We start from the raw sequence: 55,869 nt of genomic DNA, 5'->3' as shown, positions 1-55,869 counted from the left end.
GCTCGGCGAGCGCGGCCTGCGCCTCCTCGAGCTGTTCCATCACCTCCAGCTCCTCGTCCTCCAGGGTGGAGATCCGGCGCTCCAGCGAGGCCAGCTCGTGCTGCATCCGCTCCAGCGCCTTGGGGTCGGCGATGGCACCGGAGTCCATCCGGTCCCGGTCACGCGTACGACGCGCCTTGACCTGCTCCACGTCGGCGTCCGCCTTGGCCTGGGCCGCGGTGAGGTCGTCCACGACGATGCGCTGGTCGCGCAGCCGGCCGTCGACGTCACCGCGGCGACCGAGCAGCTCCTTGATCTGCGCGGCCTGCGGCGGGTTGGCCCGCACGTGCCGGAGCTGGTCGACCTGGGAGTCGAGGGCCTGGAGGTCGAGCAGGCGGAGCTGGGCGGCGGGGTCGGCGTTCACAGGTGCATTGTCCAAGGATCGGTGACGATCTCGCTCACCCGGGTGTCGACCGCGTCGCCGAGGGCGTCGGTCAGGCGTCGCGCGACGACGGGCAGCCAGGTCCACTCGGCCGCCCAGTGGGAGACGTCGACGAGTGCCGGGCCGCCCTTCTCGGTGAACTCCGCGGCCGGGTGGTGGCGCAGGTCGCTGGTGACGTAGGCGTCCACGTCGAGCCCGGCGACCCGGTCGAGCAGGAAGTCGCCGGCGCCGCCGCAGACCGCGACACGTCGTACCGGCCGGTCCGGGTCCCCCGCCACCCGTACGCCGGCCGCCGTGGTCGGCAGCGCGGCCGAGATGGTGCCCGCGAGCTCGGCGAGGGTCACCTGGGGAAGGCTGCCGATCCGGCCGGTGCCGGTGGCGGCGAGCCCGGGGTCGGCGACCTCGACGACGTCGTAGGCCGGCTCCTCGTAGGGGTGCGCGGCGAGCAGGGCGCGGACCACCTCGCCGCGGACCGCACGGTCGAGGACCACCTCGATCCGCACCTCCTCGACGGTCGCCAGCTCACCGACGGTGCCGACCATCGGCTCCGCGCCCTCCAGCGGGCGGAACCGGCCCTCGCCGGGCGCGCTGGTGAACGAGGCGAAGTCGTAGTCGCCGATCCGGCCGGCACCGGCCTCGGCCATCGCGGCCCGCACGGGCGCGGCGGCGTCGGCGGGCACGAAGACGGTGACCTTGTCGCGCGGACCGCCAGGCGCGGGGAGGATCGGGGCGAGGTCGGTGAGCCCGATCGCCAGGGCGAGCGCCTCCGAGACCCCGCCCACGGCCTGGTCGGCGTTCGTGTGCGCGGTCAGCAGCGCCGTACCGGCCTTGGTCAGGGTGTGCAGGGTGCGCCCCTTGGGCGTGGTCGCCGCGACGCCGTGCACCGGCTTGAGGAAGAGCGGGTGGTGCACGACGAGCAGGTCGGCCTTCCAGTCGGCGGCCTCCTCGGCGACCGCCGGCGTCGGGTCGACGGCGAGCAGCACCTTCTTCACCGGCTGGGCCGGGTCGCCGGCGACGAGGCCGACGGCGTCCCAGGAGTCGGCGGTGGCCGGTGGGTACCAGCCGTGGACCAGGTCGACGACGTCCTCGAGCGCGGGCATGTCGGCCAGGCTAGCGGGGCCGTTGGTAGTGTGCGGCTGCCAGTCGACCTCCCCGGAGGTCAGGGAACCCGGTGCGAGTCCGGGACTGACGCGCAGCGGTGTGGGTGACGGGCGGAGCACGACGTCACTGGACCCTCCGGGGCCTGGGAAGACGCTCCGCACCGGATGATCCCGAGTCCGAAGACCTGCTGGCCCTTGCGACGTACCGCTCGCGAGGTCGTGAGGGGAGATCGCGAGGATCCCCGGCCTCGAAGGACCACACATGGCGCGCAGCCGACCGGACCGGTGCCCGGGCATCGTGCACCCGTGGCCGGCCGACGACGGTGGCCTGGTGCGGATCCGGGTCCCCGGCGGCCGAGTGGCGCTCTCCGCGCTGCGCGCGCTGGCGGAGGTCGCCGCCGAGTACGGTGACGGCCGGGTCCGGCTGACCGGCCGCGCGAACCTGCAGGTCCGGGCGATGCCGCTGACCGGCGACCGTCTCGCCGACGAGGCACTGGCCGCGCTGGAGGCGACCGGGTTGCTCCCCTCACGTGCCCACGACCGGGTCCGCAACGTGCTGGCCTCCCCCCAGACCGGGTACGCCGGCGGCCGCGCCGACCTGGGCCCGGTGGTGGCCGCGCTCGATGCGCTGCTGCTCGGCGACGAGGGGCTGGCCGGCCTGCCGGGCCGCTTCCTGTTCACCCTCGACGACGGCCGCGGCGACCTCGCCGACCGGCACAAGGACCTCGGCCTGGTCGCGCTCGACCGCGAGAGCGCCCAGCTCCGCGTCGGCGAGGGCTGGGGCGAGGTCGTCGCGCTGGCCGAGGCCGCGGACGCGCTCGCCGGTCTCGCCCGCGCCTTCCTGTCCGCCCGCGGCACCGGTCCGGCCGCGGCCTGGCACGTGGACGAGCTGCCCGCTCCCCTGGCGCCGGCCCGCGCTCCGGAGCCCGGCGCGGACGTCCGCGGCGAGCCGCTGCCGTTCGGCCCGGTGGCCGGCGGCGAGCACGTGCCGGTCGGCGAGGACGGGCTGACGTCCGCCGACCTCGCCGGCTGGCGAGCCGAGACCGTCGTCGTGACCCCGTGGCACGGCGTCCTGATCCCCGAGCCGTCCCCCGAGGAGACCTCATGACCGACCTGACCGCTCCCCCGCGTCGGTACGACTACATCGCCGACGGGCCGGCGATCTACGTCGACTCCTTCGCCACGATCCGCCGCGAGTCGGACCTGTCCGGGGTTCCGGCGGACGCGGAGAAGGTCGCCGTCCGGATGATCCACGGCAGCGGCCAGACCGACCTGGTCCGCGACCTCGTCGTCCACCCCCGGCTGGCCGAGGCCGGCCGTGCCGCGCTCGCCGCGGGCGCGCCGATCCTCTGCGACGCCCGGATGGTCGCGATGGGCATCACCGCCGGCCGCCTGCCCGCGGACAACCCGGTGCACTGCTTCCTCACCGACGAGCGGGTCCCCGCGCTGGCGGAGCAGTGGTCGACCACGCGCACCGCGGCGGCGGTCTCGCTGTGGACGCCGTACCTCGACGGCGCCGTCGTCGCGATCGGCAACGCTCCGACCGCGCTCTTCCACCTGCTGGAGATGATCCTCGACGGCGCGCCGCGCCCGGCCGCGATCGTCGGCTGCCCGGTCGGCTTCATCGGGGCCGCGGAGTCCAAGGACGCACTGGCCGCCTTCGCCGACGAGCACGGCATCGACATCCCGTTCGTCACCGTCCGTGGTCGCCGTGGCGGCTCGGCCATGGCATCGTCGGCCGTCAACGCGCTCGCCCAGGAGGCGGAATGACCGGGCAGTTCCACGTCGTCGGCATCGGTCCCGGCGACCCCGAGCTGATCACCCGCAAGGCGGAGCGCCTCATCGGCGCCGCGGCGGTCGTGGCCTTCCACGCCGGCGTCCGCAAGGACTCCCACGCCCGCAGGATCGCGGCGCACCTGATCCCGGCGGACGCCGTGGAGGAGGAGCTGCGCTACCCGGTCACGACCGGCACCACCGACCACCCCGGCGGGTACGTCGGCGCGCTGGCCGACTTCTACGACGACTGCGAGGCGCGGCTGGCCGTCCACCTCGACGCCGGCCGCGACGTGGTCCTGCTGGCCGAGGGCGACCCGCTGTTCTACGGCTCCTCGATGTACCTCCTCGACCGCTTCCGCGACCGCTTCCCGGTCGACGTCGTGCCGGGGGTGCCCGCCTTCGCCGCCGCGACCGCGACCGTGCCCGCGCCGCTGGTGCGCCAGGACGACGTGCTCACGGTGCTCCCCGGCACGCTGCCCGAGCCCGAGCTGGCCCGCCGCCTCGCCGACACCGACGGCGCGGTCATCATGAAGCTCGGCCGCACCTTCCCCGCCGTCCGCTCCGCGCTGGAGCAGGCCGGCCGGCTCGACGGCGCGCTCTACGTCGAGCGTGCCTCCCAGCCCGAGGAGCGCTGGCTGCCGGTCGCCGAGGTGGATGCCGACTCGGTCCCCTACTTCTCGCTGATCGTGGTCCCCGGCGACTCCGCGCGCCCCTCGTCGGCCGCGCGGCTGCGCACCGGCACGGAGGTCGCGGCCGAGGTCGCCGCCGTCGAGCCGGACGCCGCCGAGCTGCTCGTGATCGGCCTCGGACCGGGCCCGGACGGCTGGCTGACCCCGGAGGCCTCCGCCGCGCTGGCCGAGGTGTCGCACGTGGTGGGCTACGCGCCGTACGTCAACCGGGTGCCGCAGCGCCCCGGCCTCCAGCGGCACGCCTCGGGCAACACCGTCGAGGTCGACCGGGCCCGGTTCGCGCTCGACCTCGCGCGGCAGGGCGCGAAGGTCGCGGTGGTCTCCGGCGGTGACGCCGGGGTGTTCGGGATGGCATCGGCCGTCTTCGAGGCCGCGGCCGACCCGGCGTACGCCGGCGTGCCGGTGCGGGTCCTGCCCGGCGTGAGCGCGATCCAGGCGGTCGCCGCGCGGGCGGGCGCCCCGATCGGCGCGGACTTCGCGGTGCTGAGCCTGTCCGACCGGCTCAAGCCGTGGGCGGTCGTCGAGCGGCGGCTGCGGCTGGTCGCGGAGGCCGACCTGGTGCTCGGCGTCTACAACCCGGCCTCGCGCTCGCGGCGCGAGCAGGTCGTGGAGATGCAGAAGATCCTGCTCGAGCACCGCTCCCCCGACACGGTCGTGGTCGTGGGCCGCGACGTCGGCCGGGACGAGGAGTCGCTGACGGTCACCACCCTCGGCGGGCTCGACACCGACAGCATCGACATGAAGTGCCTGCTCATCATCGGTGCCTCCGCCACCCGCGCGGAGGCCGACGGCACGGTCTGGACGCCGCGATGGGTGGACTGAGGGTCACCGTCGTCGGCATCGGCGCCGACGGCCACCTCCCTCCGGCCTCGCTCGCGCTGGTCGAGGGCGCCGAGGTGCTGCTCGGCGGCGAGCGGCACCTCGCCCTGGCGCCGCCGGTCGACGGGCAGGTCCGGGCCGCCTGGCCGCGTCCGATGTCGTCGCTCGCCACCTTCCTCGGTGAGCACGACGGGCGCCGGGTCGTCGCGCTGGCCTCCGGCGACCCCCTGGTGTCCGGCATCGGTACGACGCTCGTCCGCCTGCTCGGGCCCGACGCCGTCGAGGTGGTGCCCGCGGTCTCCTCCGTCGCGCTCGCCCGGGCCCGGATGCGCTGGTCCGCGGAGGAATCGACGGTCGTCTCGCTCGTGGGCCGGGACGTGGCGGCGCTGCGGCGCGAGCTGGCCGCCGGCGCCCGGCTGCTGGTGCTGTCGTCGGACGAGCGCACGCCCCTGGCCGTGGCCGAGCTGCTCGACACCGACGGCTTCGACGACGCCAGGATGACCGTGCTCGGCGACCTCGGCACGCCGCAGGAGTCGCGGTACACCGGGATCCCCTCCGACCTCGGCGCGTGGACCGGTCCCCAGCCCCGCCTCAACGTGATCGCGGTCGAGGTGCCCACCGCCGAGGACGACACCAACACCTGGGCCACCGGCATCGACGACGGCCTCTTCGAGCACGACGGACAGCTCACCAAGCGCGACGTCCGCGCCAGCGCGCTCTCCCGGCTCGCCCCGCGTCCTGGCCACCTGCTCTGGGACGTCGGCGCGGGCGCCGGCTCCGTCGGCATCGAGTGGCTGCGTGCCCACCCGCGCACCTCCGCGGTGGCGGTCGAGGCGGACCCCGAGCGGGCGGAGCGGGTGGCACGCAACGCCGCGACCCTCGGCGTACCCCGCCTGGAGGTCGTGATCGGCCGCGCGCCCGACGCTCTCGCCGACCTGCCGACGCCGCACGCGGTCTTCGTCGGCGGCGGCGCCACCGCCCCCGGCCTGCTCGACCTGTGCCGGGAGCACCTGGCGCCCAACGGCCGGCTGGTCGCGCACGGGGTGACCCTGGAGACCGAGGCACTGCTCGTCGAGGCGTTCCACGCCCACGGCGGTGAGCTGACCCGGTTGTCCGTGGAGCACGTGACCCCGCTGGGCGGGCGGTTCACCGGATGGACGCCGGCCCGCGCGGTCGTGCAGTGGTCCTGGACCAAGGAGTCCCGATGACCGTGCACTTCGTGGGAGCCGGGCCCGGCGCCGCCGACCTGATCACGCTGCGCGCCGCGGCCCTGCTCGGCAGCGCGGACGTGGTGCTCTACCCCGGCACCTACCTCGACGCCGCGGTGCTCTCGCACTGCCGCCCCGCGACCCGGCTCGTCGACACCCAGGAGCTCGACCTCGACCGGATCACGGCGGTGCTGGTCGAGGCCGACGCCGCCGGCCAGGACGTCGTCCGGCTGACCTCGGGCGACCCGTCGCTCTACTCCGCCCTCCACGAGCAGACCCGGCGGCTCGACGCGGCCGGGGTCGCGTGGGACGTCACGCCCGGCGTACCGGCCTATGCGGCGGCGGCCGCCACCGTCGGCCGCGAGCTGACCGTGCCGCTCGTCGCGCAGTCGGTGGTGCTGACCCGGACCCAGGCGCGCTCGACGGCCATGCCGGAGGGCGAGTCGCTGGCGGCGTACGCCGCGACCGGGGCGACGCTCGTGCTGCACCTGGCCATCACCCGGACCCGCGCCCTGATGGCCGAGCTCGCCGAGCACTACGGCGACGCCTGCCCGGTCGCGGTCGTCTCCCGGGCCAGCCAGCCCGAGGAGCTGGTGCTGCGCGGCACGGTCGCCACCATCGCCGACCTCGTCGAGGAGGCCGGGCTGAAGCAGGCCGCGGTGATCCTCGTCGGGCCGGCGCTCGCCACCGACGACCAACGCTCGGACGGCGAGTCCTACCTCTACTCCACCGAACGAGTGCAACGGAAGGCACGTCTGCGATGAGCCAGCCCCCTGACAACCCGCACTTCCCGTTCAGCGCGGTCGTCGGCGCCGACGGACCCGACGGCCCCGACCCGATGGCGCTCGCGCTGATCCTGACCACGATCGCGCCCGACGTCGGCGGCGTCCTGGTCCGCGGCGAGAAGGGCACCGCCAAGTCGACCATCGTGCGCGCCCTCGCCGCGGTGCTGCCGCCGGTCGAGGACCGGCCGGTCCCGCTCGTCGAGCTGCCGATCGGCGCCACCGAGGACCGGGTGACCGGCTCGATCAACCTGGAGAGCGCGCTCGCCGAGGGCAAGGCGGAGTACGAGCCCGGGCTGCTGGCCAAGGCCCACCGCGGGATCCTGTACGTTGACGAGGTCAACCTGCTGCACGACCACCTCGTCGACCTGCTCCTCGACGCCGCGGCGATGGGCCGCGCCACCGTCGAGCGCGACGGCGTCTCGATGACCCACGAGGCCCGCTTCGTGCTCGTCGGCACGATGAACCCCGAGGAGGGCGAGCTGCGCCCGCAGCTGCTCGACCGCTTCGGCCTCACCGTCGAGGTCGCCGCGCCGCGCGACCCCGCGCTGCGGGCCGAGGTGGTGCGCCGCCGGATGGCCTACGACGCCGACCCGGCCGGCTTCGCCGCGTCGTACGCCGATGCCGAGGCCGCGCTGCGGGAGCGGATCGCTTCTGCTCAGGACCTGGTCGGGTCGGTCCGGCTCACGGACGCCGCGCTGCTCAAGATCGCCGAGGTGTGCGCGGCCTTCGACGTCGACGGCCTGCGCGCCGACATCGTGACCGCCCGCGCCGCCGTCGCGCACGCCGCCTGGTCCGGTCGCTCGCAGGTGATCCTCGACGACATCCGGGTCGCGGCCACGCTGGCCCTGCCGCACCGGCGCCGGCGCAAGCCCTTCGACGCGCCCGGGCTCGACGAGGACCTGCTCGACCAGGCGCTCGGCGACGACGAGCTGCCGCCGGAGGACCCGACCGATCCCGAGCCCGACCCGGAGCCGGAGGGTCCCGGCCCGGACGGTCCCGACGCGGACGGCCCTGAGCCGGACGGCCACGACGGGACGGCGGAAACTCCCGACTCGACCGGGGAAACTCCCAACTCGACCGGGGAAACCCCCAACTCGACCGGGGAAACCCCCAACTCGACCGACGTGGCGGGCACCGGCGCGACGTACCGGACCCGGCTGCTGGCGGTCCGCGGCGTCGGTGCCGGGACCTCCGGCCGGCGCAGCCGGGCGCGGACCAGCAACGGCCGCCGGGTCGGCGCCGCCGTACCGACCGGTGCCGGAGGGGCCATCCACCTCACCGAGACGATCCGGGCGGCCGCGCCGCACCAGTTCGCCCGCGGCCGGCGAGAGGGCCGGCTGCTGCTGCGGCCGGCGGACCTGCGCGTCGCCGTGCGCGAGGGCCGCGAGTCCAACCTGGTGCTGTTCTGCGTCGACGCGTCCGGCTCGATGGCCGCGCGCAAGCGGATGGAGCAGGTCAAGACCGCCGTGCTGAGCCTGCTGCTCGACGCCTACCAGCGCCGCGACAAGGTCGGCCTGGTCACCTTCCGCGGCGCCGGGGCCGAGGTCGCCCTGCCGCCGACGCACTCGGTCGACGCCGCCGCGCAGCGGCTGGAGGAGCTGCCGGCCGGTGGCCGGACCCCGCTCGCCGAGGGCCTGCTGGAGGCCGCGCACCTGCTCGCCGTCGAGCGCACCCGTGACCCGCTGCGTCGCGCGCTGCTCGTCGTGGTCACCGACGGCCGGGCCACCTCCGGCGCCGACGCCGTCGCCCGCTCCCGTGCCGCCGCGGGCCTGCTCGCGGAGTCCGGCGTCACCACGGTCGTCGTGGACTGCGAGTCCGGGCCGATGCGGATGGGGCTGGCCGCGGTGCTCGCCGAGCACCTCGCCGCCGAGCACGTCCCGATCGGCGAGGTCAGCGCCGAGGACCTGGTCGACGCCGCCCGGCGGGCCGCATGACCGCCACCCTGTACGACGTCATCGAGCGCCGTCGCGACGTCCGCGCCGAGTTCACCGGCGCCCCGGTGGCCGACGACGTCCTGCTGCGGGTCCTCGGCGCCGCCCACCGCGCCCCGAGCGTCGGGATGAGCCAGCCCTGGGACTTCGTGGTCGTCCGCGACCCCGGCCTGCGCGCGGCCTTCCGCGACCACGTCACGACCGAGCGGGACACCTTCGCCGCCAGCCTGCCGCCCGAGCGCCGGGCGACCTTCGACCGGATCAAGGTCGAGGGCATCTGCGAGTCCTCGCTCGGCGTCGTCGTGACGCACAGCCAGTCGCGCGGCGGTCAGCACGTGCTGGGCCGGCACGCGATCGCCGACGCCGGGCTCTACTCCACCGTGCTCGCGATCCAGAACCTCTGGCTCGCCGCCACCGCCGAGGGGCTCGGCCTGGGCTGGGTGTCGTTCTACCGCGAGGACTTCCTGCGCGACCTGCTCGCGATCCCCGCCGACGTCCGCCCGGTCGCGTGGCTGTGCCTCGGCACGGTCAGCCACCTGGAGACGGTGCCCGACCTGGAGCGGCACGGCTGGCGTTCGCGCCGGCCGCTCGCCGACGCGATCCACCACGACCTCTGGAGGGACGATGCCTGAGGGCCAGCCGCTCGTCGTACCGAACGACGGGCTGACGACCCGCCAGCGCCGCAACCGGCCGCTGGTGATGGTGCACACCGGCGACGGCAAGGGAAAGTCGACCGCGGCGTTCGGGCTGGCGCTGCGGGGGTGGAACCAGGGCTGGAGCATCGGGATCTTCCAGTTCGTGAAGTCCGCCAAGTGGCGCCTGGGCGAGCAGACCGCCTTCGAGCACCTGCCGACCGACCGGGGCAGCATCGAGTGGCACAAGATGGGCTCGGGCTGGTCGTGGTCGCGCAAGGCCGGCTCCGAGGAGGACCACGCCGCCGATGCGGCTGAGGGCTGGGCCGAGATCAAGCGCCGGATGGCCGAGGAGACCCACGACCTCTACCTGCTCGACGAGTTCACCTACCCGATCAACTGGGGGTGGGTCGACATCGACGACGTCGTGGAGACGCTCGCGAACCGGCCCGGCCATCAGCACGTCGTCATCACCGGGCGCCGCGCCGACCCGAGGCTGATCGAGGCCGCCGACCTCGTCACCGAGATGACGAAGGTCAAGCACCCGATGGACGTGGGCCAGAAGGGCCAGAAGGGCATCGAGTGGTAGCCCGGATCGTCGTCGCCGCCCCGGCCACCGGCCAGGGCAAGACGACGGTCGCCACCGGCCTGATGGCCGCCCTGCGCGCCGCGGGGCACGAGGTCAGCGGGCACAAGGTCGGCCCGGACTACATCGACCCCGGCTACCACGCGCTGGCCTGTGGCCGGCCGGGCCGCAACCTCGACCCGCACCTGGTCGGCGAGCCGCTCGTCGCTCCCCTGCTGCTGCACGGCGCCCGTGGCGCGGACGTGGCGGTCGTCGAGGGCGTGATGGGCCTGTACGACGGACGGATCGGCGGCGACGGCTTCTCCTCCACCGCCCACGTCGCGACCCTGACCCGCTCACCGGTGGTGCTCGTCGTCGACATCTCCCGCTCCTCGCGCTCCATCGGCGCGCTCGTCCACGGGATGGCGACCTGGGACCCGGACGTCCAGGTGGCGGGCGTGGTCCTGAACCAGGCGGGGTCGGTGAGGCACGCTGAGGAGGTGCGCTCCTCGATCTCGGTCCCGGTGCTGGGCGTCATCCCCCGCGACGCGTCCATCGCGACGCCCTCGCGCCACCTCGGCCTGGTCACCGCCGCCGAGCGCGGCGAGTCCGAGGCCGTCGTCGCCCGGCTGGCCGAGGTCGTCGCCGAGCACGTCGACCTGGACGCGGTGCTGCGCATCGCCCGCTCGGCGCCGGCGCTGGACGTCGAGCCGTGGTCCCCACCAGTGACCTCTTCCGTGTCAAGGAAGCGCGTTGCCGTGGCCGCGGGCCGCGCCTTCACCTTCCAGTACGCCGAGACGGCCGAGCTGCTCGCCGCCCACGGCTGCGACGTCGCCCCCTTCGACCCGGCGCACGACACCGCCCTGCCCGACGGCACGGCCGGTCTCTACCTCGGTGGCGGCTTCCCCGAGGTGCACGCCGCCGACCTGTCGGCCAACACCGCGCTGCTCGGCGAGATCCGCACCGCCGTGCTCGACGGGCTGCCGACGGTCGCCGAGTGCGCGGGCCTGCTCTACCTGTGCCGGACCCTCGACGGCGTCCCGATGGCCGGGGTGCTCGACGCCGACGCCGCGATGACCACCCGGCTCACCCTGCGCTACCCCGAGGCCACCGGCGCGGGCGACAGCCTGCTCACCCGGACCGGGGAGACGGTGACCGGGCACGAGTTCCACCGCACCACGGTGACCCCGGCGAGCACGGGGACGCCGGCCTGGCGGATCGACGGCGACGAGGTGGGCTTCGCCTCGGCGAGCCTGCACGCGTCGTACCTGCACACCCACTGGGCGGGCCACCCGCAGCTCGCCGCCCGCTTCGCCGAGGCGGTGCACCGTGGATGACCCGCTGCGCCACCACGGCGACGTCGAGGCACGCGGCGCGGACCTCGACCTCGCCGTCAACGTCTACGACGGCCCGCGGCCGGCCTGGCTCGACGACGCCCTGCGCGCCTCGCTCGACGAGGTCGGCGCCTACCCGAGCGCGGACCGTGCACGGGCGGCCGTCGCCGCCCACCACGGGCGGCCGGTGGACGGCGTGCTGGTCACCGCCGGTGCGGCGGAGGCGTTCACGCTGGTGGCCCGGCTGCGGGCCTGGCGGCACCCGGTCGTCGTGCACCCGCAGTTCACCGAGCCGCACGCGGCGCTGGAGCAGGCCGGTTGCCGGGTCCGTTCCCTGGTGCTGCCCGAGCCGTACGAGCTCGACCCCGGCCTGGTCCCCGACGACGCCGACCTCGTCGTGCTCGGCAACCCCACCAACCCGACCGGGGTCCTGCACCCCGCGGACGCGATCCGGCCGCTGCTGCGGCGCGGGCGGGTCGTGGTGGTCGACGAGGCGTTCATGGACTGCGTGCCGGGCGAGACCGAGTCGCTGGCCGGCGTACGGCTGCCGGGGCTGGTGGTCGTCCGCTCGCTGACCAAGCACTGGGGCATCCCCGGCATCCGGGCCGGCTACGTCGTCGGCGACGCGCTCGTCGTCGCCGGGCTCGCCCTCAACCAGACCCCCTGGTCGGTCGGCAGCACCGCCGCCGCGGCCGTCGTCGCCTGCACCTCGCCGGAGGCCGTCGTCGAGGGACGGCGCCGGGCCGAGGAGATCCGCGACCGGCGCGACCACCTGGAGAAGGGGCTCGCCGACCTCGGCGTCGAGCACCTTCCGTCGGCGGCGTCCTTCGTCCTGGCCCGGGTGGGGCCCGGCGTCCACGAGGCGCTGCGCGAGCAGGGCATCGCGCTGCGGCGCGCGGACACCTTCCCCGGCCTCGACGGCACCTGGGTGCGGATCGCGGTGCGCGCGCCCGACGTCACCGACCGGCTGCTGGACGCGCTCAGGAGGACGCGGCCCCGCCGCCCGACGCCGCCACCATCGCCGACGCGCTGATCGCCGTCGTCGCCGCGGTCGTCGCCGCCACGACCGCCTGACGCACCGCCGTGCCGGCCCAGTCGCCCTGCACGACCTCCTTGGCCCGTCGTACGGCGGCCCGGCGCTCGTCCTTGGGCACCAGCTTCTTCACCACGTCGCCCGCCTGCAGCAGCGCCACCAGCGGGCCCGTGGTCTCGTCGGGCGCCCCGCCGGCCAGCACTGCACGGACCCGGTCGAGCACCCGGTCGCGGCGCGCGGTGTCGCGCACGTCGTAGCGGGTGACGGGGAAGAGCCCGAGCGCCTTCTCCTTGCGGGCCACCACGGCCTGCTCGGCGACCAGCACGTCGAGCACGTCGTCGCGCACCTTCCTGCCGAGCCTGGGCACCAGGTTGCGCACCCGGGGGTGGCTGCCGGGGCTGATCCGTGCGAGCGCCCGGTCGTGCGGCACGCTGCCGACCGACGTACCGCTCACCAGGGCGGCCTTCGCCCACTTCGGGTCGCCGTCGACGGCGACCCGCTCGGCGAGCACGAGGTCGACGAGCACCGCGCCGCCGAGCACGGGTCCGGTGGCGGTCGAGCCGAGCAGGCTGCGCCCGGTCGCGGGGTCGATGGTGAGCAGGACCAGGTCCGAGGCGATGGTCATGACCCGAGCGTAGGCAGCCTGTCCACGCCCGCGCTCCCCCTGTCCCTCGACCCGCGCCATGCCCTAGGCTCGGCCTGCACGCCCGAGGAAGCCGGTGGGAGTCCGGCACAGTCGCGCTACTGTGACACCGCCCGTGCGGCGGTGGAGTCAGACCCGACGGCCTGCACCCCATCCGTACGACAGGGACGCAGAATCCCTGAGGAGGCTCCACATGTCGCAGACCACCGCCACCCCGTCCGCGGTCGTCACCGTCCCCGTCGTCCCGCTGCTCAAGCTGGGCACCTGGGTCGTCTTCTTCGGCCTGCTCGCGATGCTGGCGATCTTCTTCGTCAGCGCCGACCAGGGCGCGATCTCGCTGCCCGCCGGCAACGCGGTCCACGAGTGGGTGCACGACGCACGCCACCTCCTCGGCTACCCCTGCCACTGAGCCGCGGCCATGACTGCTTCAAGGGACGAGTCTGTCCTCAGCCCGGCCGCCTTCCTGGTCCGCGGCCTCGCCGTCGGCCTGGTGGCCGGCCTGATCGCCTTCGTGGTGGCCTTCGCCTTCGGTGAGCCGTACGTCGACGACGCCATCGGTCTCGAGGAGGCTGCCGCCGCACAGGCACAGGCCGACGAGCCCGCTCACGCCGAGCACGAGCAGGCCGACGAGCAGGACGAGCCCGGCATGGTCGAGGTCTCCCGGGAGAACCAGAAGTCCTGGGGCCTGCTGACCGGCACGCTCGCGATCGGCGCCGCGCTCGGCGGGCTGACCGCGCTCGCGGCCGCCGCCGTGCTGGGCCGCCTCGGTGGGCTCTCGGCCCGCGGGTCGACGGCGCTGGTGGCGCTGCTGGGCTTCGTCGCGGTGGCCCTGGTGCCGTTCGCGAAGTACCCCGCCACGCCGCCCGCCGTCGGCAGCGGCGACACGATCGGCGGCCGGACGGCGTCGTACTTCGGGCTGCTGCTGGTGTCCGTGCTCACCGTCATCGCGGTGGTCGTGCTCGCCAACCGGCTGCTCGGCCGCGTCGACGGCTGGACCGCCGCGCTGGTCGGCGCGGGGATCTACCTCGCCGTGGTGACGGTCGCGGCGCTGCTGCTGCCGACCGTCAACGAGCTCGGCGACTTCCCCGCCGACACGCTCTGGTACTTCCGCCGCTCCTCGCTGATCACCCTCGCCGCCCTGTGGGCGACGATCGGGATCGGGCTGACCGCGCTGATCGGCCGGCTCTACGACCGCGTCGCCGCGGACGCCGAGCGCCGCGCGCTGGCCGCGAGCCTCTGAAGGCACGCGCGGCCGGGCTGCTGCTCGGGTACGCCGCGGATCGGCTCCTCGCCGATCCGCGGCGGCTCCATCCCGTCGCCGGCTTCGGCCAGGTGGCGGCAGCGCTGGAGCGCCGGACCTGGCGCGACGACCGCCCCGCCGGCGCCAGGTACGTCGCGACGCTGGTCGGCGGCGCCGTCGTGCTCGGCGTCGTGGCGGAGCGCGCCCTCCCCCGCACCCTCGCCACCGCGGCCGCGACCTGGGTGGTGCTCGGCGGCACCTCCCTGGACCGCGAGGCCGCCGAGGTCTCCCGGCTCCTGGCGGTGGGTGACCTCCCTGCCGCGCGGCGGCAGCTCACCCACCTCGTCGGCCGGGACACCTCGCGGCTCGACGAGGCCGAGGTGGTCCGGGCGACCCTGGAGTCGCTCGCGGAGAACACCTCCGACGCCGTCGTCGCTCCCCTCGTCTGGGGCGCGGTCGCCGGGGTCCCGGGCCTGCTCGGCTACCGCGCGGCCAACACCCTGGACGCGATGGTCGGGCACCGCAGCCCGCGCCACGAGCGCTTCGGCTGGGCGGCGGCGCGCTTCGACGACCTCGTCAACCTGCCCGGCTCCCGGCTGAGCGCGGCCCTGGCGGTCGCCCTGGGGCCCGACCGCGCGGGCGCGGTGCGCGCCTGGCGGCGCGACGCCGCCGGGCACCCCAGCCCGAACGCCGGGCCGGTGGAGGCGGCGTTCGCGGGCGCGCTCGGCGTACGGCTGGGCGGGACGAACGACTACGCCGGACGGATCGAGCACCGCGCCGTGCTCGGCGACGGGCCGCCGCCGGACCGCGCCGCCCTGGACCGGGCGCGGACCCTGGCGAGCCGAGTCGGCATCGGTGCGGCGCTCGTCGCGGCAGTCGTCGCCACCCGCTCCTGACCGATCGGTTAGTTTGTCGCCATGAGCACCCTCGGACTCCTCACCCGCACCCCGCGCGCCGCCGTGGCGCGTGCGGTCCGCACCGTCACCGGCGGCGCGAGCCCGCTCGCCGGGCGCACCGTGCTGATCACCGGCGCCTCCTCCGGCATCGGCGAGGCGACCGCGCACGCCGCCGCCCGGCGCGGCGCGGTCGTGCTGCTCGTCGCTCGCCGCGAGGCCGAGCTGGCGCGTGTGCGCGCGGCGATCACGGCCGAGGGCGGCACCGCGCACACCTACGTCGCCGACCTCACCGACCACGACTCGATCGACGCGCTCGTGGCCCGGGTGCTCGCCGACCACCGGGCGGTCGACTACCTCGTCAACAACGCCGGCCACTCGATCCGCCGTTCGCTGGTGCTCACCCAGGACCGCTTCCACGACTTCGAGCGGATGATGGCGGTCAACTACTTCGGCCCGGTGCGGCTCACGATGGGCCTGCTGCCGGCGATGCGTGCGCAGGGCTTCGGGCACGTGGTCAACATCGTCACCTGGGGCAACCAGATCCGGGCGCCCAAGTTCGCGCCGTACATCGCCGCGAAGTCCGCGCTCGACGTCTTCGGCCGGATCCTCGGGCGGGAGATGTTCTTCGAGAACATCACCTGCACCAACATGCGGGTGCAGATCGTGCGCACGCCGATGATCGGCCCCACCACGGCGTACGACGGCCGGGGCGAGTCGCCCGAGCACTGCGCCGAGCGCGTGGTGCGTGCCCTGGAGGACCGGCCGATCACGGTCGACGGGGCGTTCGGCACCTTCTACGCCGCGTTCAACGTGGTCACCCCGCGGCTGGCGGACCTGGTGATGGCCGTGGCCCACCGCCGCGAGCCGGACTCGGCGGCCGCCCGCGCCTCGGTCACCGCGGCCGGCTGACGCTCAGGACGCCGCCGGGGCACCGATGATGTCGTCGGCGTTGCGCCCGACCCAGCGCAGCAGCGGGACCAGCACCTCGGCGAGCTCCTCTCCGAGCGGGGTCAGGCTGTAGTCGACCCGCGGCGGCATCACCGGCTGCTGCTCGCGGTGGACCAGGCCGTCGGCCTCCAGGGTGCGCAGGGTCTGGGCGAGCATCTTCTCGCTGACGCCCTCGGCCCGGCGGCGCAGCTCGCTCCAGCGCTGGGTGCCGTCGGTGAGCGAGACCAGCACCAGCACGCCCCACTTGCTCATCACGTGGTCGAGCAGCACCCGGCTGGAGCAGGCCGCCGGGAAGACGCCGCCGGGGTAGGTCTCGAAGATGCTTTCCGCCACGGAAGTACCTTACTTCAAAGTGCGTACTAACTCTCGGGAAGTAACTCACCGACCACCCCGTTGACGACGGACGTACCCGCTCATCCCCCGGAAGGACATCCCATGACCACCGTCGTCACCGGCGCCACCGGCCAGCTCGGCCGCCTCGTCGTCCCCGCCCTGCTCGCGAAGGGCGTCCCCGCCACCGACATCGTCGCGCTCGGCCGCGACGAGGCCCGCCTCGCCGACCTCGCCGCCCTCGGTGTCACCACCCGCAAGGTCGACTACACCGACGCCGAGGCCGTCACCGAGGCGCTCGCCGGCGCCGACCGCGTGCTGCTCATCTCCGGCAGCGAGGTCGGCCAGCGCCTGCCGCAGCACCAGAACGTCATCGACGCGGCCAAGGCCGCCGGGGTGAGCCTGCTCGCCTACACCAGCATCCCGCACGCCGACACCAACGGCATGCAGCTGGCCGCCGAGCACCGCGCCACCGAGGAGGCCATCACCGCCTCCGGCCTGCCGTCGTCCTTCCTGCGCAACAGCTGGTACGTCGAGAACTACAGCGGCCAGCTCGACACCTACCGCGAGCACGGCACCGTCCTCGGCGCCGCCGGCGACGGCAAGGTCAGCCCCGCGACCCGCGCCGACCTCGCCGAGGCCGCAGCGGCCGTCCTGGTCGCCGAGCAGCCGAAGCCCGTCTACGAGCTCGGCGGCGCCGCGGTCACCCTGACCGAGCTGGCCGCCACCGTCAGCGAGGTCCTCGGGCAGCCGGTGACCTACACCGACGTGCCGGCCGAGGAGCTGCGCAAGGTCCTCGTCGGCGCCGGCCTGCCCGAGCCGTACGCCGCCGTCCTCGCCGACGCCGACCTCGGCCTGTGCCGCGGCGAGCTCGAGGTCGACACCGACGACCTGGAGTCCCTGCTCGGCCGCCCGGCGACCTCGCTCGCCGACGGGCTGCGCGCGGCGCTCTGAGGCGACGGTCACCCGTGTGCTCCTCGCCGGTCGCGGGCATCATCGATGCCATGACGATCGACGAGGAGCACACCCGTCCCGAGGGCGTCGACGACCTGACGGTCGAGGCGCTCGGCAAGATCTCCGAGGCGCTGGAGGCGGTCGAGGTCGCCCGCGGCCACCTCTACACCTTCCACCGGCTCAGCGGCACCGCCGACCTCACCCTCGGCGAGGGCGTGGACCAGCTCCGCGAGGCCGGGCACACCGAGCTGGCCGACCGCATCGAGCGTGAGCTCGTCGGGCGCAACGTGCTCCCGGGCCGGTGGACCTTCCAGGTCGTCGAGGAGTACGACGACGGCTACTACGCCACGTTCAAGGAGCTCGACCGCTTCGCTCGTGAGCAGCTCGTCGAGGGCAAGCGGCACCTCTACGAGGCGGAGATGAAGGAGGACCGGCGCACCGACGGGCGGCCGGGGCACGAGGCGACGCCCGCCGACGTCTAGCGCTCGCGCAGCCAGGCGAGCACTGCGTCGACCTCCGCGACCGTCCGTACGCCGGGCGGGGGCGCCGGGCGGCGTACCAGCACGACGGGCATCCGTCGCTCCGCCGCGGCCGCCATCTTGGGCCAGGTGTGCTCGCCGCCGGAGTCCTTGGTGACCAGCACGTCGCGGTCGGCGAGCAGCGCCCGCTCACCCTCCAGCGTGTAGGGCCCGCGCGAGGTGAGCAGCTCCCACGCCGAGGGGACCTCGATCTCCGGCGGGTCCACCACCCGGGCGAGCACCTCGTGCTCGTTGAGCGCCGGCACGAACCGGGCCAGCTCCTGGCGGCCCACGGTCAGGAACGGCCGGCTGCCGAGCTCGCCGGCCACGGTCGCGGCCTGCTCGTGGGTGTCCACCCAGATCCACGACGGGGTCGCCCGCTCGGCCCAGCCGGGTCGCTGGAGGCGCAGCAGCGGCACGTCCTCGGCAGCACAGGCCGCCGCCGCGTTGCGGCTGATGCCCTGGGCGAACGGGTGGGTGGCGTCGACGACGACGTCGAACCCGGCGAGGGCCGCCCGCAGCCCCTCGACTCCCCCGAAGCCGCCGATCCGGACCTTCCCGACCGGCAGCCGCGGGCGGGCCACCCGGCCCGCCAGCGAGGAGACCACGGCGACGCCGTCCTCCACGAGCCGCGCCGCGAGCGCCCGGGCCTCCCCCGTGCCGCCGAGCAGCAGCACCCTCACCGGGTCAGCCCCAGCAGTGCGTCGAGGTCGAGGTGCTCCTCGACGAGGTCGCCGAGCAGGTCCAGCCGGGCCGCGCGGGCGGCCGGGAAGGACGCCTGGGACTCGGCCCCGAGCGCGCCGCGCAGGAAGGCCGCACGGGTGGCGTCGTCCTCCAGGCTGCCGTGCACCATGGTGCCGGTGACCGGGCCGTCGGTCGTCGTGCCGGTGACCCGGCCGTGGTGGATCTCGTAGCCCGCCGGCTCCAGCAGGGCGAGCCGCTTCTCCGCGCCGAAGCGGGTGGTCAGGTCGAGCAGGCCGAGCCCGGCGACGGCCGCACCGGCCTCCCCCTCGATCCCCTCGGGGTCCTCGATCCGGGCACCGAGCATCTGGCAGCCGCCGCAGATGCCGAGGACGGGCCGACCGGCCGCGGCGTGCCGCTGGATCGCGAGGTCCAGGCCGCGCTCGCGCAGCCACGCCAGGTCCGCGAGCGTGGCGCGGGTGCCCGGCAGCACCACCAAGTCGGCCTCGGCCAGCCGCGCCGGGTCGGACACGAAGCGGACGTCCAGGCCCGGCTCCAGGCCGAGCGCGTCGACGTCGGTGAAGTTGCTGATCCGCGGCAGCCGGACCACCGCGACGGTGCGCGCGTCGCTGCCCACCGGCGCCCGGCGGCCGTCGAGGTCGAGCGCGTCCTCGGAGTCCAGCCACAGCCCCGGGTGCCACGGCAGCACGCCGTACGTCGGCCGGCCGGTGCGCCGCTCCAGGTCGGCGAGCCCCGGGCGCAGGAGCTCGACGTCGCCGCGGAACTTGTTGACGACGTACCCCTTGACCAGCGCCTGGTCCGCCTCGTCCAGCAGCATCAGCGTCCCGTACGCCGCGGCGAACCACCCACCGCGGTCGATGTCGCCCACCACGACCGTCGGCACGTCGCCGTGCCGGGCCAGCCCCATGTTGACGTAGTCGCTGGAGCGCAGGTTGATCTCCGCGGGGCTGCCCGCGCCCTCCGCGACCACCAGGTCGAAGCGCGAGCGCAGGTCGTCGAAGGCCGCGAAGGCGCTCGCCGCCAGACGAGCCCGGCCGTCGTGCCAGTCACGGGCGGAGACCTCGCCGTCGGGGCGGCCCATCCGCACCACGTGGCTGCGGCGGTCGCTGCCGGGCTTGAGCAGCACCGGGTTCATCGCGACCTCGGGCTCGACGCCGGCGGCCAGCGCCTGCACCCACTGGGCACGTCCGATCTCGCCGGGCTCGCCGTCGACGCCCCGCACGACCATCGAGTTGTTCGACATGTTCTGCGCCTTGTACGGCGCCACCCGGATCCCGCGTCGCGCGAACGCCCGGCACAGGCCCGTCGTCACCACGCTCTTCCCCGCGTCGGAGGTCATCCCCGCGACGAGCAGGGCTGCCCCGGTCATCCGCGCTTGCCCCGGAACAGGTGGCGCTGGAGCGACGCCGGCACCGGGCCGCCCTCGCGGACCCAGTCGACGACCGCCGCGGTGCTCGCCGAGGACAGCACGCCGCCGAGCCAGAAGTCCTTCGGCCGCCGGCCGCCGGGGTTCCAGGTGAAGTCCCGGACCAGCACGACGTTCGACCGGTCGCACTCGTCGAGGCAGTCGACCACCCGGACCCGCACCCGCGGCCCGCGCCGGCCGGCGGGGTCGTCGAGCGCCTCGATCTCGTCGCGCTGGGTGCGGTGGTCGACCTCGGGATGCTTCGTGGTGGTGCCGCAGCAGCAGTCGCGGCACAGCAGGACGTCGCGCTCAGGCAGCGCCATCGGCAGGCCCCCTCAGCAGGAACAGGTCCATCACCCAGCCGGCCTCCGCCCTGGCCGCCTCCCGGGCCGCGACCAGCTCGTCGAGCACGTCACCGACCCGGCCGCTGACGAGCCGTTCCCCCACGCCGCCGAGGTTGGCGCCCCACCAGATCGTCCAGTCGCCGAAGCCGTCGAGGTCGACGCCGGCGGTCAGCATCACCACCACGTTGTCCTGCCCGCCCGCGACGTCGGCGCGCAGGCGGCGAGCGGTCGTCACGTGCACCGGCCTGCCGACCTCGTGCAGCACGATCCCGTGCCGCGCGGCGAGCACCTGCGGGGCGCTGATCCCGGGCAGCACGTCGAAGGTGACGCCGAGCTCGCGCACGATGCGGATCGTGCCGTCGTACAGCGAGGGGTCGCCCCAGACCAGGAAGGCGCACGTGCCGCCGCGCTCGTCGAGCACGGCGCGATAGGCGGCCAGCCGGGCGTCGTACCAGTCGGCGACGGCGCCCTCGTAGCCCGCGCGGTCCAGGCCCGGGGAGCGGTCCCGCTCCGGGTCGCGTACGACGACGAGCTCGACCCCGTGCGCGTCGGCCACCGCCTGCCGCACGGCCAGCAGCGGGTCGTCGTCGCCCTTCTGCACCGCGAGGGCGTAGTCGCACCCGCGCAGCGCCGCGGCCGCCTCGGGCGTGACGTGCTGCGGCCCCATCCCGAAGCCGATGACGCGGATCTCGACGGGCTCGGTCACCGAGCGTCGTCCTCGAGGTCGCCCTCGACCTCCAGGTAGGCCGCCTGCAGGGCCGCGAGCAGCTCCGGGTCGGGCGACTCCCACAGGCCGCGGTCCTTGGCCTCGTGCAGCCGCTCGACGATGCTGCGCAACGCCCAGGGGTTCGACTTCCGCAGGAACTCCTGGTTGGTCTCGTCGAGCACGTAGGACTTGGCCAGCGACTCGTACATCCAGTCGTGCACGACGCCGGCGGTGGCGTCGAAGCCGAAGAGGTAGTCCACGGTCGCGGCCAGCTCGAAGGCGCCCTTGTAGCCGTGGCGCTGCATCGCACCGATCCAGCGCGGGTTGACCACGCGGGCGCGGAACACCCGGTTGGTCTCCTCCTGCAGGGTGCGCGTGCGGACCGCGTCGGGGGTGGTGGAGTCGCCGACGTAGGCCTTGGGGTCGGCGCCGGTCAGCGCGCGCACGGTCGCAACCATCCCGCCGTGGTACTGGAAGTAGTCGTCGCTGTCGGCGATGTCGTGCTCGCGGGTGTCGATGTTCTTCGCGGCGACCTTGATCCGCTTGTAGTTGGCGCGCATGTCGTCGGAGGCCGGCACGCCGTCCAGGTCGCGGCCGTAGGCGAAGCCGCCCCACGCGGTGTAGACCTCGGCGAGGTCGGCGTCGTCGCGCCAGGTGCCCGACTCGACCGCCTGGAGGATGCCGGCGCCGTAGGACCCGGGCTTGGAGCCGAAGATCCGGGTCGTGGCGCGACGCTCGTCACCGTGCTCGGCGACGTCGGCCTGCGCGTGGGCGCGCACGTAGTTCTGGTCGGCGGGCTCGTCGAGCTCGGCGACCATCCGCACCGCGTCGTCGAGCATCGCGACCACGTGCGGGAAGGCGTCGCGGAAGAAGCCGGAGATCCGCACCGTGACGTCGATCCGCGGCCGGCCGAGCTCCTCCAGCGGGATGGTCGTCAGCCGGTGCACCCGCTTGGACGCCTCGTCCCACTCCGGTCGTACGCCGAGCAGGGCCAGCACCTCGGCGATGTCGTCGCCGGAGGTGCGCATCGCCGAGGTGCCCCACACGGAGAGGCCGACGGAGGTCGGGAAGGATCCCTCCTCCTCGACGTAGCGCTGCACGAGCGAGTCGGCCATCGCCTGGCCGGTCTCCCAGGCCAGGCGGGAGGGCACGGCCCGCGGGTCGACGGTGTAGAAGTTCCGGCCCGTCGGCAGCACGTTGACCAGCCCGCGCAGCGGCGAGCCGGACGGGCCGGAGGGCACGAAGCCGCCGGCAAGGGCGTGCAGGGTGTGGTCGAGCTCGTCGGTGGTGCGGGCCAGCCGCGGGACCACCTCGGTGGCGGCGAAGGTGAGCACCGAGCGCACGGCGGGGTCGGCGTGCAGGTCGTCCACCCGCGCCGGGTCCCAGGACGCCTTCTCCATCGCCTCGACCAGCTCGCGGGCCTCGGCCTCGACCCGGTCCACCTCGGTGGTCGGGGCGTCGGGGGCGAGCCCGAGCGCGGACCGGAGCCCCGGCACGGCCTGCGACTGCCCGCCCCAGACCTGGGCGGCGCGCAGGATCGCGAGCACCAGGTTGACCCGGGCCTCGGCCTCGGGCGCCTGGCCGAGCACGTGCAGGCCGTCGCGGATCTGGACGTCCTTGATCTCGCAGAGCCAGCCGTCGACGTGCAGCAGGAAGTCATCGAAGTCGTCGTCCTCGGGCTTCTCGTCGAGGCCGAGGTCGCGGTGCAGCTCGGCGGCGTGCATGAGCTGCCAGATCTCGCCGCGGATGGCCGCGAGCTTGCCCGGGTCCATCGCGGAGATCTTGTCGTACTCCTCCAGCAGCCCCTCCAGGCGTGCGATGTCGCCGTACGACTCGGCGCGGGCCATCGGCGGCACCAGGTGGTCGACGATCGTCGCGTGCGCGCGGCGCTTGGCCTGTGCGCCCTCGCCCGGGTCGTTGACGAGGAAGGGGTAGACCAGCGGCATGCTGCCGATCGCGGCGTCCGTGCCGCAGGACGCCGACAGGGCGGCATTCTTGCCCGGCAGCCACTCCATCGAGCCGTGCTTGCCCAGGTGCACGACCGCGTGCGCGCCGAAGCCGTGCTCCACCCAGCGGTAGGCCGCCAGGTAGTGGTGCGAGGGCGCGAGGTCCGGGTCGTGGTAGATCGCGACCGGGTTCTCCCCGAAGCCGCGGGGCGGCTGGATCATCAGCACCACGTTGCCGGCCCGCAGCGTGGCGAGCACGATCTCGTCGCTGTCGTTGACGAACAGCCGGCCGGGCGCCGGTCCCCACGCCTCGACCATCCCCTCGCGGAGGTCCTCGGGCAGGTCGGCGGTCCACCGCGCGTAGTCGTCGGCGGAGACCCGGACGTGCGCGTCGGTGAGCTGGACCGAGGTCAGCCACTCCTCGTCCTGCCCGCCCGCCGCGATCAGCGCGTGGATCAAGGTGTCGCCGGCGACGGTGTCGTCCTCGATGTCCAGCACGCCGAAGCCGTCGCCCACGTCGTAGCCCGCGTCCCGCAGGCGCCGCAGCAGCCGTACGGCGGAGACGGGGGTGTCGAGACCGACCGCGTTGCCGATCCGGGAGTGCTTGGTCGGGTAGGCGCTGAGCATCAGCGCGATCCGCTTGTCGGCGTTCGCCACCCGGCGCAGGCGGGCGTAGTTGACCGCGAGACCGGCCACCCGCGCGGCGCGCTCCGGGTCGGCGACGTACGACGGCAGGCCGGCCGGGTCGAGCTCCTTGAACGAGAAGGGCGCGGTGCTGATCCGCCCGTCGAACTCGGGGATCGCCACCTGGTTGGCGTAGTCGAGCGGCGTGACGCCGTCGTCGGAGGCCAGCCACTCCTCGCGGCTGCTGGTCAGGCACAGCCCCTGCAGCACCGGGATGTCGAGCGCGGCGATCCGGGCGACGTCCCAGGTCTCGTCCTCGCCGCCCGCGCTGACGGCGGCCGGGGTGCTGCCACCGGCGGCCAGCACCGTGACGACCAGGGAGTCGAGCGTGCCGAGGGCGTCGAACAGCGCGTCGGGGGCCGAGCGCAGCGAGCCCGCGAAGATCGGCACGCCGACGGCCTCGCCGGTCGCGTCGATGGCGTCGCACAGGGCGTGCGCGAAGTCGGTGTTGCCGCTGGCGTGGTGGGCGCGGTAGAACAGCACGCCGACCCGTGCGCGGTCCTCGCCGGCCGACGCTGCCGGCCGCTCGACCAGGCCCCAGGCGGGGATCACCTCCGGCGGCTCGAAGCCCTCGCCGGTGAGCAGCACGGTGTCGGAGAGGAAGGCGTGCAGCTGGGCGAGGTTCCGCGGGCCGCCCTCGGCGAGGTAGCGGTGCGCCTCGGCCGCGATGCCGACCGGCACCGTGGACATCTCCATCAGCTCGGCGTTGGGCGTCTGCTCGCCGCCCAGCACCACCATCGGCTTCCCGGTCGCCCGGATCCGCTCGAACCCGCCGCACAGGTCCTGCGGCCCGCCGAGGATGCGCGCCACGACCAGGTCGGCCGCCTCGATCGCGGCGGCCATGTCGGTGTGCCCGGGCCGGCCCGGGTTCGCCCACGTGTAGTCCGCCTCGCTGGCGCGTGCCGAGAGCAGGTCGGTGTCGGACGTGGACAGGAGTGCGATGCGCACGGCTTCCTCCTCGGGGTTCGCGCCCCTCATCGGCGGTGCGTCCGTGCGCAGTGTCTGGCTCTCCCCGCTCGTCGCCTCGCGAGGATCACAGTGGCGGAACCGCCCCGGTCTCACACCGGGTTCCTGCCGCACGGACCTGAGGTGGCTCAGCCTACGGTGGAGCCATGCAGCAACAGCAGGGCGGCCTCCAGGTCTCGGTGCACGGACACCCCAACGCGGACACCCTGCTGCTCTGGCACCCGCACGTGCGCACCGACCCGGACGGCGTGGCCGCGCTCGCCAGCCGGATCGCGACCCGCAGCGGGGTGCGCGTCGTCGTACCGGTCTGGGAGGACGGGCGCGACCTGCTCCGCTCGGTGCGCTACGCCCGCGAGTCCTCGGTGCACCCGCCGGACGCCCTCTCCGTCGTGGGGTACGGCGAGGCCGGCGTCGCCGCGCTCAGCCTCGCCCTCCACCAGCGCCGCCTCGGGATCGGGTTGACCCGGGTGACCTGCGTCGACGGCGGCGCCGAGGTCGTGGACCCGGTCAGCGGCCAGCCGCTGCCCGAGCCGGCCGCCGTCCCGGTGGAGACCGCGGTCGACGTCGTCGAGGCGGACGGCGACTGGGCGGCGACGACGGTCGCGGCGTGGCAGGCCGCCGGGTGGGCGGCCAGCCTGGTCCCCGCGACTCAGTTCACCTGGCGGGTGAGCCCCTCCCAGTAGGGCGCGCGCAGCTTGAACTTCTGCAGCTTGCCGGTCGCCGTGCGCGCCAGCTCGTCGCGGAACTCCACCGACGTCGGCGCCTTGTAGCCGGCCAGGCGGTCCTTGCACCAGCGGATCAGCTCGGCCTCCATGTCCGGGCCGGCCTCCGCGTCCCCGGTCAGCACGACGAGCGCCTTGATCGTCTCTCCCCACTTCTCGCTCGGCACACCGATGACGGCGACCTCCGCGACAGCAGGGTGCGAGAACAGGGTGTCCTCGACCTCGATCGAGGTGACGTTCTCGCCGCCCGTGATGATGACGTCCTTCTTGCGGTCCGCGATCGTCAGGTAGCCGTCCTCGCCGAGGTAGCCGCCGTCGCCGGTGTGGAACCAGTCGCCGGCCAGCGCGGCAGCGGACTCCTCCGGCTGCTCCCAGTAGCCCTCCAGCACCACGTTCGAGCGGGCCAGCACCTCGCCGGCGCCCTCCTCGGACTCGTCGATCTTGAGCCGTACGCCGAGGGCGGGCGCGCCCGCACGGGTCAGCTTGTGCGCGCGCTCCTCCGCGGGCAGGTCGTCCCACTCGGCGCGGGTGCGGTTGAAGGTCAGCAGCGGCGAGGTCTCGGTGAGGCCGTAGATCTGGATGAACTCCCAGCCCAGCTCCTCCTGGACCCGGATGACGGTCTTGGTCGGCGGCGGGGCGCCGGCCATGATGATCCGCACCTTGTCGCGCCCGGGGATCTCGCCCTCCCAGGTCTGCGCGGCCTCCAGCACCGCGGCCGCCACGGCGGGGGCCGCGCACATCACGGTCACCCCGTGGTCGCGCACCCGGCGCAGGATCTCGGCCCCGTCGACCTTGCGCAGGATGATGTGCCGCGCCCCGATCCCGGTCATCGCGAACGGCATCCCCCAGCCGTTGGCGTGGAACTGCGGCAGCGTGTGCAGGTAGACGTCGCGGTCGCTGATCTGCGCGTGCAGGCCGAAAGTGAGCGCGTTGACCCAGATGTTGCGGTGGGTGATCTGCACGCCCTTGGGGCGGGCGGTGGTGCCGGAGGTGTAGTTGATGGTGGCGGTGGCGCCCTCGTCGTAGGTCCACGGCCGGGGCTCGGCGCCCTCGGCGGCGTAGAGCGCGTCGTCGTCGCCGATCACGTACTTCTGCTCGCAGGTCACCCCCGCCAGCGACTCCTCCAGCTCGGGGTCGAGGTAGAGCACGCGCGCACCGGAGTGGTCGACGATGTACTGCACCTCGTCCGGGCTGAGCCGGAAGTTCACCGGGACCAGCACCCGGCCCCAGCCGCTCACGCCGAAGAAGGACGTCAGCAGGCGGCTGCTGTTGTGGCTGACGACGGCCACCCGCTCGCCCACGCCGATGCCGAGCTCGTCCAGCTTCGCGGCCTGGCGCCGCGCCAGCTCACCGACCTGCGCATAGGTGAGCTCACCCTGGCTCACGGCCGGCTGGGTGGGCTCGTCCACGACACCGACGCGCTCGCCGTACACCTGCACGGCGCGGTCGAGGAAGTCATTGACGCTGAACGGGACGAACACGGGCGGCCTCCGGGCGCTCGAGGGTTGTGACGCACACCACCCTAGGCCCGCGGCGGTCGTGACGACCCCCTCGAAAGGAGGGTTCAGCCCGGCAGCGTCCGGTCGAGGTCGATCTCGAGCCTCGCGATGCCGGCCGCGCCGAGGATCTGCCCGCACGCCGCCTCGGAGAGGAAGCGGGTGAGCCCGGCGGCGCTGCTGCGGCTGGCGGGGTCGGCGGCCAGCCAGCCGTTGACGACGCTGTCGGTCATCCCGACCAGGCCGGTGGCGAGGTCGGCGACGAGGCCGCGCGGCACCTTGCGCGGTGCGGACATCGGCACCAGGAGGGAGTCGATGATCTCCGTGGCCATCTGCACGAACCCGGCCTTGCCGCCGAACATCGCGGGCGAGCCGTGCTCGGGGTGGTTGGCCGAGCCGGAGCCGAGGAAGCGGTGCAGCTCGGCGTGCTCCTGCACCCACTCGACGTACGTCGAGACCGCCCGGCGCACGGCGGCGCGGATCGTGCCGCGCACGACCAGCGCCGGCGCGAGGTCCTCCACCATGTTGTCCACGATGCGCTGGCGGATCTGCTCGTCGAGGTCCTCGCGGTCCTTGAAGAGCCGGTAGACGACCGAGCGCGGCACGCCGGCCTCGGCAGCGATCGCCGCCACCCCGGCATCGCTGCGGCCGGCGTCGATCATCGCGATGGCCGTGGTGAGGATCCGCTCGTGGCGGTTCTGGCGGTGCTCGTCCCAGCGCGCGTCACGACCGTCGGCCTTCGCCGCGGGGGTCGTCACCTGGGTCACGGAGGTGAACTCTAGTGGAAGCCCTTGACTGGACACGGTGTCCAATCTACTTTTGCCCGGACACGCTGTCCAGGAAAGGGACTCGCTCGATGAGCAACAAGGTGTACGTCGTCGGCGTCGGCATGACGAAGTTCGAGAAGCCCGGCGCCCGCGACTGGGACTACCCCGACATGGCGAAGGAGGCCGGGACCAAGGCGCTCGCCGACGCGGGCATCGACTACCGCGAGGTCGAGCAGGCCTACGTCGGCTACGTCTACGGCGAGTCGACCGCCGGTCAGCGCGCCGTCTACGAGCTCGGCATGACCGGCCTGCCGGTCGTCAACGTCAACAACAACTGCTCCACCGGCTCCACCGCGCTCTACCTCGCGACCCAGGCGATCCGCGGCGGCCTCGCCCAGTGCACGCTCGCGCTCGGCTTCGAGAAGATGCAGCCCGGCTCCCTCGGCTCGACGTACGACGACCGCGAACAGCCGATGATGAAGCACCTGCTCGCGCTGGCCGAGCTCCAGGAGTTCGCGATGCCGCCCGCGCCGTACATGTTCGGCGCGGCGGGCAAGGAGCACCAGGAGCGCTACGGCACCACGAACGAGCAGTTCGCCAAGGTGGGCGTGAAGAACCACCGGCACTCGGCCAACAACCCCTACGCCCAGTTCCAGGACGTCTACACGCTCGAGGAGGTCCTCGCCTCGCGCCAGGTCTACGGGCCGCTGACCAAGCTGCAGTGCTCGCCGACCTCCGACGGCTCCGGCGCGGTCATCCTCGCCAGCGAGGCGTTCGTCGACCAGCACGGCCTCGGCGACCAGGCCGTGGAGATCATCGGCCAGTCGATGGTCACCGACATGGACAACACCTTCACCGACAAGTCGGCGCAGTCGCTGGTCGGCAAGGAGATGACCCGCACGGCCGCGCAGCTGGTCTACGAGCAGGCCGGCATCGGCGCCGACGACATCGACGTCATCGAGCTGCACGACTGCTTCTCCGCCAACGAGCTGCTCACCTACGAGGCGCTCGGCCTGTGCGGTGAGGGCGAGGCCGGCAAGCTCATCGACAACGACGACACGACGTACGGCGGCCGATGGGTCGTCAACCCGTCCGGCGGACTGATCTCCAAGGGTCACCCGCTCGGGGCCACCGGTCTCGCGCAGTGCAGCGAGCTCACCTGGCAGCTGCGCGGCACCGCCGACGCCCGTCAGGTCGAGTCCGCGGCCGGCAAGGACGGCGTCGCCCTCCAGCACAACATCGGCCTCGGCGGGGCGGTCGTCGTGACCGCCTACCGGCGAGCCAGCTGACAACAACCAACCCAGAAGGAAGAACAAGAACATGGCAAGCGTCTCCGTCACCCAGGCCCTCCCCGTCGACCCGCAGACCGCGTGGGACCGGCTCACCGACCTCGCGACCTGGGAGAACTGGCTCACCATCCACCAGGGCTGGAAGTCCGAGCTCCCGACCGAGGTCACCCAGGGCACCCAGATCACCGAGGTCGTCTCGGTCATGGGCATGGCCAACAAGATCGAGTGGACCGTCACCGAGGTCGACGCCCCCAACAGCGTCGCCATCGAGGGCACCGGCATGGCCGGCGTGAAGGTGAAGTTCGCGCTCTCCGTCGCCCCCGCCGAGACCGGCTCGAACATCACCATGGACGCCGACTTCAACGGCACCATGATCGTCGGCCCGATCGGCAAGGCCGTCGCGAAGAACGCCCAGGCCGACCTCGAGGCCTCGCTGGAGAAGTTCGCGGTGCAGGTGGCTGCCTGATGACGACGGCGGTGACCTTCGAGGGCTCCGGCCTCGGGCAGTGGACAGAGGACCAGGTCTTCGAGGTCACCGCCGAGCGCATCGCGGAGTACGCCGCGGCGACCAACGACCCGATCGAGGCGCACCTGAAGGGTGAGCTCGCCTCGCCGGTGTTCGCGGTGGTGCCCACCTTCTTCTCGATGGCGCCCGCGGCGCTGGAGGTGGCCCCGGTCGACCTGCTGATGAAGCTGGTCCACGGCGAGCAGGACTTCCACTTCCACCGGCCGATCCGGCCCGGCGACGTGCTCACCTGCAAGGCGCGGGCCACGGGCTACGCCTCGCTCAGCACCGGCTCGACCGTCGTCGTCTACGCCGAGACCCGCGACGCCGACGGCGAGCTGGTCAACGAGCAGTGGATCACCGCGTTCTTCCGGGGCGTCGACGCCGGCGGGACCGTCGGCGACCTGGCCCCGGGCCACGCGCTCGACGCCGCGGTCACGGCCGGAGCGCCGGCCGCCACGGTCACCCAGCACGTCGACGACGACCAGACCTTCCGCTACTCCCCCGCGTCCGGCGACCCGATGCCGATCCACCTCGACGAGGAGATCGCCCGGATGTCCGGCCTGCCGGGGATCATCAACCACGGCCTGTGCACGATGGCGTTCACCTCGTGGGCGGCGCTGGAGCAGTTCGCCGACGGCGACGTCTCGCGCCTGCGCCGCCTGGCGGTCCGCTTCGCCAAGCCGGTCCTGCCCGGCCAGGACATCACCACCCGGTTCTGGGACCTGCCGGCCGACGCCACCACCGAGGGCCGCGCCGTCGGCTTCGAGACCTCGGTCGGTGACGACCTGGTCATCCGCGACGGCCTCGCCGTCTTCTCCTGATCCACCACCACGAAGGAACACACCTGTCATGGGAACTCTCGACGGACGCATCGCCATCGTCACCGGAGCGGGCCGCGGCATCGGCCGCGAGCACGCGCTGCTCCTCGCCCGCGAGGGCGCGAAGGTGCTCGTCAACGACCTCGGCGGCGCCAACGACGGCTCCGGCTCGGACGCCGGTCCCGCCCAGGACGTCGTGAACGAGATCGCCGAGGCCGGTGGCACCGCGGTCGCCAACACCGACAACGTCGCCACCTGGGAGGGCGCCGAGCGGATGGTCCAGCAGGCCATCGAGCAGCTCGGCGGCCTCGACATCCTCGTCAACAACGCCGGCATCCTGCGTGACGTCTTCATCCCCAACATGACCGAGGACCAGTGGGACGCGGTCATCGCGGTCCACCTCAAGGGGCACGCGGCGCCACTGCACCACGCCGCGGCGTACTGGAAGACGCAGACGAAGGCCGGGGAGGAGGTCAACGCCTCGGTGATCAACACCGCCTCCGCGTCGGGCACGTTCATGCCCAACGCCGGTCAGGCCAACTACGGCGCCGCCAAGGCCGGCATCGCCGCGCTGACGCTGGTGGCGGCCGACGAGCTGGAGCGCTACGGCGTCCGGGTCAACGCGATCGCGCCGATCGCCCGCACCCGGCTGACCCTCGCCACGCCCGGCATGGGCGCGATCTTCGCGGCCGAGGTGCCCGAGGGCGAGTTCGACGCCTTCCACCCGTCCAACATCTCCCCCCTCATCGGGCGCCTCGCCGCGGCCGACTGCAAGCTCACCGGCAAGGTGTACGCCGTCCAGGGCGGCGTCATCCAGGAGCTCGCCGGCTGGCACGACGTCTCGGCCATCGAGTCCGACGGCCCGTGGGACATCGCCGACCTCGCGAACCGGCTCGGCTGAGGCCCCGCGATGCACGCATGGTCGGAGATGGACGAGGCGATCCGCGAGGGCGTCCGCGACTGGATCGCGAAGAACGTCGAGCCGGTCCGCGACGAGATCGAGTCGGGTGAGCGGGCGCCGTACGACCTGGCTCGGCAGTTCTTCGCGGACTTCGGTGCCGCCGACATGGCGCGGGACGGGGTGCGCAAGCTGCTCGCCGCCGAGCGCCGCAAGGCGGAGGCGCGGGCCGCCGGCGAGCCGCGGCCGGCCGGGAAGGACCGCTCGGACGAGCCGAACCCGATGCTCGACATGCTCAGCATGGGCGCCGTGGTCGGCGCGGAGCTCGCCGGTGTCTCGCTCGGCACGATGGTCTCGCTGGGGGTGTCCATCGGCCTCGGTGCCGCGACGATCCTGCAGAAGGGAACGCTGGAGCAGAAGGAGAAGTACGTCGAGCGGATCGCCACGCTCGAGCACATCGCCGCCTGGTCGATCACCGAGCCCGACTCGGGCTCGGACGCCTTCGGCGGGATGAAGACGACCGTGCGCCGCGACGGCGACGAGTTCGTGCTGACCGGGTCGAAGACGTTCGCGACCAACGGCCCGGACGCCGACGTGGCGGTCGTCTACGCCAAGCTCGACGAAGGGGACGGCACGCCGATCCGCGACCGGCAGGTCCTCGCGTTCATCCTCGAGAAGGGCGACGCCGGCTTCACCCAGGGCAAGCCGTTCAAGAAGATGGGCCTGATGTCGTCGCGGACCGGCGAGCTGTTCTTCGACGAGGTCCGGCTCGGCATGGACCGCCTGCTCGGCGGCGAGAAGGCGCTGGATCGCAGCGACCGCGCCAACGACGGCCGCGAGAGCGCCCGCGACGGCTTCGTCATGGAGCGGGTCGCCTGCGCCATCGGCTCGCTCGGCATCATCGACGAGTGCCACCGGCGCTCGGTCGACTACGCCAAGAAGCGCGAGCTCTGGGGCAAGCCGATCAGCGAGTTCCAGCTGATCCAGCTCAAGCTGGCGAAGATGGAGGTCGCGCGGCTCAACGTGCAGAACATGGTCTTCGTCGCCCTCGACGCCATCAAGGCCGGCCGGCTGCCCACGCTCGCCGAGGCCTCCGCGATGAAGCTCTACTCGACCGAGGCCGCGACCGACGTCGCCATGGACGCCGTGCAGCTCTTCGGCGGCAACGGCTACATGACCGAGTACCGCGTCGAGCAGCTGGCCCGCGACGCGAAGTCGCTGATGATCTACGCCGGCAGCAACGAGATCCAGGTGACCCACGTCGCCAAGGGTCTGCTCGCCGCCCACCCCTCGACCCAGGGAGCCTGAGATGGCACGCCAGTCCTACGAGCTCGGCCTCGGGCTCACCGAGGAGCACGTCGACCTGGCCCAGGCGGTCGCCGACCTCGCCGAGAGCCTGGTCACGTCCGAGGTGGTGCGCCGCGACATCGACGGCGCCGGTGACGAGCGGCAGCCGAGCTTCTGGAAGGCGCTGGTCGACTACGACCTGCTCGGCCTCCACGTCGCGGAGCGGCACGGCGGGGCCGGCGGTGGTCTGCTCGACCTGGCGGTCGCGCTGGAGGCCCTGGGCCGGCACGTCGTACCGGGGCCCTACGTCCCGACCGTCCTCGCCTCCGCGCTGCTCCAGGCCGACGGCGGCGCGCAGGCCGACGAGCTGCTCCCCCGCCTCGTCGACGGTACGACGACCGCCGCCGTCGCGCTGGAGGCCTCCGGTGTCCCGGTGGCCGAGGGCGGCGCCGGACCGCTGCGGGTCAGCGGCACCTGGGAGGGCGTCCTCGGCGCCCACCACGCCGACGTCCTCCTGCTCCCTGTCGAGCGGGGTGGGGAGGTCGGGTGGGTCGTGGTCTCCCCCGACACGGTCAAGGTCGACACCCAGGACAGCGTCGACGTGGTGCGTCGCTCGGGCCGGGTCACTGCGGACGGCCTGGTCGTCGGCGAGGAGCGGCTGCTGGCCACGCTCGACGTCGAGCGGGCCCGCTCGATCGCCGCGGTCGTCCTCGGGGCCGAGGCCACCGGGGTGATCTCGTGGGCCGTCGCGGCCGCCGCGGAGTACGCCAAGATCCGGGTGCAGTTCGGTCGCCCGATCGGGCAGTTCCAGGGCATCAAGCACAAGTGCGCCCGGATGGGTGTCGACCTGGAGCTGGCCCGCGCCGCGGTGTGGGACGCCGCGGCCGCCATCGACAAGGGCGACGACAGCGCCGACTTCGCCGGCGGGGTCGCCGCCGCGCTGGTGCCCGACCTGGCGGTCGAGGTCACCCAGCAGTGCATCCAGGCGCACGGCGGCATCGGCTTCACCTGGGAGCACGACGCGCACCTGTACTACCGCCGCGCGCTCGCGATCCGCGGTGTGCTCGGCTCGCGTGAGGACCGCGTGCTGCGCGTGGCCGAGGCGGCCCTGGCCGGCGCCGGCCGCGCCATGGAGCTCGAGCTCCCGCCCGAGGCCGAGACGATCCGGGCCGAGGTCCGGGCCGAGCTCGAGGTCATCGGGGCGATCCAGGACGAGGACGAGCAGCTGGTCGCGCTCGGGGACGGCGGCTGGGTGCTGCCGTACTTCCCGAAGCCCTACGGCCGCGCCGCCGGCCCGCTGGAGCAGATCGTCATCGCCCAGGAGCTCAAGGCCGCGCAGATCCAGGTCCCGAGCCTGCTGATGGGCATCTGGGCGCTGGCCTCGATCGTGGGCCACGGCTCCACCGAGCTCCAGGAGGAGCTCGCGCTGCCGACCCTGCGCGGCGACATCATGTGGTGCCAGCTGTTCTCCGAGCCGGGTGCCGGTTCCGACCTGGCCTCGCTGCAGACGAGGGCGACGAAGGTCGACGGCGGCTGGCGGATCAACGGCCAGAAGATCTGGACCTCGATGGCCCAGTTCTCCGACTGGGGCATCCTGATCGCCCGCACGAACCCCACCGCGCCGAAGCACGAGGGCATCACGTACTTCCTGCTGGACATGAGCAGCGAGGGCGTCGACGTCCGTCCGCTGCGGGAGATGACCGGGTCCGCGCTGTTCAACGAGGTCTTCTTCGACGACGTCTTCATCCCCGACCGGTACGTCGTCGGCGAGGTCGATCACGGCTGGCAGGTCACCCGGACGGCGCTGGCCAGCGAGCGCGTCGCGCTCAGCCAGAAGATGGAGGCCTACGCCAACGACCGCGACCTGCTCCGCTTCGCCGGCAGCCACGACCTGTCGACCGTCGCGCGCTTCCGCCTCGGCGAGCTGCTCGCCGAGAGCCAGGCGATCGACGTCCTCGGCGCGCGGGTCGTGCTCAAGCAGCTCATGGGCGCCGACACCTCGACCACGTCCAGCGCGGGCAAGCTGCTCGCGATGGGCATCAGCCAGAAGATCGCGGAGTACATCGTCGCCGAGCTCGGGGTGGCCGGCTCGGTCGCCGTGCCCGGTGAGCGCAGCGACCACGCGATGGAGCAGCTCCTCGCCGGCCGGGCGACCACGATCTACGGCGGCACCACCGAGGTGCAGCTCAACGTCATCGGCGAGCGGATGCTCGGCCTCCCGCGCGACGCAGAGCCCCGCGGCTGATGCCGGGCCCGCTCGAAGGTCTCAAGGTCGTCCAGGTCGCGAGCCTGGCCCCGGCACCGTTCGGCTGCATGGTGCTGGCCGACCTCGGCGCCGAGGTGATCCGGGTGGAGCGCTCGGGCGGCGGCGACGCGCTCGCCGTCCCGTCCGGCTACCTCGACCGCGGCCAGCGCTCGATCTCCGTGGACCTCAAGTCCACCGAGGGGGTGGAGGTGCTGCTCGCGCTGGTCGAGGACGCCGACGTCCTCGTCGAGGGCTTCCGGCCCGGCGTGATGGAGCGCCTGGGCGTCGGCCCCGAGGAGTGCCTGCACCGCAACCCGAGGCTCGTCTACGCCCGGCTCACCGGCTACGGCCAGGACGGCCCGATGGCCGCGGCTGCGGGCCACGACATCAACTACATCGCGATGTCCGGTGCGCTGGAGCCGGTCGGCCGGGCCGGCGAGCGGCCCTACGCCCCGCTCAACACGGTCGCGGACTTCGCCGGCGGCGGCTTCCTGCTCGCGATCGGCGTGCTGGCCGCGCTCCAGGAGCGGCACTGGTCGCGCCAGGGCCAGGTCGTCGACGTGTCGATGGTCGACGGCTCCGCGCTGCTCACCACCTTCCTGCACGGCATGGAGAGCGCCGGGCTGTGGACCCACGAGCGCGGCACCAACTTCTTCGACGGCGGGGCGGCGTTCTACGACACCTACGCCTGCGCCGATGCCCGGTACGTCGCCGTCGGTGCCGTCGAGCCCCAGTTCTACGCGCTGCTGCTGGACCGTCTCGGCCTCGCCGACGCCGAGCTCCCGCACCCCTTCGACACCGACCGGGCCGAGGAGCTGCGCGCCGTCTTCGCCGAGCGCTTCCGGGCCCGGACCCGGGCGGAGTGGATGGAGGTCTTCGCCGACGTCGACGCCTGCGTCACGCCGGTGCTCTCCCCCTGGGAGGCGCACGAGCACCCGCACCACGTCGCCCGCGACACCTTCGTCGAGGTCGACGGGCGGGTCCAGCCGGCACCGGCGCCGCGGTTCAGCCGGACCCCGGCCGACGTACCGGCTCCGGCGCCGGACAAGCTCGGCGCCGACACCGACGACCTGCTCGCCGGGATCGGTCTCGACGCCGCCGCCATCGCCGACCTGCGGGCCCGGGGCATCGTCGGGTGAGCCGCCACTACGACGTCCTGGTCATCGGCTCCGGCTTCGGTGGCTCCGTCACCGCGCTGCGCCTGACCGAGAAGGGCTACTCCGTCGGGGTGCTGGAGGCGGGTGCGCGCTTCGCCGACGAGGACTTCGCGGACACCTCCTGGGACCTCAAGCGCTACCTCTTCGCGCCCGCGGCGGGGTGCTACGGCATCCAGCGCATCGACATGGTCAGCGACTGCCTGATCTTCGCCGGTGCCGGCGTGGGCGGCGGCTCGCTGGTCTACGCCAACACGCTCTACGAGCCGCTCGCGCCCTTCTACGACGACCCGTCCTGGGCGCACATCACCGACTGGAAGGCGGAGCTGGCGCCCTACTACGACCAGGCCAAGCGGATGCTCGGCGTCGGCGACTACCCCCGGCGCACCCCCGCCGACGAGGTGATGCTGCAGGTCGCCACCGAGCTCGGCGTCGAGGACTCCTTCCACCCCACCCCGGTCGGCGTCTTCTTCGGCGGACCGGGCCAGGAGCCGGGCAGCCCGGTCGAGGACCCGTTCTTCGGCGGCGCGGGGCCGGCTCGTCGCACCTGCACCGACTGCGGGGAGTGCATGACCGGCTGCCGCCACAACGCCAAGAACACGCTGGTCAAGAACTACCTCTACCTCGCCGAGCGCAACGGCGCGACGGTGCACCCGCTGACCACCGCCACCCGGGTCCGCCCGCTGGCCGGTGGCGGCTACCGGGTGGACGCACGATGGACGAAGGCCAAGCTGTCGCGTCGTACGGCCGTCACCAGCTTCACTGCGGACCACGTGATCTTCTCCGCCGCCGCCCTCGGCACGCAGAGGCTGCTGCACCGGCTCAAGGCCGAGGGCGACCTGCCCCACGTCTCCGACCGGCTCGGCCACCTGACCCGGACCAACTCCGAGGCGATCCTCGGCGCGATCTCGCCCCGCGGGGCCGGCGTCGACTACAGCCGGGGCGTCGCGATCACCTCCTCCTTCCACCCCGACGCGGTCACCCACGTCGAGCCGGTGCGCTACGGCAAGGGCAGCAACGCGATGTCGCTCCTGCAGACCGTGCTCGTCGACGGCGGGCCCGGCGTGGTCCGCCGCTGGGCCCGCGAGCTGGTCGTCAAGCTCCCCCAGCTCGCCACCTTCTACGACGTGCGGCACTGGTCGGAGCGGATCGTCATCGCGCTCGTCATGCAGGCGGTCGACAACTCGATCACGACCTTCCCGCGTCGTACGCCGTTCGGGTGGCGGCTGTCCTCGAAGCAGGGACAGGGCGAGCCGAACCCGACCTGGCTGCCCGCCGGGCACGACGTGGTCAAGCGAATGGCCCGGGTGATGAGCACCGACACCGCCGAGGGCTTCTACGGCGGCACCCTCGGTGAGCCCTTCGGCAAGCCCGGCACGGCGCACTTCATCGGCGGCTGCGCGATCGGGGACTCCCCCGCCACCGGCGTGATCGACCCCTACCAGCGGCTCTACGGCCACGACGGCCTGCACGTCGTCGACGGCTCCGCGATCTCGGCCAACCTCGGGGTGAACCCGTCGCTGACCATCACCGCCCAGGCCGAGCGCGCGATGGCGTTCTGGCCCAACAAGGGCGACGCCGACCCGCGGCCCGCCGTGGGTGCGGCGTACCGGACGGTGGCACCGGTCGCGCCGCGCCGGCCCGTCGTACCGGCGGCGGCACCGGGGGCGCTGCGGCTGCCGATCGTCGAGCGCTGATCGGCGGAGCGCGGGGGCCGGCCTCGGTTTGCGGCCGGACCGCTCGGTTTCGGTAGGCTGGGCCGGATTCTGGGGCGTATAGCTCAGCGGTAGAGCCCTTCGCTTACAACGAAGTGGTCGGGGGTTCGATCCCCTCTGCGCCCACCGGAGAAGGCCAGGCCCGGGGAGACGTGCGGGTCGCGTCAACCTTCGGGGCGGGCCACCTCGTCCCACGGTCATGAGGTCCATCACGAGGCACACGACCCTACGACGACGGACCGGCCTGCTGGCCGCGTCCCTGGTGGGAGCGCTCGCGCTGGTCGCAGCGCCCGCGATCGCCGGTCCCCCCACCGGTACGACGGCCGGAGCCCGTGCCGGCGACACCCAGGTCGCCTGGGTGTCGTCGGACGTCGTGCCGTCCCGGACCCCCGGGGTCGGCGCCACCGCCGAGGTCTCGGTCGGCTCCGACCTGAACTGGTACGACAGCCCGCCCGACGCGACCTTCGTCCTGCGCAACGCCCGCGGCGCCCGCGTCGACACCCGCACGGCCAGGGCCGAGTGCCCGCAGCGGAGCGACTGCTTCGGCGACCTCGACGAAGGCTCGGAGTACCGGTGGACCTGGAACGGGCGCCGGCCCGGCGGCGCGCTGCTCCCCGCCGGGCGCTACGTCCTCACCGCGACCCTGCCGGACGGCGCGGGCGGCACGACCACCCGCACCGTCGGCACGACCTGGATCCGGCACCTCGCGACCCTGCGGAGCGTCCGCCGGTGGACGCCGGCGCGGCAGGCGAGCTACGCGCGGACCGGACGGTGCTCGTCGGTCGCCGTCCCGGGCCGCTGGCCGGACTCGGTGGGCCTGCGCTCGCTCTCGCGCTGCCGCAGCACCGCAGGCACGGACGACCTCGCCGCACAGACCATGCGCCTGGTCGTGGACGGCGCCAGGGTCGAGCGGGTGGTCGCGTGGCGGCTCGACGCCTACGGCGCGCCGGCCCGCGCCGGGATGACCGCCACCCTGTGGGGCCTCACCCCGCGCGGGTGGAGGCGCTCGGCCGTGCTCGGCAAGGGCCTGCGCTGGCACAACGGCACCACCCGTCGTACGGCGCTGCGCTCGCGGTGGCTCGGCGAGGACCAGGCCCGGCGGCTGGTGGTGCACGCCCAGGCGCGGACGAGCGGCGGCAGCCGCTACGACGTCAAGGTCCTGCGCACGGTGCTGACCTACCGCGCCTGGGTGCGCTGAGCGCCCGGGCCAGGGGCGGGACGAAAAAGAGTTGAACCGCCGGCGTCTCGGGTCACCAGCGGTTCAACAAGTAGAACTCTAGCCGCCATCTCCGCGCCATCCAACTCTTCCGCGGAAATTGGTTGAAAAATGATCCAGATGGACTAGGCGCACCCACCCGAAGGACTAGGCCTCCCCCGCGTGGCGCAGCGCACCGAGCAGGTCGTCGAGGCTGCGGGCGGCCGGCTTGGGGTGGTGGACGGACCAGACGAGGCGTCCGTCCTTCCCCACGACGTACGACGAGCGCTCGGGGCAGCCGACGGAGGCGTCGAAGACGCCGTAGTCGCGGGCGACCTCGCCGTGCGGCCAGAAGTCGCTGAGCAGGGCGAAGTTCAGCCCGTCGGAGTCGCTGAAGGCGCGCAGCGCGTAGACCGGGTCGCAGGACAGCGCCAGCACCTCGGTGTCGAAGGTGAGGAACTCGTCGAGGCGGGCCCGGATGCCGCCCATCTCGCCGGTGCACACGCCACTGAAGGCGTAGGGGTAGAAGACGAGGGCCACCGCCTTGCGCCCGCGGTACGACGACAGGGTGACGTCCTGCCCGAACTGGTCGCGCAGGGTGAAGTCGGGAGCGAGCCCGCCGAGCTCGATGCCGGTCGCCGTGCTGGCGGGTCCGGCCACGTCGGGCCTCACGCGTCCGGCTCGAAGGTGGCGAGCTCGCGCTTGAGCACCTTGCCGGTGGCGTTGCGGGGCAGCTCGTCGAGGAAGACGATCTCGCGGGGCACCTTGTAGCGGGCCAGGTTGGCCTTGACGAGGTCCTTGAGGTCGGCGTCGGTGACCTGCTCAGCGTCGGGCACGCGGACCACGAAGGCGCGCAGCCGCTTGCCGAAGTCGTCGTCCTCGACGCCGATCGCGGCGACCTCGGCGACCCCGGGGTGGCTGGCGAGGCAGTCCTCGACCTCCTTGGGGAAGACGTTCTCGCCGCCGGAGACGATCATCTCGTCGTCGCGGCCCTCGACGTAGAGCCGGCCGTCGGCGTCGAAGCGGCCGACGTCACCGGAGGACATCAGCCCGTCGACCATCTCCTTGCCGCCACCGCCGGTGTAGCCCTCGATCTGCAGGGAGTTGCCGACGAAGATCCGGCCGGACTCCCCCGTCGGCAGCGCGCGGCCGTCGGCGTCGAGGATCTTGACCACGGTCTGGTGCGGCAGCCGGCCGGCGCAGCCGGGGGCCTCGCGCAGGTCCTTCGGGTCGGCGATGGAGGCCCAGGCAACCTCGGTGGAGCCGTAGATGGAGTAGAGGTTGTCGCCGTAGCGGTCCATCCAGCGCACCGGGATGTCGCCCGGCAGCGCCGAGCCGGAGGAGGCGACGGCCTTGAGGTGCGGCAGCGGGTACTTGTCGAGGGTCTCCTCGGGCAGCGCGAGGATCCGCTGCAGCATCACCGGGATGACCGCGAAGGAGTCGCACTCGTGCTCGTGCAGCAGGCGCAGCGCGTCCTCGGGGTCGAACTTGCGGGTCAGCACGAGCGCGGTGCCGAGCATCATCGAGAGCTGGTAGTGCGCGAAGCCCCAGGTGTGGAAGAGCGGCGCCGCGACGTGGCACGTCCAGCCGCTCTTGAGGGGCATCCGGGACAGCAGCGAGATCGCCGCGGGCAGGCCGCCCTGGGGGCGCGGGGCACCCTTCGGCGTACCGGTGGTGCCGGAGGTGAGGATGATCGTGCGGCCCTTGCTGCCCGACGGCGCCAGGTCGCCGGTGTGCCCGGCCTTCGTCGAGGCGGCGATGATCCCCTCGAGGCTGTCCGCGCCGGGCTCGCCGTCGGTCCAGCCGAGCACGCGGTCCTCGATGTCGGCGGCGCCGAGCAGGCCGGTGAACTCCTCGTCGTGGACGACGACGCGCGGCTTCTCGCGCGCGATCACCTCGGCCAGCTGGGGGCCGGCGAAGGCGGTGTTGAGGTAGAGGACGTCGGCGCCGAGCTTGCTGATCGCGACCGAGGCCTCGATGAAGCCGCGGTGGTTGCGACACATCACCGCGACGCCGTCACCGGGCTTGACGCCCCGCGCGGCGAGGCCGTGGGCGAGCGCGTTGGTGCGCGCCTGCAGCTCGGCGAAGGTGAGCGAGCCGCGCTCGTCGATGATCGCGGTCTGCTCCGGCATCCGCAGCGCGATGGTCTTGAAGCCACCCGCCGGGGTGGTGCTCCACTGCCGCAACGCGTTGGCCATGCCCCCCAGCACGACCGGGGAGTAGGGCCGGACGATGCCGGACTCGGTCAGGATCCTCAGACTCGTCCCGGCGTCCTTGACCCGGCTCGCGATCTTGCCCATGGCCCCTATCCAACCTGATCCGGTCAGGCGATGGTCTTGGGTGCCACCAGGCGAGTCGCCGCCCAGTCCTTGCTGACCGTCGCGGCCGTGGTCTGCGCGAGGCCCGCGATGGGGGCGGCCTCGGCGATGTCGGCCGCGTCGACCGCGCCCGGGCGGCCGATCTTGGGGGTGAGCAGCCAGATCACACCACCGCCGACGAGGTCGGTCAGGGCGTCGACCAGCCCGTCGACCAGGTCGCCGTCGTCGGCCCGCCACCACAGCAGGACGGCGTCGACCACGTTGCCGTAGTCACCGTCGACGAGGTCGCCGTCGATGGCGTCCTCGAGCGCGACCCGGAGGTCGTCGTCGGTGTCGTTGTCCCAGCCGAGTTCCTGGACCACCGACCCGGCTTTGAGACCCATCCGCTCGGCGGGTCCGGTCGGGGTGGTGCCGCCAGGGGCGGTCGAAGTCACGGTGCGTCCTCCAGGGTTCTCGGGTACGACGAAGCCCCCGCATCCGCGCGGGCTGGGCCCTAGTCCAGCGGAGTCAGGGGGCGGGGCGCAACCCTCGGGCCCGACTCGGGGTGCCGCGCACCGCCTCGATGACCACTCCTCGGGCTACTCCTCGGTAGATTTCCCGCCCTGGATTCGAGTGGAAGGATGGCGGGGTGACCTCCGACACCCCCGATGCCACAGCCTCCGGCCCCACCCCGGCCGCCCGTCCCGCCTCGGTCATCCACGAGGGCCTTCCCACGCAGCTGCCGGACATCGATCCGGACGAGACGAAGGACTGGATCGACTCCTTCACCGCCCTCGTCGACGAGCGCGGCCGCGAGCGTGCGCGCTACGTGATGCTGCGCCTGCTGGAGAGCGCGCGGCAGAAGCAGGTCGGCGTGCCCGCGCTGCGCAGCACCGACTACATCAACACCATCCCGCCCGAGCGCGAGCCCTGGTTCCCCGGCGACGAGGACGTCGAGCGCCGGATCCGCGCCTTCCTGCGCTGGAACGCCGCGGTGATGGTCTCCAGCGCCAACCGCAAGGGCCTGGAGGTCGGCGGCCACATCGCGACGTACCAGTCCTCGGCGAGCCTCTACGAGGTCGGCTTCAACCACTTCTTCCGCGGCAAGGACCACCCCGGCGGCGGCGACCAGCTCTTCATCCAGGGCCACGCCTCCCCGGGCATCTACGCCCGCGCCTACCTCGAGGGCCGGCTCACCGAGGAGCAGCTCTTCCGGTTCCGCCAGGAGGTCCAGCACGGGCCCGGGGCCGGCCTGCCGTCGTACCCGCACCCGCGGCTGATGCCGGACTTCTGGGAGTTCCCGACGGTCTCGATGGGCCTGACCGGCATCAACTCGATCTACCAGGCGCGCTTCAACCGCTACCTGGACAACCGCGGCATCAAGGACACCGGCGACCAGCACGTGTGGGCCTTCCTCGGCGACGGCGAGATGGCCGAGCCCGAGTCGCTCGGCGCGATCCGGATCGCTGCCCGTGAGGAGCTCGACAACCTCACCTGGGTCATCAACTGCAACCTGCAGCAGCTCGACGGCCCGGTCACCGGCAACGGCAAGATCATCCAGGAGCTGGAGGCCAACTTCCGGGGCGCCGGCTGGAACGTCATCAAGGTCGTGTGGGGCCGCGAGTGGGACGCGCTGCTGGCCCGCGACGTCGACGGCGTGCTCGTCAACCAGATGAACGCCACCCCCGACGGCGCCTTCCAGACCTTCTCGGTCGAGAGCGGCGCCTACAACCGCGAGCACTTCTTCGGCCCCGACCCGCGGCTGCGCGCGATGGTCGAGCACATGACCGACCGGCAGATCGAGAAGCTGCCGCGCGGTGGCCACGACTACCGCAAGGTCTACGCCGCCTTCGACGCCGCCACCAAGCACGTCGGCCAGCCGACGGTGATCCTGGCCCACACCGTCAAGGGCTGGACCATCGACGCACTGGAGGGCCGCAACGCGACCCACCAGATGAAGAAGCTCACCCAGGACGACCTCAAGAAGTTCCGCGACCGGCTCTACCTGCCGATCAGCGACCGCGACCTGGAGACGGCGTACGACGCCACCGGCACCGCGCCCTTCTTCCACCCCGGCGCGGACTCCCCCGAGATCGAGTACATGCTCGAGCGGCGCCGCCAGCTCGGCGGCTCCCTGCCCAGCCGGCAGGACCGCTCGACGATGCTCACCCTGCCCGGCGACAGCACCTACGCCGAGCTCAAGAAGGGCGCCGGCAGCCACAAGGTCGCCACCACGATGGCGGCGGTCCGGCTGCTCAAGGACTGGATGAAGGACCCGGGCATCGGCAAGCGCCTGGTCCCGATCGCGCCCGACGAGTACCGCACCTTCGGCATGGACGCGATGTTCCCCTCGGCCAAGGTCTACGACCCGGCCGGGCAGACCTACGAGTCCGTCGACCGCAACATGCTGCTGCAGTACAAGATGTCGCCGCAGGGCCAGATGCTGCACGAGGGCATCTCCGAGGCGGGTGCCATGGCCTCGGCGATCGCGGCCGGGTCGTCGTACACCACCCACGGCGAGCCGATGATCCCGTTCTACATCTTCTACTCGATGTTCGGCTTCCAGCGCACCGGCGACTCGATCTGGGCGATGGCCGACCAGCTCGCGCGCGGCTTCCTGATCGGCGCCACCGCCGGCCGGACGACGCTCACCGGCGAGGGTCTCCAGCACGCCGACGGGCACTCCCCGCTGATCGCGGCGACCAACCCGGCGGTCGTGCACTACGACCCCGCCTTCGGCTACGAGGTCGGGCACATCATGCGCTCGGGCCTGGAGCGGATGTACGGCGCCAGCGAGGCCCACCCGCGCGGCGAGGACGTCATCTTCTACCTCACCGTCTACAACGAGCCCGTCGCCCAGCCCGCCGAGCCGGAGGGCCTCGACGTGGCCGGCCTGCTGAAGGGCATGTACCGCGTCTCCGAGGCCCCGAGCGCGGACGGCCCGCGGGTGCGCCTGCTCGCCTCCGGTGTCGGCTTCCCGTGGGTCGTCGAGGCCGCGAGGATGCTCAGTGAGGACTGGGGCGTGCAGGCCGAGACCTGGTCGGTCACCTCGTGGAACGAGCTGGCCCGCGACGGCGTCGCGACCGGCAAGTGGAACCTGCTCCACCCGGACGAGGCGCACCGCACGGCGTACGTCACCCAGGCGCTGGGCGAGGGCGACAACGCGAACGCGCCGGTCGTGGCGGTGTCGGACTACATGACCGCCGTGCCGCTGCAGATCGCGCCGTGGGTGCCCGCCGACTACCGGGTGCTGGGCGCCGACGGCTTCGGCTTCGCCGACACCCGTCCGGCCGCGCGGCGCTACTTCCAGGTCGACGCCCCGTCGGTCGTCGTGCAGGCCCTGGCCGCGCTGGCCGACGCCGGCGAGATCGACCCGGGCCGGGTCAAGGACGCGCTGGAGAAGTACCGGATCGACGACCCGACGGCCGTCGCCGGCGTGCAGCAGGAGGGCGGCGACGCCTGAGCGTCGCCGCACCACGAGAAGGGCGAGGGGAGGAGAGGTTCCCCTCGCCCTTCGTCGTCGTCAGCGACCGGCCGCCTGGCTCGGCGGCGCGACCAGCGCCGTACCGGCACCGACGATGCCCGTGGTGAGACCCACCACGGTCACGACGCTGCCGAGGACCATCCGCCAGGACACCCGATCGCCTCTCACACGAGAGAGACACCGCCCGGCGGCTCTGCTTACGCGGGTGCGACCGCCGGGGTGAGCGCGGTGGCCGGGGCGGAGGCGCCGGAGGTGAGCATCCGGCGGAAGCGGGCCCGGTTGTACGTCGCCGGCTCGGTCGTGCTCACGAAGTCGTCGAGGATCCGGGCGAACTCCTCCGGATGGTTCTTGTGCGGGAAGTGCCCGGCGTCCTCCAGCACCTCGACCCGCACCTCCGGCGCCAGCGCCGCGGCGTTGCTCGCGTGCCGCACCGGGATCACCTGGTCCTCGCGGCCCCACACCACCGCCATCGGCATCGCGTCGCTGAGGTAGGCGCGGTCGGACATGGTGACGATCTGGCCGCGCCAGTCGATCACGGCGCGGACCAGGTGGCGGATCGCGAAGCGCGTGCGCCGGTCCTTCCACGACTCGACGATGTCGGCGACCTCGTCGAGGTCGCGGGTGACCTTGCGCAGCGGGCCCAGGTCGCCGTACTGGTGGGCGGTGCGGAGCGCGAAGGTCTCCAGGTGGCGCACACCGGGCAGGGTGAGCGCGCCCATCACCCGGAACCAGCCGGGGACCTGGATCAGCTTGATCAGCGGGGTGACGTCGGGGCCGAGGCCGCCGGTCGAGACCAGCATCACCCGCTGGGTGCGCTCGGGGAACTGGTAGGCGAACTGCATCGCCACGCCGCCGCCGAAGCTGTGCCCGACGACGGTCACCTTGTCGATGCCGAGCACGGTGAGCAGGTCGCGCATGCCGTTGGCGTAGCCGCCGAGGGTGTAGTCGGCGCGCGGCTTGTCGGACAGGCCGTGGCCGAGCAGGTCGGGGGCGATGACGGTGTACTTCTTCGCCAGCTCGTCGATCACCGGCGTCCACGTCGTGTGGTCGCAGGCCAGGCCGTGCAGCAGCAGGAGCGCGGGACCGCTGCCCTGCTTCACGAAGGCCCGGCGCTTGCCGTGCAGCGTGACGAACTGCACCGCGTGCGTCGTTTCCGCCATGGCGGCTCCCCCTCGCCGACGTGCTAGCAGGCGCTTGCTCCTGCTAGCGGGTGGTGCACGATTCAACCACGCACCGGCCCGGCGCGACAGCACCCGTCCGGATCCTTTCCGCCGCCCGGGTCCTACGCTGGGGCCATGTCCCCCACCGGCCCGGCTGCCCGGGAGAGCGCGACCCAGCAGCTGCGCGCCGCGACCGGCTCGCTCAGCACCGCCGCGGTCGCCCGGATGGAGGCCGACCTGGCGTGGTTCCGCGAGCTGGGCGCCGAGGAGCGCTCCTGGGTCGGGATGATCGTGCAGGCCGGTGTGCAGGGATTCGTCGACTGGTTCTCCGGCGGCGGCGGCTCCGACCCCGCCGACAACGAGGTGGTGGTGCAGGTCTTCGGTGCCGCGCCGCGCACCATGGCCGGTGCGGTCGACCTCCACCAGACCGTCGACCTGATCAAGCTGACCATCGACGAGGTCGAGCGCAACGTCCAGCTGCTCCTGGAGCCGGACGTGATGGCCGAGGTGCACGCCGCGGTGCTCCGCTACGGCCGCGAGGTCGCCTTCGCCACCGCCGAGGTCTACGCCCGGGCCGCCGAGGTCCGCGGCCGCTGGGACGCCCGCCTGGAGGCGCTCGTCGTCGACGCCGTGCTCCGCGACGAGACCGACGAGTCGGTGCTCTCCCGCGCGAGCGCGGTCGGCTGGGCGGCGCGCGGCGAGGTCGCGGTGGTCGTCGGCACCGCCCCCGCGGAGGCCGCCTGGGCGCAGGCCGGGCTCTTCGACGCCGTACGACGGGCGGCCCGCGAGCGCGGCCTGGACGCCCTCTGCGCCGTCCAGGGCCACCTGCTCGTGGTGATCCTCGGCGGGGTGAGCACGCCGGAGAAGGACGCCGCCGCGCTGCTGGAGGTGTTCGGCGAGGGCGCCGTCGTGGTCGGCCCGGTCGCGACCGACCTGGCCCAGGCGCACGTGTCGGCCAGCGTCGCGCTCGGCGCCCTGCGCGCTGCGGTCGGCTGGCCGGACGCGCCGCGACCGGTCTCGGCCCACGACCTCCTGCCCGAGCGGATCCTCGCCGGGGACGACGAGGCGCGGGTGGAGGCCGTCGAGCAGCTCTACCGTCCGCTGACCGAGGCTCGCGGCGAGCTCGTGGAGACCCTGGTGGCCTACTTCGCCCACGGCGGCGCCATCGAGGCGACTTCCCGGGCGCTGTTCGTGCACGCCAACACCGTGCGCTACCGGCTCGGCCAGATCGGCGACCTCACCGGGCTCACCCCGTCGGTCCCGCGCGACGCGCTGGTGCTCCAGCTCGCGCTCGTGCTGGGGCGGCAATCCCACTTGTAGGACTCCCACAAAGGCATCGCACGAGATTCGTCGGCGGCGGATGCGCGATCGGGTCCCCTCGCCCGGCAGTCTGGATCCGTGCTCGTGATCGTGGCCCCCGGACAAGGGGCACAGACCCCCGGTTTCCTCTCGCCCTGGCTGGAGGACCCGACCTTCGCCGCGCGGATCGACTGGCTCTCCGCCGTTGCCGGGCTCGACCTCGCCCACTACGGCACCGCCGCGGACGAGGCGACCATCCGCGACACCCAGGTCGCCCAGCCGCTGCTCGTGGGCTCGGCGCTGGTGACCACGCTGCAGCTCTACCCGCACCCGGCGGACGCCTACCGCGGCCTCGGCGCGGTCTCGGGCCACAGCGTCGGTGAGATCACCGCCGCCGTCGGCGCCCGGGTGATCACGGCCGAGCAGGCCATGGTCCTGGTCCGCGAGCGGGGCAGGGCGATGGCCCAGGCCGCCGCGGTCACCCCGACCGGGATGACCGCCGTCCTCGGCGGCGACCGCGAGGAGGTGCTGGCCGCGCTCACGCAGCACGGCCTCACCCCCGCCAACGACAACGGCCCGGGCCAGATCGTCGCCGCCGGTACGACGGAGCAGCTGGCCGCCTTCGCCGACGCGGCCCCGAAGGGCGCCCGCCTGCGGCCGCTGTCGGTCGCGGGGGCCTTCCACTCCGTGCACATGGCCCCGGCCGTCGACCACGTCGCCTCGCTGGCCCGCTCCGTCTCGACGCACGACCCGCGCACCCGGTTCATCTCCAACACCGACGGCACCGTCGTCCACGACGGCCGCGAGGTGCTGCGCCGGATCGTCGGCCAGATCGCCCGCCCGGTCCGTTGGGACCTGTGCCTGGAGACGATGGCCGACATCGGCGTCACCGGCTTCCTGGAGATCCCGCCCGCGGGCACCCTGACCGGCATCGCCAAGCGCTTCTTCCGCGACCGCGGGATGAGCGTGGAGACCTTCGCGCTCAGCACGCCCGACCAGCTCGACGACGCCCGCGCCTTCTGCGAGCGGCACGGCGAGCCGTCCACGATGGAGTCCAGCCCCACCTGGCGGATGGTCGTCTCCCCCGCCAAGGGCGTCTTCCACCGCTCCGAGGAGGCCGCCGACGCCGACGTGCTCGGTGCCGGCGTCACCATCGGCGACGTCGCCAGCCTGCGTGACCGGATCGCGGTGACCGCGGCCCACGGCGGCCAGGTCGTCGAGTGGCTCGTCGAGGACGGCGACCCGGTGGCCCCCGGCCAGCCGCTCCTGCGCCTCTACCCCGAGGTCGTCCCGGCGTGACCACCCTCCAGGTCGAGACCGGCGCGACGTACGCCGCGATCCTCGGCGTCGGCGCCTACCGCCCCGCGCGCGTCGTACCGAACTCCGAGGTCGTGGACGCGATCGAGTCCAGCGACGAGTGGATCCAGCAGCGCTCCGGCATCAAGACCCGCCGCTTCGCCGGGGACGACGAGACCGTCGTGTCGATGTCGGTCGCCGCGGCGCGCACCGCCCTGGAGCGCGCCGGCATCGACGCCCAGCAGGTCGACGCCGTCGTCGTGGCCACCGTCAGCCACCTGCTCCAGACCCCGTCGGCCGCCACCGCGATCGCCCACGCGCTGGGCACGAACCAGCCGGCCGCCTTCGACATCTCCGCCGCCTGCGCGGGCTTCTGCCACGGCGTCGCGCTCGCGCACGACATGGTCCGCGGCGGGAGCGCCGGGCACGTGCTCGTGATCGGCGTGGAGAAGCTCTCCGACATCACCGACCCGACCGACCGCGGGACGGCGTTCATCTTCGCCGACGGCGCCGGCGCGGTCGTCGTGGGACCGTCCGAGACCCCCGGCATCGGCCCGGTCGTGTGGGGCTCCGACGGCGAGCACTACGACCACATCCGCACCCCCGACCTGCGCGACGTCCTCGCCGAGGGCACCGGGATGCCCTTCCTGTCGATGAAGGGCAGCGAGGTGTTCCGCTGGGCGTCGTACAGCATGGCGAAGGTGGCCCAGCAGGCCCTGGACCGCGCCGGCGTCACCGTGGACGAGCTCGACTGCTTCGTCCCGCACCAGGCCAACAACCGGATCACCGACGCGATGGCCCGCACCCTGCGGCTGCCCGACACGGTCAAGATCGCCCGCGACATCGTCGACGCCGGCAACACCTCCGCGGCCTCGATCCCGCTGGCCCTGGACCGGATGATCGCCGACGGCGACGCGAGCTCCGGCGACGTCGCGCTCCTCATCGCCTTCGGTGCCGGCCTGGCGTACGCCGCCCAGGTCGTCATCGTCCCCTGACCCCCGAAGTTCCGCCCACCCACACCCTGGAGAAGAAGAATGAGCACCGAAGAGATCCGCAGCGCCCTCGCCGACATCGTCAACGAGGTCGCCGGCATCCCCGCCGACAGCGTCCAGCTCGACAAGTCGTTCAGCGACGACCTGGACGTCGACTCCCTGTCCATGGTCGAGGTCGTGGTCGAGGCCGAGGAGAAGTTCGGCGTGACCATCCCCGACGACCAGGTCAAGAACCTGAAGACCGTCGGCGACGCCGTCGCCTACATCGAGCGCAACCGCGCCGCCTGATCCGGACGGAGACCTTCAGCCATGTCGCGCACCCGAGTCGTCGTCACCGGCCTGGGCACCACCAGCCCGCTCGGTGGCGATGCCACCAGCACCTGGGAGGGCCTGCTCGCCGGTCGTTCGGGGGTACGTCACCTCGGCGACGTGGCTGAAGGCCTCCCCGTCACCATCGGCGCCCCGGCGGCCGTGGACCCCACCGAGGTCCTCGACCGGGTCGTCGCCCGCCGCCTCGACCGCTCCTCGCAGCTCGCGCTGGTCGCGGCGCTCGAGGCCTGGTCCGACTCCGGCCTGGACGCCGTGCAGGAGTCCGGGGACCTCGAGGGCGAGCGCTTCGGCGTCGCCTTCGCCTCGGGCATCGGCGGCGTGCAGACCCTGCTGTCCAACCACGAGACGCTGCTGGAGAAGGGGCCGCGCCGGGTCTCCCCGATCGCCGTACCCATGCTGATGGCGAACGCCCCGGCCGCCACCATCAGCCTCAAGCTCGGTGCCCGCGGCCCGGTCAACACCCCGGTCTCGGCGTGCGCGTCGGGCAACGAGGCCATCTCGCTGGCCGTCGACCAGATCCGGCTCGGCCGGGTCGACGTCGCCATCGCCGGCGGCACCGAGGCCGCCATCCACCCGCTGCCGATCGCGGCGTTCGCCAACATGATGGCGCTGTCGAAGAACGACGGCGACCCCACCACCGTCTCCCGCCCCTTCGACACCGGCCGCGACGGCTTCGTGCTCGGTGAGGGTGCCGGCGCGCTGGTCCTGGAGTCCCTGGAGCACGCCCAGGCCCGCGGCGCCCGGATCTACGCCGAGGTGCTCGGCGCCGGCATCACCGCCGACGCCCACGACATCGCCCAGCCCGACCCGGCCGGCCGCGGCGGCGCCCGCGCGATCCGCCTCGCGGTGCAGGACGCCGGCGTCGCGCCCGCCGACATCGCGCACGTCAACGCCCACGCGACGTCCACCCCGCAGGGCGACGTCGCCGAGTCGCTGATGCTGCACGCCGTCCTCGGCGCGCACGCCGGCGAGCTGGTCGTCTCGGCCACCAAGTCGATGACCGGCCACCTGCTCGGCGGTGCCGGCGCGCTGGAGGCCGTCGCCACCGTGCTCGCGGTCCACCACCGCACCGCGCCGCCGACGATCAACCTCGACGAGCAGGACCCCCAGGTCGAGCTCGACGTGGCGACCAAGGTCCGCGACCTGCCGATCGGCGACATCGCGGCGATCAACAACTCCTTCGGCTTCGGCGGCGCCAACGTGGCCGTCGTGTTCGGCTCGGTGGGCTGATGACCGCCACCCAGACCACCCCCCAGGCCACCAAGCCGCCGCGCGAGGACGACCCTCGTCACCCGCTCAAGCGGCTCGGTGCCCTCCTCGATCCAGGGTCACTGGAACTCCTCCCTACCGGTGACCCTGACTGCGGGATGATGGCCGCGACCGGCACGGTCGACGGCGCCCGCGTGGTCGCGTTCTGCTCGGACGCGACCGTCATGGGTGGCGCGATGGGCAACGACGGCTGCAGCGTCGTCGTCGATGCCTACCACCGCGCCCTCACCGACCGCATCCCGATCATCGGGCTGTGGCACTCCGGTGGGGCGCGTCTCGCCGAGGGCGTGCTCTCCCTGCACGCCGTCGGCCGGATCTTCGAGGTGATGACCGCCGCGTCCGGCGTCATCCCCCAGGTCTCGGTGGTGCTCGGCCCCGCCGCCGGTGGTGCGGCGTACGGCCCGGCGCTGACCGACGTGGTGATCCTCGGCCCCGAGGGCCGGATCTTCGTCACCGGTCCCGAGGTCGTCCGCTCCGTCACCGGCGAGGCCGTCGACATGCTGCGCCTCGGCGGCCCTGAGCCGCACGGGCGTCGTTCCGGTGTCGTGCACATCGTCACCACCACCGAGGACGAGGCGCTCGCCAAGGCCCGCGCGGTCTCGGTGCTCGTCGGCGCGCAGGGCCGGCTCGACGCGGAGGCGGTCGAGGACCGCGACCTCGCCGCGATCCTGCCCGAGTCCCGCAAGCGGGCCTACGACGTGCACCCGCTCGTCGACGGCATCCTCGACCCCGACACGGCGGTCGAGCTGCACGCCGGCTGGGCGCCCAACATCGTCACCGCCCTGGGCCGCCTCGGCGGCCGCAGCGTCGGCGTCGTCGCCAACAACCCGCTGCGCCTCGGCGGCTGCCTGGACTCACCGTCGGCGGAGAAGGCCGCGCGCTTCGTGCGGATGTGCGACGCCTTCGGCATCCCGCTGCTCGTCGTCGTCGACGTCCCGGGCTACCTGCCCGGTGTCGGCCAGGAGTGGGACGGCGTCGTACGACGGGGGGCGAAGCTGCTGCACGCCTTCGCCGAGTGCTCGGTCCCCCGGGTCACCCTGGTCACCCGCAAGTCCTACGGCGGTGCCTACATCGCGATGAACTCCCGCTCCCTCGGCGCGACCCGGGTGTTCGCCTGGCCCGGCGCCGAGATCGCGGTGATGGGGCCGCTGGCCGCCGTCCGGATCCTGCACCGACGCCGGCTCGCCGAGGTGGCTCCCGAGCTGCGCGACCAGGTCGAGGCCGAGCTGGCCGCCGAGCACGAGCGGATCGCCGGCGGTGTGGAGCGTGCCGTGGAGATCGGCGTGGTCGACGAGATCGTCAGCCCGCAGACCACCCGCACCGCGCTCGCCGCAGCGCTGCTCGCCGAGGTTCGCACCTCCGGCGTACGACGCGGGCAGCACGGCAACATCCCGCTCTGACCCGCGGCACCGAACGCACGGAAGGCCCCGGCGCAACCGCGCCGGGGCCTTCCGCTTCGTCCAGGGGCAGGTCAGACGACCTGGTGCAGCCAGCGCACGGGGGCGCCCTCGCCGGCGTGCCGGAAGGTCTCCAGCTCGTCGTCCCAGGGCTTGCCGAGCAGCTTGTCGATCTCGATCTCCAAGGTCACCTCGCCGAGGGCCGCACGGACGACGGCGGCCTTGAGCCGGTCCTCGGGGATCATGATGTCCCCGTGGATGCCGGTCACGGCGTGGAAGACGCCGAGGTCGGGGGTGTAGGAGTAACGCGCACCCTCCGTCGACGACGTCGGCTCCTCGGTGATCTCGAAGCGCAGGTGGTTCCACCCACGCAGCGCGGAGGCCATCTCGGCCGCCGCACCGACCGCACCGGTCCACGAGAACTCGGCACGATAGCTGCCCGACTGCGCGGGCTGCGGCGTCCAGTGAGGGTTCACGGGTACGCCGAGCACGCCGCCCACCGCCCACTCGATGTGAGGGCACAGCGCGGACGGCGCAGAGTGGACGTAGAACACGCCCCTGGTGGCACTCATGCTTCCGGTCACGACAACTCCTCGACTTCTCCCCTACCTCCGACGCGAGATGCGCCTTCCCCAGCGGTCTCCTCGGAAGTGGGTCGTGGTCGCGGGACGCACGGTCACCGTCACCATGAATGACATCTGTGTGGTTGTGTACCCATTGTTACCCATGGGGCGGCAGGACACCAGTGGTTCGCCGGTGTGTCCTGGCTGACGTCAGCCGCCCGTGACACCCAGCCCGAGCAGCTCGTCCATCACCTGCTGGGCGATCCCGAGGCCGCCGAGGTGGCTCTCCCCGTCGATCGTGGTCATGGTGGCGTCCGGGAGCCGGTCCACGCAGTGCTGGCCGTGCCGGAAGGGCACGATGTGGTCGTCGTCGCCGTGCCACCACCGCACCGGCACCCGTACGTCGTCCAGCCGGAATCCCCAGTCCCGGGTGAACAGGATCAGGTCCGAGAGCGGCGCGGAGGTCTGGAATCGGCTGCCGTTCAGGAGGTCGTCGAGGAACATCGCCTTGAACTCCGGGCGCCCCAGCAGGTTCTTGTCCCCCGGCGGCTGCACGGCGGCGTACAGGTCCAGCGCGGGGCCCGCCAGCGGCTTCACGCTGCGGATCGCGCCGGTCAGCGCCACCCCCAACGGCACCCGGGTGGCGGCCAGCAGCGGCGCGGCGTGCACCGCGAGCTGGATGATCCCGCCCGCGGCCGCGTCCGCGCCCCGGGTCGGGGCGACGCCGCCCAGCACGCCGACGCCGCGCACCCGGTCCGGCAGCGCCGCGCCGGCCGCGAGCGCGTACGGTCCCCCGCCCGAGAGCCCGATCACCCGCAGGTCCTCCACGGCCAGCGCGTCGAGCAGCAGGGCGAGGTCGGCGGTCCAGTCGAGCACGTCCGGGTAGAGGTACGGCGTCGAGGAGCCGATCCCCGGGCGGTCGATCCCGATGATCCGCAGGCCCGCCTCCTCGGCGTACTGCCGGGCGTCGACCGGGATCTGCCGGCGGGCGCCGGGGGTCCCGTGCATCCACACCAGGGCCGGCCCGCGGGGCGAGCCGTACTCGGCGAAGCTCAGCCGCCGGCCGTCGCGCACGGCCACGCTGCCCTCCAGCGTGGGCCGCTTGGGCTGCGCGGGGCCGCGGCGTGCGGGGAGACTCATGAACCGGAGTGTGGCAGGTGCCCGGCGCCCCCGTCGCGGTGTCCTAAGGTTCGACCATGACCGACCAGGACGGCGCCCTGCGCAAGCCTCCGCTCCCGCGGATCTCGCTGCAGTCGCGCGGGTGGCGCATCGTCATCGGCCTCGCCGGGCTGCTGCTGCTCGTGGGCTGGCTGGTCTGGTACGCCATGACCCCCGAGAAGCTGCCCACCGACAGCCGCACGATCAGCGCGAGCGGCGTCGTCGACACCCCGCTGTACGTCGGCATGTTCGCCGCCGGCGACGACTTCGACCGCACCCTGCGGATCTCCGGGGTCAAGGTGCACACCACCACCAGCGCGAAGCTGTCGGTCACCCCGCTGCTGTGCCGCCGCGGCACGGTCGGCGTCACCACCCGTCCCGAGCAGTTCTGCTCCGACCTCGTCGACCCCGAGGGTCAGCGGCTGGTGGCCGGCGACTCGATCGTGCTGAAGATCGAGTCGGGCGAGGCCGCGGTCGCGGTCGTCGACCAGATCGAGATCGCCTATCGCGAGGACATCCGCTGGGACACCCAGCCGGCCGGTGCCGACAAGGCGATCATCACGATCACCGGGCGCCCCGACGCCGAGCCCGGCGACGGGAGCACCGGCGTCCCCTCCGAGACGCCCGGCACGACGCCGTCCGGGACGCCGACGAGCACCCCGTCCGGGACGCCCACGGGCACGCCGTCCGGGACGCCGACCGGCATCGCGTCCGGCAGCCCGAGTGGCGCCCCCACCGGGAGTGCCACTCCCTGACTCAGGAGCGGTCGACCCGCTTCTCGAGCGCCTCGGCCCGCTCCGCGGCGTCGGTCATCTCCTCGGCGTCGATCGCGTTCGTCTTGTGGAACCAGGTCAGCGCGTCGTTGAGACGGTCCGCCGCCTCGAGCGTGTCGGCGTAGGCGTAGCGCAGGCGCACCACCCACGGCTCCCGGCTCTTGCTGTTGAGCGGGGAGACCTCCAGCGTGCGCAGCGCGGCGTCCAGCTGGCCCAGGTCGCGCCGGGCACCGGCCTCGACGATCGTCATCTCGGCCTTCGCCGACGACGGGAAGCCCGCCACCGACGGGCTCTTCGCCAGCTCGAGGGCACGGGTCGGGTTGCCCAGCGCACGGTGGCAGTCCGCCATGATCGGCAGGTACGCCGTCGCGCCGTTCATCCGCTTCGCCGCACGCAGCTCCGCGAGCGCCTCGGCGTAGTGGCCCGACGCATAGGCCGCCTCACCCACGGCCTCGCGCACGACCGCGATCCGCGCGGCGCGGGCCTTGGCCGCCAGCGAGTGCTGGTACGCCGTCTCCGGGTCCTCGTCGACCAGCTGGCCGGCCGCGGCGAGGTGCCGCGCGACGCGCAGGGAGAGCTTCTCCGGAAGGCTGCGGAGCTGGGCACGCACCTGCGGGCTCAGCTCGGCTCCGGTGATCTCCTCGGGCAGCGGCGGGCCGTCGTAGATGGCCTGCTCGACGGTGCGCTCACGGCGCTCCGGCGTGCCGCCGATCCGGCGTTCGCTCGAACCGCCACCGGACTTCCCACCCGGCTTGCCACCGGTGCCGGGCTTGCGCCGCTCGGAGGACGGCTTGCGGTCGCCGTCCTTGCGCTCGTAGGGCTTGCGATCACGATCGGAGCGGCCACGGGACGTCCCGTCACCTCGCGACGCGTTGCTCTTGCGCGGGCCACCCTGCCGGGGCCCGCCCGACCGGGAACCACCGTCCCGGGATCCGCCGTCTCGGCGTCCTCGCTGCTCTGCCACGTCCGTGCACCTGCTCCGTCTGATCGCTATTGAGGTAGAAGTCTGTCTGCAAAACACAGTAGAGGCCACCCTCAAGGGGTGGCCTCTACTGGAATGTTTGTCCGGCGGCGTCCTACTCTCCCACAGCCTCTCGGTTGCAGTACCATCGGCGCTGGCAGGCTTAACTTCCGGGTTCGGGATGGGACCGGGTGTTTCCCTGCCGCTATGGCCGCCGTAAC

Annotated in this window: 50 protein-coding genes, 1 tRNA gene, 1 rRNA gene, 1 pseudogene and 2 riboswitches (1 of these 55 only partly in view); of the genes and pseudogenes, 34 read left to right on the top strand and 19 right to left on the bottom strand. The window is 73.4% G+C overall.

What is annotated here, in order from left to right; translation table 11 throughout:
* Together MRBLML1_RS11300 and MRBLML1_RS11295 are read right to left on the bottom strand one after the other, a co-directional pair.
* Positions 1-403: the 5' portion of a zinc ribbon domain-containing protein gene (locus MRBLML1_RS11300; RefSeq protein ID WP_364515790.1), read on the bottom strand. It extends 341 nt beyond the left edge of the window; only the first 403 of its 744 coding nucleotides appear in the window; it begins with the start codon at positions 401-403; the stop codon falls past the left edge of the window.
* Positions 400-1,521, bottom strand: a complete 1,122-nt coding sequence (locus tag MRBLML1_RS11295; protein WP_364515788.1) for a Nif3-like dinuclear metal center hexameric protein — start codon at positions 1,519-1,521, stop codon at positions 400-402. Before MRBLML1_RS11295 ends, MRBLML1_RS11300 begins: the two co-directional genes overlap by 4 nt.
* A gap of 23 nt (positions 1,522-1,544) precedes the next feature.
* Positions 1,545-1,728, top strand: a riboswitch (cobalamin riboswitch).
* Positions 1,729-1,783: 55 nt separating this feature from the next.
* Here MRBLML1_RS11295 and MRBLML1_RS11290 point away from each other — a divergent pair.
* The 9 genes and pseudogenes from MRBLML1_RS11290 (at position 1,784) to MRBLML1_RS11250 (ending at position 12,293) form a co-directional block, all read left to right on the top strand.
* Positions 1,784-2,629, top strand: coding sequence for a nitrite reductase (locus MRBLML1_RS11290; RefSeq protein ID WP_364515786.1), 846 nt, complete (start codon positions 1,784-1,786; stop codon positions 2,627-2,629).
* Positions 2,626-3,291: a precorrin-8X methylmutase gene (locus MRBLML1_RS11285; RefSeq protein ID WP_364515784.1), complete on the top strand. Its 666-nt coding sequence runs from the start codon at positions 2,626-2,628 to the stop codon at positions 3,289-3,291. The genes MRBLML1_RS11290 and MRBLML1_RS11285 overlap by 4 nt, the downstream gene beginning before the upstream one ends.
* Positions 3,288-4,808, top strand: coding sequence for a precorrin-3B C(17)-methyltransferase (gene cobJ / locus MRBLML1_RS11280; RefSeq protein WP_364515782.1), 1,521 nt, complete (start codon positions 3,288-3,290; stop codon positions 4,806-4,808). Before MRBLML1_RS11285 ends, cobJ begins: the two co-directional genes overlap by 4 nt.
* The gene (gene cbiE, locus MRBLML1_RS11275) at positions 4,796-6,013 is read left to right on the top strand and encodes a precorrin-6y C5,15-methyltransferase (decarboxylating) subunit CbiE (RefSeq protein WP_364515780.1); all 1,218 of its coding nucleotides are present in this window, start codon (positions 4,796-4,798) and stop codon (positions 6,011-6,013) included. Before cobJ ends, cbiE begins: the two co-directional genes overlap by 13 nt.
* Positions 6,010-6,777, top strand: a complete 768-nt coding sequence (locus MRBLML1_RS11270) for a cobalt-precorrin-4/precorrin-4 C(11)-methyltransferase (protein WP_364515778.1) — start codon at positions 6,010-6,012, stop codon at positions 6,775-6,777. Before cbiE ends, MRBLML1_RS11270 begins: the two co-directional genes overlap by 4 nt.
* On the top strand, positions 6,774-8,732 hold the full coding sequence (locus tag MRBLML1_RS11265) for a VWA domain-containing protein (protein ID WP_364515776.1): 1,959 nt from the start codon (positions 6,774-6,776) through the stop codon (positions 8,730-8,732). Before MRBLML1_RS11270 ends, MRBLML1_RS11265 begins: the two co-directional genes overlap by 4 nt.
* Positions 8,729-9,361 carry a 5,6-dimethylbenzimidazole synthase gene (gene bluB, locus MRBLML1_RS11260; protein WP_364515774.1) on the top strand — a complete coding sequence of 211 codons (633 nt, stop codon included), beginning with the start codon at positions 8,729-8,731 and terminating at the stop codon, positions 9,359-9,361. The genes MRBLML1_RS11265 and bluB overlap by 4 nt, the downstream gene beginning before the upstream one ends.
* Entirely contained in the window at positions 9,354-9,950 is a 597-nt protein-coding gene (cobO, locus tag MRBLML1_RS11255) for a cob(I)yrinic acid a,c-diamide adenosyltransferase (RefSeq protein ID WP_364515772.1), read from the top strand. The genes bluB and cobO overlap by 8 nt, the downstream gene beginning before the upstream one ends.
* Positions 9,944-12,293: pseudogene (locus MRBLML1_RS11250) on the top strand (cobyrinate a,c-diamide synthase). Before cobO ends, MRBLML1_RS11250 begins: the two are co-directional and overlap by 7 nt.
* Here MRBLML1_RS11250 and MRBLML1_RS11245 read toward each other — a convergent pair.
* The gene (locus MRBLML1_RS11245) at positions 12,241-12,918 is read right to left on the bottom strand and encodes a GOLPH3/VPS74 family protein (RefSeq protein ID WP_364515770.1); all 678 of its coding nucleotides are present in this window, start codon (positions 12,916-12,918) and stop codon (positions 12,241-12,243) included. The pseudogene MRBLML1_RS11250 and the gene MRBLML1_RS11245 sit on opposite strands and share 53 nt — an antisense overlap.
* A gap of 211 nt (positions 12,919-13,129) precedes the next feature.
* On the opposite strand from MRBLML1_RS11245, the gene MRBLML1_RS11240 reads away from it, so the two are divergent.
* From MRBLML1_RS11240 to MRBLML1_RS11225, 4 genes are read left to right on the top strand one after another with little or no spacing between them, the layout of a single operon-like run.
* Positions 13,130-13,345 (top strand): CbtB-domain containing protein, encoded by a 216-nt coding sequence (locus MRBLML1_RS11240; RefSeq protein ID WP_364515768.1) that lies wholly within the window; start codon positions 13,130-13,132, stop codon positions 13,343-13,345.
* A gap of 9 nt (positions 13,346-13,354) precedes the next feature.
* On the top strand, positions 13,355-14,176 hold the full coding sequence (locus MRBLML1_RS11235; RefSeq protein WP_364515766.1) for a CbtA family protein: 822 nt from the start codon (positions 13,355-13,357) through the stop codon (positions 14,174-14,176).
* Positions 14,173-15,072, top strand: coding sequence for a cobalamin biosynthesis protein (locus tag MRBLML1_RS11230; RefSeq protein WP_364517285.1), 900 nt, complete (start codon positions 14,173-14,175; stop codon positions 15,070-15,072). Before MRBLML1_RS11235 ends, MRBLML1_RS11230 begins: the two co-directional genes overlap by 4 nt.
* 21 nt (positions 15,073-15,093) lie before the next feature.
* Positions 15,094-15,981, top strand: a complete 888-nt coding sequence (locus tag MRBLML1_RS11225; RefSeq protein WP_364515764.1) for an SDR family NAD(P)-dependent oxidoreductase — start codon at positions 15,094-15,096, stop codon at positions 15,979-15,981.
* A gap of 3 nt (positions 15,982-15,984) precedes the next feature.
* Here the strand turns inward: MRBLML1_RS11225 and MRBLML1_RS11220 are convergent, their stop codons facing one another.
* Positions 15,985-16,353: a winged helix-turn-helix transcriptional regulator gene (locus MRBLML1_RS11220; RefSeq protein WP_364515762.1), complete on the bottom strand. Its 369-nt coding sequence runs from the start codon at positions 16,351-16,353 to the stop codon at positions 15,985-15,987.
* A gap of 102 nt (positions 16,354-16,455) precedes the next feature.
* Between MRBLML1_RS11220 and MRBLML1_RS11215 the strand changes: the two genes are divergently transcribed.
* Together MRBLML1_RS11215 and MRBLML1_RS11210 are read left to right on the top strand one after the other, a co-directional pair.
* Positions 16,456-17,304: an SDR family oxidoreductase gene (locus MRBLML1_RS11215; protein WP_364515760.1), complete on the top strand. Its 849-nt coding sequence runs from the start codon at positions 16,456-16,458 to the stop codon at positions 17,302-17,304.
* Positions 17,305-17,354: 50 nt separating this feature from the next.
* Complete coding sequence (locus tag MRBLML1_RS11210) at positions 17,355-17,786, top strand: hypothetical protein (RefSeq protein ID WP_364515758.1); 432 nt, start codon at positions 17,355-17,357, stop codon at positions 17,784-17,786.
* On the opposite strand, the gene MRBLML1_RS11205 is transcribed toward MRBLML1_RS11210, so the two are convergent.
* From MRBLML1_RS11205 to cobN, 5 genes are read right to left on the bottom strand one after another with little or no spacing between them, the layout of a single operon-like run.
* On the bottom strand, positions 17,783-18,505 hold the full coding sequence (locus tag MRBLML1_RS11205; protein ID WP_364515756.1) for a cobalt-precorrin-6A reductase: 723 nt from the start codon (positions 18,503-18,505) through the stop codon (positions 17,783-17,785). The genes MRBLML1_RS11210 and MRBLML1_RS11205 overlap by 4 nt on opposite strands.
* Positions 18,502-19,893 (bottom strand): cobyric acid synthase, encoded by a 1,392-nt coding sequence (locus MRBLML1_RS11200; RefSeq protein ID WP_364515754.1) that lies wholly within the window; start codon positions 19,891-19,893, stop codon positions 18,502-18,504. Before MRBLML1_RS11200 ends, MRBLML1_RS11205 begins: the two co-directional genes overlap by 4 nt.
* Positions 19,890-20,252, bottom strand: a complete 363-nt coding sequence (locus MRBLML1_RS11195) for a hypothetical protein (protein ID WP_364515752.1) — start codon at positions 20,250-20,252, stop codon at positions 19,890-19,892. Before MRBLML1_RS11195 ends, MRBLML1_RS11200 begins: the two co-directional genes overlap by 4 nt.
* Positions 20,239-20,979 carry a precorrin-6A synthase (deacetylating) gene (cobF, locus tag MRBLML1_RS11190; protein ID WP_364515750.1) on the bottom strand — a complete coding sequence of 247 codons (741 nt, stop codon included), beginning with the start codon at positions 20,977-20,979 and terminating at the stop codon, positions 20,239-20,241. The genes MRBLML1_RS11195 and cobF overlap by 14 nt, the downstream gene beginning before the upstream one ends.
* A complete protein-coding gene (gene cobN, locus MRBLML1_RS11185) occupies positions 20,976-24,557 on the bottom strand; it encodes a cobaltochelatase subunit CobN (RefSeq protein WP_364515748.1) in 3,582 nt (1,193 codons plus the stop codon). The genes cobF and cobN overlap by 4 nt, the downstream gene beginning before the upstream one ends.
* 39 nt (positions 24,558-24,596) lie before the next feature.
* Positions 24,597-24,712: riboswitch (cobalamin riboswitch) on the bottom strand.
* Positions 24,713-24,721: 9 nt separating this feature from the next.
* Here cobN and MRBLML1_RS11180 point away from each other — a divergent pair.
* Positions 24,722-25,258, top strand: a complete 537-nt coding sequence (locus tag MRBLML1_RS11180; RefSeq protein ID WP_364515746.1) for a hypothetical protein — start codon at positions 24,722-24,724, stop codon at positions 25,256-25,258.
* Here MRBLML1_RS11180 and MRBLML1_RS11175 read toward each other — a convergent pair.
* Together MRBLML1_RS11175 and MRBLML1_RS11170 are read right to left on the bottom strand one after the other, a co-directional pair.
* Positions 25,225-26,778, bottom strand: a complete 1,554-nt coding sequence (locus MRBLML1_RS11175) for an AMP-binding protein (protein ID WP_364515744.1) — start codon at positions 26,776-26,778, stop codon at positions 25,225-25,227. The two genes, MRBLML1_RS11180 and MRBLML1_RS11175, sit on opposite strands and share 34 nt — an antisense overlap.
* A gap of 83 nt (positions 26,779-26,861) precedes the next feature.
* A complete protein-coding gene (locus MRBLML1_RS11170) occupies positions 26,862-27,560 on the bottom strand; it encodes a TetR/AcrR family transcriptional regulator (RefSeq protein WP_364515742.1) in 699 nt (232 codons plus the stop codon).
* An 89-nt stretch (positions 27,561-27,649) separates the two neighbouring features.
* Between MRBLML1_RS11170 and MRBLML1_RS11165 the strand changes: the two genes are divergently transcribed.
* From MRBLML1_RS11165 to MRBLML1_RS11120, 10 genes are all read left to right on the top strand, one after another.
* A complete protein-coding gene (locus MRBLML1_RS11165; protein WP_364515740.1) occupies positions 27,650-28,849 on the top strand; it encodes a lipid-transfer protein in 1,200 nt (399 codons plus the stop codon).
* Between the two features lie 31 nt (positions 28,850-28,880).
* Positions 28,881-29,315, top strand: a complete 435-nt coding sequence (locus MRBLML1_RS11160) for a type II toxin-antitoxin system Rv0910 family toxin (RefSeq protein ID WP_364515738.1) — start codon at positions 28,881-28,883, stop codon at positions 29,313-29,315.
* Complete coding sequence (locus MRBLML1_RS11155) at positions 29,315-30,178, top strand: MaoC/PaaZ C-terminal domain-containing protein (RefSeq protein ID WP_364515736.1); 864 nt, start codon at positions 29,315-29,317, stop codon at positions 30,176-30,178. The genes MRBLML1_RS11160 and MRBLML1_RS11155 overlap by 1 nt, the downstream gene beginning before the upstream one ends.
* A 28-nt stretch (positions 30,179-30,206) precedes the next feature.
* Positions 30,207-31,076 (top strand): SDR family oxidoreductase, encoded by an 870-nt coding sequence (locus tag MRBLML1_RS11150; RefSeq protein WP_364515734.1) that lies wholly within the window; start codon positions 30,207-30,209, stop codon positions 31,074-31,076.
* 9 nt (positions 31,077-31,085) lie between these two features.
* Positions 31,086-32,381 (top strand): acyl-CoA dehydrogenase family protein, encoded by a 1,296-nt coding sequence (locus tag MRBLML1_RS11145; RefSeq protein WP_364515731.1) that lies wholly within the window; start codon positions 31,086-31,088, stop codon positions 32,379-32,381.
* 1 nt (position 32,382) lies between these two features.
* Positions 32,383-34,605 carry an acyl-CoA dehydrogenase gene (locus tag MRBLML1_RS11140; RefSeq protein ID WP_364515728.1) on the top strand — a complete coding sequence of 741 codons (2,223 nt, stop codon included), beginning with the start codon at positions 32,383-32,385 and terminating at the stop codon, positions 34,603-34,605.
* Positions 34,605-35,744, top strand: coding sequence for a CaiB/BaiF CoA transferase family protein (locus MRBLML1_RS11135; RefSeq protein ID WP_364515725.1), 1,140 nt, complete (start codon positions 34,605-34,607; stop codon positions 35,742-35,744). The genes MRBLML1_RS11140 and MRBLML1_RS11135 overlap by 1 nt, the downstream gene beginning before the upstream one ends.
* Entirely contained in the window at positions 35,741-37,456 is a 1,716-nt protein-coding gene (locus tag MRBLML1_RS11130) for a GMC family oxidoreductase (protein WP_364515722.1), read from the top strand. Before MRBLML1_RS11135 ends, MRBLML1_RS11130 begins: the two co-directional genes overlap by 4 nt.
* 72 nt (positions 37,457-37,528) lie before the next feature.
* Positions 37,529-37,600 (top strand) — tRNA-Val (locus MRBLML1_RS11125).
* Between the two features lie 73 nt (positions 37,601-37,673).
* The gene (locus tag MRBLML1_RS11120; RefSeq protein WP_364515719.1) at positions 37,674-38,672 is read left to right on the top strand and encodes a hypothetical protein; all 999 of its coding nucleotides are present in this window, start codon (positions 37,674-37,676) and stop codon (positions 38,670-38,672) included.
* Between the two features lie 165 nt (positions 38,673-38,837).
* On the opposite strand, the gene MRBLML1_RS11115 is transcribed toward MRBLML1_RS11120, so the two are convergent.
* From MRBLML1_RS11115 to MRBLML1_RS11105, 3 genes are read right to left on the bottom strand one after another with little or no spacing between them, the layout of a single operon-like run.
* Positions 38,838-39,341: a peroxiredoxin gene (locus MRBLML1_RS11115; RefSeq protein WP_364515717.1), complete on the bottom strand. Its 504-nt coding sequence runs from the start codon at positions 39,339-39,341 to the stop codon at positions 38,838-38,840.
* The gene (locus MRBLML1_RS11110) at positions 39,338-40,969 is read right to left on the bottom strand and encodes an AMP-binding protein (protein WP_364515714.1); all 1,632 of its coding nucleotides are present in this window, start codon (positions 40,967-40,969) and stop codon (positions 39,338-39,340) included. Before MRBLML1_RS11110 ends, MRBLML1_RS11115 begins: the two co-directional genes overlap by 4 nt.
* A 23-nt stretch (positions 40,970-40,992) precedes the next feature.
* Entirely contained in the window at positions 40,993-41,421 is a 429-nt protein-coding gene (locus MRBLML1_RS11105; protein WP_414691243.1) for a DUF3052 domain-containing protein, read from the bottom strand.
* A 194-nt stretch (positions 41,422-41,615) separates the two neighbouring features.
* Here MRBLML1_RS11105 and aceE point away from each other — a divergent pair, with 194 nt between their 5' ends.
* Complete coding sequence (gene aceE / locus MRBLML1_RS11100) at positions 41,616-44,429, top strand: pyruvate dehydrogenase (acetyl-transferring), homodimeric type (RefSeq protein WP_414691242.1); 2,814 nt, start codon at positions 41,616-41,618, stop codon at positions 44,427-44,429.
* A gap of 218 nt (positions 44,430-44,647) precedes the next feature.
* Here the strand turns inward: aceE and MRBLML1_RS11095 are convergent, their stop codons facing one another.
* Complete coding sequence (locus tag MRBLML1_RS11095) at positions 44,648-45,610, bottom strand: alpha/beta fold hydrolase (protein WP_364515712.1); 963 nt, start codon at positions 45,608-45,610, stop codon at positions 44,648-44,650.
* Positions 45,611-45,745: 135 nt separating this feature from the next.
* On the opposite strand from MRBLML1_RS11095, the gene MRBLML1_RS11090 reads away from it, so the two are divergent.
* The 6 genes from MRBLML1_RS11090 (at position 45,746) to MRBLML1_RS11065 (ending at position 52,196) form a co-directional block, all read left to right on the top strand.
* Complete coding sequence (locus MRBLML1_RS11090) at positions 45,746-46,930, top strand: PucR family transcriptional regulator (protein ID WP_364515709.1); 1,185 nt, start codon at positions 45,746-45,748, stop codon at positions 46,928-46,930.
* A 78-nt stretch (positions 46,931-47,008) separates the two neighbouring features.
* Positions 47,009-48,208: an acyltransferase domain-containing protein gene (locus MRBLML1_RS11085; protein WP_364515706.1), complete on the top strand. Its 1,200-nt coding sequence runs from the start codon at positions 47,009-47,011 to the stop codon at positions 48,206-48,208.
* A complete protein-coding gene (locus tag MRBLML1_RS11080; protein WP_364515703.1) occupies positions 48,205-49,200 on the top strand; it encodes a beta-ketoacyl-ACP synthase III in 996 nt (331 codons plus the stop codon). Before MRBLML1_RS11085 ends, MRBLML1_RS11080 begins: the two co-directional genes overlap by 4 nt.
* A gap of 39 nt (positions 49,201-49,239) precedes the next feature.
* Positions 49,240-49,485 carry an acyl carrier protein gene (locus MRBLML1_RS11075; RefSeq protein WP_364515700.1) on the top strand — a complete coding sequence of 82 codons (246 nt, stop codon included), beginning with the start codon at positions 49,240-49,242 and terminating at the stop codon, positions 49,483-49,485.
* Positions 49,486-49,506: 21 nt separating this feature from the next.
* Positions 49,507-50,757, top strand: coding sequence for a beta-ketoacyl-[acyl-carrier-protein] synthase family protein (locus MRBLML1_RS11070; RefSeq protein ID WP_364515697.1), 1,251 nt, complete (start codon positions 49,507-49,509; stop codon positions 50,755-50,757).
* Positions 50,757-52,196, top strand: coding sequence for an acyl-CoA carboxylase subunit beta (locus MRBLML1_RS11065; protein WP_364515694.1), 1,440 nt, complete (start codon positions 50,757-50,759; stop codon positions 52,194-52,196). The genes MRBLML1_RS11070 and MRBLML1_RS11065 overlap by 1 nt, the downstream gene beginning before the upstream one ends.
* Before the next feature lie 71 nt (positions 52,197-52,267).
* On the opposite strand, the gene MRBLML1_RS11060 is transcribed toward MRBLML1_RS11065, so the two are convergent.
* Both MRBLML1_RS11060 and MRBLML1_RS11055 read right to left on the bottom strand, forming a co-directional pair.
* Positions 52,268-52,765, bottom strand: a complete 498-nt coding sequence (locus MRBLML1_RS11060; protein ID WP_364515691.1) for a DUF3145 domain-containing protein — start codon at positions 52,763-52,765, stop codon at positions 52,268-52,270.
* Between the two features lie 201 nt (positions 52,766-52,966).
* Positions 52,967-53,896 carry an alpha/beta fold hydrolase gene (locus MRBLML1_RS11055; protein ID WP_364515689.1) on the bottom strand — a complete coding sequence of 310 codons (930 nt, stop codon included), beginning with the start codon at positions 53,894-53,896 and terminating at the stop codon, positions 52,967-52,969.
* Positions 53,897-53,952: 56 nt separating this feature from the next.
* Here MRBLML1_RS11055 and MRBLML1_RS11050 point away from each other — a divergent pair, with 56 nt between their 5' ends.
* The gene (locus MRBLML1_RS11050) at positions 53,953-54,669 is read left to right on the top strand and encodes a hypothetical protein (protein WP_364515686.1); all 717 of its coding nucleotides are present in this window, start codon (positions 53,953-53,955) and stop codon (positions 54,667-54,669) included.
* A 1-nt stretch (position 54,670) separates the two neighbouring features.
* On the opposite strand, the gene MRBLML1_RS11045 is transcribed toward MRBLML1_RS11050, so the two are convergent.
* On the bottom strand, positions 54,671-55,651 hold the full coding sequence (locus MRBLML1_RS11045; protein ID WP_364515683.1) for a tetratricopeptide repeat protein: 981 nt from the start codon (positions 55,649-55,651) through the stop codon (positions 54,671-54,673).
* A 99-nt stretch (positions 55,652-55,750) separates the two neighbouring features.
* Positions 55,751-55,867 (bottom strand): 5S ribosomal RNA (gene rrf, locus MRBLML1_RS11040).
* Positions 55,868-55,869: the final 2 nt, after the last annotated feature.

The organism is Nocardioides sp. LML1-1-1.1 (genome assembly GCF_040676175.1).
Lineage (GTDB): Bacteria > Actinomycetota > Actinomycetes > Propionibacteriales > Nocardioidaceae > Nocardioides.
The sequence above is the reverse complement of the archived record's forward strand: the minus strand, read 5'-3'. Positions and strand labels throughout refer to the sequence as shown.

What these genes read in the sequence shown, in the direction of transcription:
- MRBLML1_RS11235 (WP_364515766.1), top strand. Translation starts at nt 13,355, where the DNA reads ATGACTGCTTCAAGGGACGAGTCTGTCCTCAGCCCGGCCGCCTTCCTG.
- MRBLML1_RS11060 (WP_364515691.1), bottom strand. Translation starts at nt 52,765, where the DNA reads ATGAGTGCCACCAGGGGCGTGTTCTACGTCCACTCTGCGCCGTCCGCG.
- MRBLML1_RS11120 (WP_364515719.1), top strand. Translation starts at nt 37,674, where the DNA reads ATGAGGTCCATCACGAGGCACACGACCCTACGACGACGGACCGGCCTG.
- MRBLML1_RS11070 (WP_364515697.1), top strand. Translation starts at nt 49,507, where the DNA reads ATGTCGCGCACCCGAGTCGTCGTCACCGGCCTGGGCACCACCAGCCCG.
- MRBLML1_RS11140 (WP_364515728.1), top strand. Translation starts at nt 32,383, where the DNA reads ATGGCACGCCAGTCCTACGAGCTCGGCCTCGGGCTCACCGAGGAGCAC.
- MRBLML1_RS11165 (WP_364515740.1), top strand. Translation starts at nt 27,650, where the DNA reads ATGAGCAACAAGGTGTACGTCGTCGGCGTCGGCATGACGAAGTTCGAG.
- MRBLML1_RS11145 (WP_364515731.1), top strand. Translation starts at nt 31,086, where the DNA reads ATGCACGCATGGTCGGAGATGGACGAGGCGATCCGCGAGGGCGTCCGC.
- MRBLML1_RS11155 (WP_364515736.1), top strand. Translation starts at nt 29,315, where the DNA reads ATGACGACGGCGGTGACCTTCGAGGGCTCCGGCCTCGGGCAGTGGACA.
- MRBLML1_RS11215 (WP_364515760.1), top strand. Translation starts at nt 16,456, where the DNA reads ATGACCACCGTCGTCACCGGCGCCACCGGCCAGCTCGGCCGCCTCGTC.
- MRBLML1_RS11210 (WP_364515758.1), top strand. Translation starts at nt 17,355, where the DNA reads ATGACGATCGACGAGGAGCACACCCGTCCCGAGGGCGTCGACGACCTG.
- MRBLML1_RS11200 (WP_364515754.1), bottom strand. Translation starts at nt 19,893, where the DNA reads ATGACCGGGGCAGCCCTGCTCGTCGCGGGGATGACCTCCGACGCGGGG.
- MRBLML1_RS11285 (WP_364515784.1), top strand. Translation starts at nt 2,626, where the DNA reads ATGACCGACCTGACCGCTCCCCCGCGTCGGTACGACTACATCGCCGAC.
- bluB (WP_364515774.1), top strand. Translation starts at nt 8,729, where the DNA reads ATGACCGCCACCCTGTACGACGTCATCGAGCGCCGTCGCGACGTCCGC.
- MRBLML1_RS11270 (WP_364515778.1), top strand. Translation starts at nt 6,010, where the DNA reads ATGACCGTGCACTTCGTGGGAGCCGGGCCCGGCGCCGCCGACCTGATC.
- MRBLML1_RS11150 (WP_364515734.1), top strand. Translation starts at nt 30,207, where the DNA reads ATGGGAACTCTCGACGGACGCATCGCCATCGTCACCGGAGCGGGCCGC.
- MRBLML1_RS11050 (WP_364515686.1), top strand. Translation starts at nt 53,953, where the DNA reads ATGACCGACCAGGACGGCGCCCTGCGCAAGCCTCCGCTCCCGCGGATC.
- MRBLML1_RS11095 (WP_364515712.1), bottom strand. Translation starts at nt 45,610, where the DNA reads ATGGCGGAAACGACGCACGCGGTGCAGTTCGTCACGCTGCACGGCAAG.
- MRBLML1_RS11110 (WP_364515714.1), bottom strand. Translation starts at nt 40,969, where the DNA reads ATGGGCAAGATCGCGAGCCGGGTCAAGGACGCCGGGACGAGTCTGAGG.
- MRBLML1_RS11195 (WP_364515752.1), bottom strand. Translation starts at nt 20,252, where the DNA reads ATGGCGCTGCCTGAGCGCGACGTCCTGCTGTGCCGCGACTGCTGCTGC.
- MRBLML1_RS11290 (WP_364515786.1), top strand. Translation starts at nt 1,784, where the DNA reads ATGGCGCGCAGCCGACCGGACCGGTGCCCGGGCATCGTGCACCCGTGG.
- MRBLML1_RS11240 (WP_364515768.1), top strand. Translation starts at nt 13,130, where the DNA reads ATGTCGCAGACCACCGCCACCCCGTCCGCGGTCGTCACCGTCCCCGTC.
- MRBLML1_RS11245 (WP_364515770.1), bottom strand. Translation starts at nt 12,918, where the DNA reads ATGACCATCGCCTCGGACCTGGTCCTGCTCACCATCGACCCCGCGACC.
- MRBLML1_RS11075 (WP_364515700.1), top strand. Translation starts at nt 49,240, where the DNA reads ATGAGCACCGAAGAGATCCGCAGCGCCCTCGCCGACATCGTCAACGAG.
- MRBLML1_RS11295 (WP_364515788.1), bottom strand. Translation starts at nt 1,521, where the DNA reads ATGCCCGCGCTCGAGGACGTCGTCGACCTGGTCCACGGCTGGTACCCA.
- MRBLML1_RS11180 (WP_364515746.1), top strand. Translation starts at nt 24,722, where the DNA reads ATGCAGCAACAGCAGGGCGGCCTCCAGGTCTCGGTGCACGGACACCCC.
- MRBLML1_RS11265 (WP_364515776.1), top strand. Translation starts at nt 6,774, where the DNA reads ATGAGCCAGCCCCCTGACAACCCGCACTTCCCGTTCAGCGCGGTCGTC.
- cobO (WP_364515772.1), top strand. Translation starts at nt 9,354, where the DNA reads ATGCCTGAGGGCCAGCCGCTCGTCGTACCGAACGACGGGCTGACGACC.
- MRBLML1_RS11090 (WP_364515709.1), top strand. Translation starts at nt 45,746, where the DNA reads ATGTCCCCCACCGGCCCGGCTGCCCGGGAGAGCGCGACCCAGCAGCTG.
- MRBLML1_RS11065 (WP_364515694.1), top strand. Translation starts at nt 50,757, where the DNA reads ATGACCGCCACCCAGACCACCCCCCAGGCCACCAAGCCGCCGCGCGAG.
- MRBLML1_RS11225 (WP_364515764.1), top strand. Translation starts at nt 15,094, where the DNA reads ATGAGCACCCTCGGACTCCTCACCCGCACCCCGCGCGCCGCCGTGGCG.
- MRBLML1_RS11160 (WP_364515738.1), top strand. Translation starts at nt 28,881, where the DNA reads ATGGCAAGCGTCTCCGTCACCCAGGCCCTCCCCGTCGACCCGCAGACC.
- cbiE (WP_364515780.1), top strand. Translation starts at nt 4,796, where the DNA reads ATGGGTGGACTGAGGGTCACCGTCGTCGGCATCGGCGCCGACGGCCAC.
- MRBLML1_RS11135 (WP_364515725.1), top strand. Translation starts at nt 34,605, where the DNA reads ATGCCGGGCCCGCTCGAAGGTCTCAAGGTCGTCCAGGTCGCGAGCCTG.
- MRBLML1_RS11055 (WP_364515689.1), bottom strand. Translation starts at nt 53,896, where the DNA reads ATGAGTCTCCCCGCACGCCGCGGCCCCGCGCAGCCCAAGCGGCCCACG.
- cobJ (WP_364515782.1), top strand. Translation starts at nt 3,288, where the DNA reads ATGACCGGGCAGTTCCACGTCGTCGGCATCGGTCCCGGCGACCCCGAG.